Below are 57,548 nucleotides of genomic sequence, written 5' to 3'. Positions count from 1 at the left end.
TCGTCGGGCACGGCGAGGGCGGGACCGCGCTGCTGAACCTCGCCCACGACGCGGAGTTCTGCCGCAGCTACCGGGTCACGCACGTCGTCACCGTCGGCTCCCCGGCCGGCACCAGGAAGCCCGCCGACCCGCGCACCTGGATCGCGCACATCACCAACCAGCACGACCCCGTGCCCGTCCCGGACGACCCGGACACGAACCCCCGCCTCGACCCGCATCCGCACCGGTACGAGGTCGCCTACCCCGGTCCCACCCGGGAGTTCCCGCTGTGCCACATGCTCCGCGAGTACATCGAGCACCTGCGCACGGTGGTCCCGGGGGCCCGCGAGCGAGTCGACGAGGCCCTCGCGGCGTACCGGGGTCCCATCGTGCGTACCCGGGCCTACCAGCCCCGGGACCGAGCCCACCCGCCCGAGGGTCATCCCTTCCTCACCCTGCCCACCAGCACGTCCCCCACGACGGTCGGCCCCGTCGAAGTGCCGGTGCGCTCCTACGACTCCGCCGTCGCCCACCTCTGCTTCCCCGTCCGTGCCGACGCGGCGCGCGGTCTGCTGCCCGGCGGCACCTGGCTCACCCCGAGCCGGCTGGGCCGGCGGGCCCTCGCCGTGCTGTCGCTGTACGAGCACCGCTGCACCACGATCGGCCCCTACACCGAGATCGCCCTGTCCGTCCTGGTCGACGACCTGTGGCGGCCCCGCCCGTACGACCTCGCCGTGGACCCGCTGCGCCGCTCCGACCTGCGGCGCACCGGCCGCTACGTCCTCTGCCTCGCCGTCACCAGCGAGGAGGCCCGCGTGGTCGCCCGGGAGATCTGGGGCCAGCCCGCGATGCGGACGACCGCCGAGGCCGACCTGACGGGCCGCCGGATCGACGTACGGTCCCGGGACCTCGGACTCGCCGTGACCGGCCGGCTCGGACCGGGCGTCCGCTGCCCGGAGGCCGACTGGGTGCTCTACGGCCGCCGGGGCGAGAGCACCGTACGCACCCTGGTACGGACCCACGGCAGGCCGCGGCTGCACCCCGGCACCGGAGTGCGGCTGCGGCTGGGCACCGCGGCGGCCGAACCCCTCGCCGGACAGCTGCGCCGGCTCGGCATCCACACGGCCAGGCCCCTGTTCGTCCTCGCCTGTCCCCAGTTCCTGGCCCACCGCAGCGCCGGCGCCCTGCTGCCGCGCTGACGACCCGTATCCTGCCCCGTCGAGTGGGAGCCGCCATGGTGACCGAGTCCCCCCGAGCGATCACGGCCGCGGCCGGTGAGCTCCTCGCCCGCGCCGCCATGTTGCGTGCCGATGCCGGCCTCATGGACGGCTGTGCCCGGAAGCTGCTCGCCACCGCCGCCGCCCTCAGCGGCTGCGCCGCGGCCCCCGGGGGCAGCCGCCCCGCCCTGGAGCGCCAGGCCGCCGCGTGCACCACCGCGGCGGACCAACTGCGCCGTGCCGCCCGTGCGTTGGAGGTCCACGCACGGGCCGGGGCGGGGAAGCCTGGGACCGAGCCCTCGGCTGCCCGGGGGTGACCCGGGCGAGTGTGCCGCTCTCCCTCCGGCTGGGGCGTCGTGATGACGCCGCCGCTCACCCCGTTCGTCTCAGCGGACCCGTTCGGCCGCCGCGCGGGTGAGGTGGCGGCGCGGCGCGGAGGCGTCACGCCCCCGGCCCGCCCCGCTGCCGGGGCTCTCGGCGAGCGGTCGCACGAAGAGGCTGACGGTGGCCTCCTCCGCGAAGCCGTTGCGGCGCATCAGCTCGGCCGAGGCGGTGTTGCGCCGTTCCACATCCGTGACCACGCACACGGCCCCGGCCGATGCGAGCCGCGCACAGCACTCCTTCACCAGCCGGGACGCCACCCCGCGCCCCTGGTAGGCGGGATCGACGGCGATCCACTCCAGATAGCCCCAGTCGGCGCGCTGCTCGAAGGACAGCGAACCGAGCACGAACCCGGCCACCCGGTCGCCGTCCAGCACCACCAGGCAGGCGGGGTCCGGTGCGTCCAGATGCCCGGCGACGGCCGACAGCGACCAGCCCGTGTAGGGCATGGCATCGGTGTCGTACACCTTGTGGCCGAGGTCGAGGACGGCGGCCAGGTGTTCGAACCCGAGGGGCTGGAGCGTCAGCTCCTCGGAGCTGGGCGGGACGGCGGCCATGGACACTCCCTTCAGGGCGGTATTTCGCAGCATATGTCCGCTGCGCCGGTCCGGCACGGCCGGCCGAGCCGGACCTCGTACCCGCCGCGTCAGGGCTTGCGGGCCACCCCCACGTACACCGGCTGTTCCGCCACGACCCGCATCCCCGGCTCCGGGAGCCAGCGCGTGGCCGGCACGACACCCGGTTCGTACACGTCGAGGCCGTCGAAGAACCGGGTCACCTCGGCGAGCGAGCGGGCCTGGACCGGGGTGCCGCCGGCGCGGTAGACCGCCACGATCCGCTCCCGTAGCTCCGGGTCGAACTCGCCGCTGCCGTGGGACAACAGCAGATGGCTGCCGGAGGGCAGCGGCTCCAGCAACGCGCGCACGACACCGTGCGGATCCTGCTCGTCGGTGACGAACGGCAGCAGCGCGATCAGGGACAGGGCTACGGGCCGGGTGAGGTCCAGGTGCTCGCGGGCGCACTCCAGGATCCGCTCCGGTTCCCGGACGTCGGCGTGCACATAGGCGGTACGGCCCTCGGGCGTGCCGCGGAGCAGGGCTTCGGCGTGCCGGAGAACGATCGGGTCGTTGTCCGCGTACACCACGCGGGCGCTCGGGGTGACGGCCTGGGCGATCTGGTGCAGATTCGGCTCGGTGGGGATCCCGGTGCCCACATCGAGGAACTGGTCGACGCCCTGACGGGCGACGAAGCGGACGGCCCGGTGCATGAACTCGCGGTTGGCCCAGGCCGTGTTTTTGACACCCGGGAAGAGCTCCAGCACTCGCTGCGCGGCCTCGGCGTCGACCGGGTAGTGGTCCTTGCCGTCCAGGAACCAGTCGTACATACGGGCCGAGTGCGGCTTGCCGGTGTCGATGCGCTCCGGGCTGAATCCGGTGTCTGTCACGTGGGCTCTCCGTGAAAGGTGGGGGGTGGATGGCGCACGCCGCTGGCCGGGCGTCGCGTGCGCGGTGGTCAGCGGCAGCGGGAAGCCGCCGCGCTGTCGTGGCGGTGCCAGACGGCGTCGACCTCACGGCCGTCGGGCAGGGTGTGGCGGGGCGGTCCCTCGTCCGCCACGAAGCCGGCCCGGGCCAGCGCCCGGCGGCTCGCGGTGTTCCCGGGCTCCGCACCCGCCCGGACGGTGGCCAGTCCGGCATGGGTGTGCGCGAGCGCCGCACCCGCGCGGAACAGCTCCGCGCCCAGGCCCTGGCCCCGGCAGGACGGCGCCAGCCAGCCGCCCATCTCGCCCGTGCGGTGCTCCAGTTCCAGGGCGCCGGCGTAGGCGAGGTCGGATCGGCGCACACAGACCAGGAGCAGCGGGTCGTCCGGGCCGGGTGCGTACGGCTGCGCCAGCCTCCGGGGCACCCGGCGGCCGTCGTCACCGGCCGGCCGCCAGGCCAGCAGGGCCCGGCGGGCGCCGGGGTCGGGCACGATCCGGTCGGCCTGGGTGCCGAGCCAGCGCTGTGCCTCGGCGTCGGCGCAGGCGGCGAGCGCCGCCGCCACGTCGAGCCGGGTCCGCGGTGTGAACAGCAACAGCCGTTCGGTGGCCAGGGCGTGCCGGCCGCACGCGGGCTCGCACCGCCCGGGCGCGGGCAGCCCGGCCGCGGCCCGCCTCCGGCGGATCACCGACCAGATCATGCACACCCCCGGGCGGAACGCTTGCGCGTTGCGGACGCGGAGCCCGCACGAACCCCGGGCCCCGCCAGATGCGGACGCCCCGCACCGGCGGCGAATGTACCGGCCTTCAGCGGTGGGTGGGGTGTGCGTGGGGGTGGTTTCGGTCGCCGGGCGTGGCGGAGCGGGGCGGCGTGGAGCGGCATGGAGTGAGGGCGGTGTGGAGGCGGGGTGTGCGATAGGTGTCGGGCGGGTGGGGTGCGGTCGTGGGGCGGTGGGCCGGTTCCGGGAAGCACCCGGATCCGTATCGCCCCCGGGGATGTTGAGGCAGGTGGCAGGTGGGGTGCGGCACGGGGGCCCGCGCCCGCGCGTAGGGGTGTCGGGGGCGGCTGGAACCGGGTGGAGCGCGGCACACGGGCCCGTGCCCCCTTTGTGCCGGGGTGTTGAGGTGACCGGGCCCGGGCGGGGTGTTCCGACAGCGCGCCGCGGGCGTCCGCGTGGCGGAAGTGACGCGATGGCTGGGGGCGGGCTCCGCGGAGCCGGTGGGGCGTTCGGGCTCAGCCGGCCTGTTCCTGGGAGCCGGGCTTGGGGCGGGTGCGGGTCCAGGAGGGGTCGGCGGACGGGGCGGGGACGGGGGCCGTGTGGTGCATGGGGAATCCTTCGGACGAGTGGGGGACGGTCCGGGGCGGGGGAGGGGATCGACGGCGGGGGGTCAGTCGAGGCCGGACGGCAGCTCCGCCCAGACGACGCGGGCGGGCCGGCCGGGCACGGGCGCCACGCCCCAGTCGAGGCTCAGCGCGTCCACGAGGAACAGCCCGCGCCCGTGCTGGTCGTCGGGCTCCGGGCGGCGCGCCGCCGGCGGCGCGTGGCCGCCTCCCTGGTCCTCGACCTCGATCCGTATCCGGTCCGCCGTGCCGTGCACGCGGCAGGCGATCCGCTCACCGGCCGTGTGCACGAGGGCGTTCGTGACCAGTTCCGAGGTCACCAGGACCGCGTCGTCCCGGCGGTCTGCCGGCACGTCCCAGGCGGTCAGCAGGTCCCGTACGGCGCGGCGGGCCGTGCCGACGGCCGCCGGCCGGGCCGGCAGCTCGAAGGCGGTGGCGGTCGCGGAGCGGTACGGCGGGGCCCCGGAGGCGAGCCGGTCGGGACCGAGGGGTCCAGGGAGTCGACCGGGGCGCTCGCCTCCGGGTGGTAGGAGGACACCGGCCGGCAGCGGCGGCCGGTGCGGATGCTCCGCGGTGTCCGCCGCGGGGAGGGAGCGGTCCCCGGTGTCCGAGGCCCGGTACGGGGCGGCCTCCGCCGCGTCAGCCCACGCGTCCCGCTTCCCCGCACGGTCCGTGGCCCGGCGCGGCCGCCGGCCGGGGACGTCCGGAACGCGGGGTGTCCGCTCGGCACGGTCCGGTGCTCGGTCCGCCGCGGCGGCGTTCGCCGGAGCCGGACGCGGCCGGTCCGCGGTGCCGGCGTTCTCCGGAGCCCGGCGCGGCCCTGCCGCGGTGTCGGGAACGTTGTGTGTGCGGTCGGTGCGGTCCGGTGCTCGATGTGCCGCCCCGGCGTCGTCCGGAGTCTGTTGCGGCCGGTCGGCGGTGTCCGGTACGGGGTGTTGCGGGTCGGCGGTCTCCGGGGTCCGGTGGGGCTGGTCGGTGTCGTCCGGGGTCTGATGCGCTCGCTCGGCGTTGCCCGGCGCGTGGTGTGGCCGGGTGAAGGAGTTCGGGGCCCGGTGTGCCGGTTCGGCGGTGTCCCGGGGCCGGCCTGTGCGCTCCGCGTCGCCCGCAGCCCGGCTCGGGGACCTCACCGGGTCCGCGGGCCGGGCCGGGCCCTGTGCGGACCGGTGCTGGTGGGGTACGGCGGGCAGGCGCGACGGGCTTGACGGCACGGGTGCTCGGTGGAGCGGTCGGGGGAGGGAGGGCGGAGCCATCGCCGTGCGCCTTTCGTCCGGCCTCGCGTGGGGGTGTCGGGCTCTGGCCGGCCGCTCGCGCAGCAGACGACACACCGCCTCCCACGAGGCCGTAGAGCGGCCAGGTCTCCCCCAACCCGGCCGCGCCGCCCGCTCCTTGGTCAGCCGGAGCAGTGAGTCCACTGTGGCACCTGCCAACAACGCTCCGCAACCAGCAAGTTGAAATTTGCAAGTAGCCAAGTGCATGCTGCTTCCGCCAGAACGTGATCGAATGGGTCGGGGAAGCGATCGTGTGCAACGGTGTCCCCGTGACCTGCTGAGGGGGTGTGGCGCGTGACCGCGGAGACCGACTGGGGCGGCGCCCCCTCCGTCCTGCGCATGATCCTGGGCCGTCAACTCGAGGAGCTGCGCACCCGGGCCGGCCTCGGCTACCCGGAAGCGGGCGCCGCCATCGGGGTCAGCCACTCCACGATCCGCCGCATGGAGGCCGCCAAGGTGGCCCGGCTGCGGCTCGCGGACGTCGAGAAACTGCTCCAGGTCTACGGCGTCACCGACCAGGCGGAGATCGACACCTTCCTGCAGTCCGTGCGCGAGGCGAACAAGCGCGGCTGGTGGCACACGTACCGCGATGTGATGCCCGACTGGTTCGCCGCCTACCTCAGCCTGGAACAGGCCGCGTTGCAGATCCGCGCGTACGAGAACCAGTTCGTGCACGGCCTGCTGCAGACCGAGGACTACGCCCGCGCCCTGCTCGCCGCGGACAATCCGCACGCCTCCGCCGAGGCCACCGAACGCCGGGTCGCCCTGCGCATGCGCCGCCAGGAGCTGCTGGCACGCGAGGCGCCGCCGCGGGTGTGGGTGGTGATGGACGAGACGGTACTGCGCTGGCCGGTCGGCGGAGCGCGGGTGATGCGGGCGCAGATCGACCACCTCATCGAGGTCAACCGGCTGCCCCATGTCACCCTGCAGCTCATGCCGTTCGCCAACGGCCCGCACCCGGCGCTGCGGGCGGGCGCCTATCACCTCTTCCGGTTCCGGGCCCGCGAACTCCCCGACATCGTCTACCTCAACGGTCTGGTCGGGGCCGTCTACCTCGACAAGACCGACGACGTCGTGGTGTACCGGGAGGCACTGGACCGGCTCGGTGCCCAGGCCGCACCCGCCAGGAAGACCGAGGCCCGGCTCGGCGCGATCCGCAAGGAGCTGTGACGCACCCACCCGCGCGTACGCGAAGCCCCCACCCCTCGACCTGAATGGGAGACACGGCGTTGCCCGACAACGGATGGCCGGCCGACCGGATCGACACCGAGAACGCCCACTCCGCCCGCATCTACGACTACATCCTCGGCGGCAAGGACTACTACCCCGCCGACCAGGAGGCGGGCGACGCCATGGCCCGGGAGTGGCCCGCGCTCCCGGTCCACATGCGCGCCAACCGCGACTGGATGAACCGCGCCGTGCGCTGGCTCGCCGAGGAGGCGGGCATGCGCCAGTTCCTGGACATCGGCACCGGCATCCCGACCTCGCCGAACCTGCACGAGATCGCCCAGTCCGTGGCCCCCGAGGCCCGGGTCGTGTACGTCGACAACGACCCGATCGTGCTCACCCTCTCCCAGGGCCTGCTCGCCAGCGCGCCCGAGGGCCGTACCTCGTACCTGGAGGCGGACTTCCGCGACCCGGCGGCCATCCTGGACGCCCCCGAGCTGCGCGAGACGCTGGACCTGGGCAAGCCGGTCGCGCTCACCGTCATCGCCATCGTCCACTTCATGCTCGACGCGGACGACGCGGTCGGTGTCGTACGCCGGCTGCTGGAGCCGCTGCCGTCCGGCAGCCACCTCGCGATGTCCATCGGCACCGCCGAGTTCGCCCCCGAGGAGGTGGGCCGGGTCGCCCGCGAGTACGCGGCCCGCAACATGCCGATGCGGCTGCGCACCCTCGCCGAGGCCCACGAGTTCTTCGAGGGCCTGGAGCTGGTCGAGCCGGGCATCGTCCAGGTGCACAAGTGGCACCCCGACGGGACCGGCGAGAAGGGCATCCGCGACGAGGACATCGCCATGTACGGCGCGGTCGCCCGCAAGCCCTGACGAGCCGTCGGCACGCCCCGACAGACGACCGGCACGCCCTGACAGACCAGGGGCCGGGGTCCGCACCCACCTCCCGGACCCCGGCCCCTCCTCCCCGCGCACGGCGGGATGACCGAAACGGCGCGGAAAAGGGGCCGGAATTCGGCACAACCCTCCGGCCGCCTCATGTTCTGTGAGGGGAGTGGGAAAAATGCCGGGAGAAGCGGAACCGGCGCGAGGGAAATGAGGTCTTAAGGTCCGTCGACGGACGGGATCGGCCCGGACGTCACGAAACCGGGGGAATGAGACGCATGTCCGTTCACAGTCGCAAGACCCTCCTCGCCGCCGCGGTCCTCACCGGCGGCCTCACCCTGGCCGCCGTGGCGCCCGCCCTCGCGGGCACCGGCGCGAGCCACACCACCCGCGCCGCCGCCGTGTCCTCCGCCCAGGGCGACCCGCGCAACGTCACCCAGCACGTGGCCGACTTCTACGGCGCCTACATCGACGCCGTCTGGTCCACCGACGACAGGTCCGCGGGCGAGGCGGCCAAGGCGCTGCGGGGCTTCTACCTCTCCGCCGCCGCCCAGAGGAAGGTGACGGCCTTCGAGAAGAGGGAGCACGCCGACGGCATCCTCTTCGCGCAGAACGTTCCGGTGAAGTGGAAGGTGACCTACACCGGCTCCGGCGCCGGCCACGCCACCAGCCGGGTCACGCTCACCTGGAGCGACGGTCCGCACGCCGAGGTCAGCAAGATCGACGTGCAGTCCGACCTGAAGACCCTGAAGATCACCGACCTCAAGTCGGTCCGCTGACCGGGGGCGTGCGTCCCGCCCCGCCCCACTCGGGGCGGGACGCACGCCTGCCGTGGCGGCCGGCGGTGCCCGCGCGGGACGTACCCGGCGTGCCGCCGCTCCGGGCGGGGCCCGGGCGTCGGACGGGATCACGGGCCGAGCGTGCCCGCAGTGTCCGCCCGCCGGACGTGGTCACCCGTGCCGGAGGGCCTCCGTGCCGGGGGCCCGGCCGATGTGTCGGTGCCGCTCCACGGCCGTGCGGTGCAGTGCGATGAGCGCGGCGTCGTCGCCGAGCCGGCCTCCGGCATGGGCGAGCAGGTCGCGCCGCACATGGTGCATCAACGCCTCGGGACTGTCGTCGGTCCAGCGCACCACCCGCTCGGTGAGCGGGTAGAACCGGCCGCGGGCGTCCCGTGCCTCCACCACGCCGTCGGTGTAGAGGAGCAGGGTGTCGCCCGGCTCGAAGGAGAACACGTCCAGCGTGTGCTCGGTGCCGCCGTGCACCCCGAGCGGCGGTGACGGGTGCAGGCTCGGGACGGTGACGGCGTGGCCGGGGCTCAGCAGCAGCGGCGGCGGATGGCCGCAACTGGTCATCCGGGTGACCGGGTCCCGGTCCGGGATCTCCACCAGCAGCGCCGTGGCGAACCGTTCGCCCGCCTCCTCGGGCGGCTCCATGTCCGCGGCGTGCCGCGCGATGCTCTGCTCCAGGACGGCCGCCAGCTCGGCCAGCGGGATGCGCCGGTGCGCGCTCTCCCGGAAGGCCCCGAGCAGCAGGGCGGCCTCGCCGACGGCGGCCAGTCCCTTGCCGCGGACATCGCCGATCAGCACGCGGACCGCGCCGTCGCACCGGGTCGCCGCGTAGAGGTCGCCACCGATCTGCGCCTCGTCCTCGGCGGCCAGATACAGCGAGGCGATCCGCAGCGGGCCGATCTGCTCGGGCAGCGGCCACATCAGCACGTGCTGGGCTGCCTCCGCCACCGTGCGGACCTGGGCCAGCTGGGCCTGCCGGCGTTCCCGCAGGGCGCTGTAGAGCACCACCAGCACCGAGAGCACCGCGAGCGTGATGATCTGCACGATGTGGTTCGTGGTGCCGAGACCGCCGTGGGTGACCCCGATGAGGATCTGGGCGGCGAGGGCGAGCGCCCCTATGGCCGCCGTGGTGCGGGGCCCGGCGATGGAGGGCGTCAGCGCGGGCGCGATCACCAGGGCCGGGCCGAGGTGGACGCTGTAGGGGGCCTGCACGTCCACCACTGTGATCACGACGATGAGCGCGACCGGGAGCAACAACAGCGGATGCATCGACTGCCAAGGCCGCCGCCAGGCCACCCTGAGCCGGGGTTCCATTCCTACAGCGTGCTCCCCGGCCGCACGCGGCGCACGTCACACGAGGGCAGCCCGAGCCCGGCTGCGCCCGCCGGGGCCTCGCCCGCTCCTCCCGGCGCCGCCCGCGACGGCCTCTTCCCTCGCCCCCGGCGACCTGCTGCCGCGCCCGTCCCGACGGACTGAGCCGCCGCCGACCGCCGGAGGGTGCGCCGTGTCGGTGCGGTCGCGGCGGGTACCCGTAGGACCCCCGGGACCGGACCGGCCGCCCCGGGGGCGCCGGGTGCCGTGAAGGAGAGGTCATGACACGAAACGGGGAGGACACCGCGCCCCTCCGGCCGCCGGAGGTCACCGAACTCCGCCTCGCCACGGAAGGACCGGACCGGCCTGCCACCTCCGTGCCGGGGCCGCCGGATCTGTCGCACGAGCCCGCGCCGGTACCGCCGGACTTGCCGCATGAGCCCGCGCCGGTACCGCCGGACTTGCCGCATGAGCCCGCGCCGGTACCGCCGGACTTGCCGCACGAGTCTGCGCCTGGGCCGCCGGACCTGCGGCACGAGTCCGCGCCGGGGCCGCCGCATCAGCCTCATGAGCCCGTGCCGCAGTCGCCGGACCTGCCGCGTGGGTCCGCGCCGGGATCGCCCGCTCTGCCGAACGAGTCCGCCCCGGGACAGCCGGACCTTCCGCACGACCGCAGCCAGGCGATCCTGGAGGCCGCCAAGGAGATCGGCGCCCTCCTCAAACGCGCCGGCCATCCGTTCGCGCTCGCCGGGAGCGTGGCCGTCTACGCCCACGGCGGCAGCCGCTACCTCCAGCACGACGCGGACTTCTGCGTCCTGCCCGACGACGCCGACACAGTCGCCGCCACGCTGGGCGAGGCCGGCCTCGCCGTCCGTACCCCGCCCGAGGACTGGCTGCTGAAGACCACGTGCCGCGGGCAGAACGTCGACATCATCTTCGCCCTCGCGCACCAGCCCGTCACCAAGGACCTGCTGGAGCGCGCCCACGTCCTGCCGGTCGACTCGGTGCTGATGCCCGTCCTGTCCCCGACCGACCTGATCCACAGCCTGCTCAGCGCCTTCTCCGAGCACTACTGCGACTTCGGGGCCGTCCTGCCGGTCGCCCGTGCCGTCCGCGAGAAGGTCGACTGGGACGAGGTCCGGGCCGCCTGCGGGGACCAGCCCATGCCGGCCGCCTTCCTCTTCCTCCTCGAACGGCTGAACGTGATCGACCCCCAGGAGGGGCAGCCATGACCGACACGAGCCCGCCGCCCCCGCCGGCGGCCGGCAACCTGGACTACCGCGTCGCCCACCTCGCCGAGCACCTCGCCGCCGGACCCCTCGGGGAACTCGGCGTACGAGTGGAGATGCGCGGCGACGCCGTCCTGCTGACCGGCACCGTGCCGTCCGCCCAGTGCCGGGACGACATCTGCCACATGGCCCGCGAGGAACTGGCGGAGCATCCCGTCCACTGCGACATCCTCGTCGCCGGGACCTCCTCGCCCGACCACGGAGAGGACCTGACATGATCCGCGTCGCGGCCGTCGGGGACATCCACATGGGCCCCGAGAGCCAGGGCACGCTGCGCCCCTCCTTCGAGACGCTGCCCGGGTGCGCCGACGTCCTGCTGCTCGCCGGCGACCTCACCCGGCACGGCACCCCGGAGGAGGCGGCGGTCGTCGCACGGGAGATCAAGGACATCGGGGTGCCGGTCGTCGCCGTCCTCGGCAACCACGACCATCACGACGAACGGCCCGAGGAGGTCGCCGCGATCCTCCGCGACGCCGGGGCCCACGTCCTGGAGGGACAGTCCGCCGTCGTCACCGCGGGCGAGCGCCGGATCGGGGTCGCCGGGACCAAGGGCTTCGGCGGCGGATTCGTCGGACGCTGCGCCGGGGAGTTCGGCGAACCGCTCATGAAGGAGTTCGTCCGCTACAGCCGCCGGTGCGCCGACACCCTGCACATCGCCCTGAAGGAGCTGGCCGACTGCGACGTGCGGATCGCCCTCACCCACTTCTCACCCGTGCCGGACACCCTCGCCGGGGAGCCGCCGGAGATCTATCCGTTCCTCGGCAGCTATCTGCTGGCGGAGGCGATCGACACCGGCGGCGCCGACCTGGCCGTGCACGGCCACGCCCACGCCGGCACCGAGCACGGCATGACCAGCGGCGGCGTCCGCGTGCGGAACGTGGCCCAGCCGGTCATCCAACAGGCCTTCCACGTGTACCACCTGCCGGGCCGGGAACAGCACCCGCAGCAGTGAGCCCAGGCCCGGGCAGCGTCGGACACCGGCCCACTCCGTGGGCGGGCCAGGTGGCGACCCGCCGAGGCCCTGTCTCGGATGCTGCGGGGACCGCCGTGCCCCGCCCCTAGCGGTTGACCGTCCGCATGCCCGCCTCGTCGTACCGCTCGCCCGCCGCCTCGGGCAGCTCCGCGTCGATACGGGCCAGATCCTCCTTGGTCAGCTCGATACCGACGGCACCGGCGTTCTGCTCCAGGTAGCCGCGGCGCTTGGTGCCCGGGATCGGCACCAGGTCCTCGCCCTGGGCCAGCACCCAGGCGATGGCCAGCTGGGCCGGGGTCACGTCCTTCTCGGCGGCGATCTCCTTCACCTTCGCCGCCAGCCGCAGGTTCGCCTCCAGGTTGGCGTCCGTGAAGCGCGGGTTGGCGCGGCGGAAGTCGTTCTCGTCCAGCTCGTCCGGCGAGGTGAAGCGGCCCGCGAGGAAGCCGCGGCCGAGCGGGGAGTACGGCACGAAGCCGATGCCCAGCTCCCGGCACGCGGGCAGCACCTCGGCCTCCACGTCCCGCGTCCACAGCGAGTACTCGCTCTGCACCGCGGTGATCGGGTGCACGGCGTGCGCCCGCCGGATGGTCTCCGCGCTCGCCTCGCTCAGCCCGATGTGGCGCACCTTGCCCTCGGCGACCAGCTCGCCCAGCGCGCCGACCGTCTCCTCGATGGGCACGTTCGGGTCGACCCGGTGCTGGTAGTACAGGTCGACGTGGTCCGTGCCGAGCCGCTCCAGCGAGCCGTGCACCGAGGAGCGCACGTGCTCGGCCGAGCCGTCCTGCCGGCCGATCGTGCTCATGTCGCCGGGTACGGCGTCGTCCATGCGGTAGTTGAACTTGGTCGCGATCACGTACTCGTCGCGATGTCCCCGTATCGCCTCGCCGACCAGCGACTCGTTGGTCAGCGGCCCGTACACCTGGGCCGTGTCGAGGAAGTCGATGCCCAGTTCCAGGGCCCGACGGATGGTCGCGATGCCCTCCTCCTGGTCGGCGGATCCGTAGAAGGCGGACATCCCCATGCATCCGAGGCCGATGGCCGATACCTGGAGGTCCCGCAGACTGCGCTTCTGCATGCGATGTCCCAGCCTTTCCTGCGCACTCGATCGTCGTTCCGTACGGCACGGGCCGTGGTCCGCCCTGCTTCCATCTAGCGACGGATCGCGGCACCCGGCATCCCGTGGGGGAGGCCGGGCGCAGGCACCCTCGTGCCGGACGTCTGCGACGCTACGAGTTGGAGCGCTCTCCAAGTCAAGCCGCGCTCCGGGCCGGGCGACGTGCCCAGCCGGACCGGCAGCTCGACGTCGGCGATCACCTAGGCCGCCCGGTCCGCGGGTATGTCGCCGCGCTGCGCCGGCGGGTGCGGGCCTCGGCGGACACCGCCAGATCGATGTCCGGCAGCCGGGCCAGGGCGACCTCGACACCGGCTCGCGCGATCACCTCGGCGGGCAGCGGCCGTGTTCGTGGCGGCACATGACACTCGGTGGTGAACTGACGGTCGCCATGCGGGAGTTCGTGATCGAATCAGAACGGTCCCGTGCTCATTGAATGAACTGAGCGGCGGTTCCGGCGCGTTGGACGTGAAGAGGGCGGCTGCGACGCCCTGCCCCCCGCATGCGAACGGAGCCGTACGGCAGTTGCGGGAGCCTTGTTCCGGAGGACGGGTCCGAGAGGATGGAGGTTGCCCCGCGCTCCTCGATTCCCGGCCCCGCGCGCCTGTGGGTCTTCCCACACCCGCGCGTCCCCGCGATGGATCTTGACGCCCGTCCTCCGGCTCGCTGGACTGTCACCGATCGGGCCTTACCGCCGCAGCTCTACGTCGACGCCCGGAACGGGCGGACGCCGGCATAAAGCCCGCACGGTCCGACCACCGTGAGCGGGGTGAAGGGGGACGAGGGACATGACGGGGGAGCCGAAGGCGATGGGCTGCCGTGCCTCATGAGGACGGAAGAGCACGCCCGAGGGCACACCGACCGGTACCGCTCACTGCCCGCACGGCTCGCCCGGTTCACCGCGCGGACGCTGCGGAGCGAGTGGTGTGCGATCGTCGTCGACCCGGTGCGGTGCCTCACCCGGCGGGGAGTGTCCGCGCTCCTCCTGGGGTTCGTCGCCGCGTTCGGCGTGGTCTTCTGCCACGACGTCGCCCAGCACCCGCTCGGCCGGCTGTGGGTCCAGCGCCTCGGGGGCGTCGACGCCGACCTCCCGCTGTGGCTGTCGCTGCTGCGTACGCCCGTGTCGCTGTACGTCCCCGCACTCGACCTGCCCGTGTGGGCGGGCATCACCCAGCTGTTCCTCGCCTTCGCCCTCGCCGAACTGCTCCTGGGCCGGGCCCGGACCCTGGTGATCGCCTACGTCACCACCCTGGCCGGCACGCTCGCCGCCCGCGTGATGATCGCGCTGGGCCCCGGCTGGTGGGGCTTGGGGCTGCCGCCGGCGTACGGCCAGATGCTCGACACGGGACCCTCCGCGGCCGTCGTCGGCCTGTTCACCTATCTCGCGGTGATCAGACGCGCGCCGGTGGTGTTCACCCTGACCGGCGGCTCGATGGTGGGGGAGTCCCTCGCCGTGCCCAACCTGGCCGGCCGCGAGCACCTGGTCGCCGTGGCCACGGCGATCCTCCTCGGCCTCCTGCACGGCCGCCGCGCTCGCCGGCGGGACCGCGTACGGTCCCTGCGGCCCACGCGGTCCGGCGGTCCCGCCCCTGCCGGGACCCGGCACCGCCGCCTCGCCCCCAGCCGGGCCGGCACCGCCGCCCCGCCCCCGCCGAGCGGGCGCGGGTCCCTGCCCCCGGCCGAGCCGGTGCGGGTTCCCGCGCCGGCCCCGCCCGGCGCCCTTTCCGCTCCGGTGAACGCCGACCGTACGCGCGACACGGCGATGACCTCCCTGGAATGCTGAGTCCATCGGATGAGAGTGTGGCGCCGCCCACCCCGTCGATGTGATGGTTTTCGCACGTCGACACGCGCGGGCACCCCCTAGGGTTTGCCGCGGGATACGGCAGGGCGTGACTGACACCATGGTGTTCGTCGCCGGCAGGCAGCTGAAGGGAATCCAGAATGTTCCGCAAGGTGCTGGTCGCCAACCGTGGAGAGATCGCGATCCGCGCGTTCCGGGCGGGCTACGAACTCGGCGCGCGCACCGTCGCCGTGTTCCCGCACGAGGACCGCAACTCGCTGCACCGGCTCAAGGCAGACGAGGCGTACGAGATCGGGGAACCGGGGCACCCGGTGCGGGCCTATCTCTCCGTCGAGGAGATCGTGGCCGCCGCCCGCCGGGCCGGCGCCGACGCCGTCTATCCGGGTTACGGCTTCCTGTCCGAGAACCCGGAACTGGCCCGCGCCTGCGAGGAGGCGGGCATCACCTTCGTCGGCCCGAGCACGGCCACCCTGGAGCTGACCGGCAACAAGGCCCGGGCGGTCGCCGCCGCCCGCGCGGCCGGGGTGCCCGTGCTCGGTTCCTCCCAGCCCTCCACCGACGTGGACGAACTGGTCCGCGCCGCGGACGAGATCGGCTTCCCTGTCTTCGTCAAGGCCGTGGCGGGCGGCGGCGGGCGCGGCATGCGCCGCGTGGAGGACCCTGCCCAGCTGCGCGAGTCCATCGAGGCCGCCTCCCGCGAGGCCGCCTCCGCGTTCGGTGACCCGACCGTCTTCCTGGAGAAGGCCGTCGTCGACCCGCGCCACATCGAGGTGCAGATCCTCGCCGACGGCGAGGGCAACGTCATCCACCTCTACGAGCGCGACTGCTCGCTCCAGCGCCGCCACCAGAAGGTCATCGAGCTGGCCCCCGCGCCCAACCTCGACCCCGAGGTGCGCGCGCGGATCTGCGACGACGCCGTGCGCTTCGCCCGCGAGATCGGTTACCGCAACGCGGGTACCGTCGAGTTCCTGCTCGACCCCGACGGCAACCACGTCTTCATCGAGATGAACCCGCGCATCCAGGTCGAGCACACGGTGACCGAGGAGGTCACGGACGTCGACCTGGTCCAGGCCCAGCTGCGCATCGCCTCCGGCGAGACCCTCGCCGACCTCGGCCTCGCCCAGGACACCATCACGCTGCGCGGCGCCGCCCTGCAGTGCCGTATCACCACCGAGGACCCCGCCAACGGCTTCCGCCCGGACACCGGCCGGATCAGCGCCTACCGCTCGCCGGGCGGCTCCGGCATCCGCCTGGACGGCGGCACCACCCACGCCGGTACGGAGATCAGCGCGCACTTCGACTCGATGCTGGTCAAGCTCACCTGCCGGGGCCGGGACTTCGGGGCCGCCGTCGGCCGGGCCCGGCGTGCCGTGGCCGAGTTCCGGATCCGCGGCGTGGCCACCAACATCCCCTTCCTCCAGGCCGTCCTGGACGACCCGGACTTCCAGGCCGGGCGGGTCACGACCTCCTTCATCGAGCAGCGGCCGCACCTGCTGACCGCCCGCTCCTCCGCGGACCGCGGCACCAAGCTGCTCACCTACCTCGCCGACGTGACCGTCAACAAGCCGCACGGCGGGCGCCCCGACCTGCTCGACCCGGTCACCAAGCTCCCGCCGCTCCCGGCCGGTGAGCCCCCGGCCGGCTCCCGCCAGCTGCTGGTCGACCTCGGCCCCGAGGGCTTCGCCCGCAGGCTGCGCGAGTCGCCGACCATCGGCGTCACCGACACCACCTTCCGCGACGCACACCAGTCCCTGCTCGCCACCCGGGTGCGCACCAAGGACCTGCTCGCCGTCGCCCCGGTCGTCGCCCGTACCCTGCCGCAGCTGCTGTCCCTGGAGTGCTGGGGCGGCGCCACCTACGACGTGGCGCTGCGCTTCCTCGCCGAGGACCCCTGGGAGCGGCTGGCCGCCCTGCGCGAGGCCGTCCCCAACATCTGTCTGCAGATGCTGCTGCGCGGCCGCAACACCGTCGGCTACACCCCGTACCCGACCGAGGTCACCGACGCCTTCGTGCACGAGGCCGCCGCCACCGGCATCGACATCTTCCGCATCTTCGACGCCCTCAACGACGTCGGCCAGATGCGCCCCGCCATCGACGCCGTACGCGAGACCGGCACCGCGATCGCCGAGGTCGCCCTCTGCTACACCGCCGACCTCAACGACCCGTCCGAGCGGCTCTACACCCTCGACTACTACCTGCGCCTGGCCGAGCAGATCGTCGACGCCGGCGCCCACATCCTCGCCATCAAGGACATGGCGGGCCTGCTGCGCGCCCCGGCCGCCGCCAAGCTGGTCTCCGCGCTGCGCCGCGAGTTCGACCTGCCCGTGCATCTGCACACGCACGACACGGCCGGCGGTCAGCTCGCCACCTACCTCGCCGCGATCCAGGCCGGCGCCGACGCGGTGGACGGCGCGGTGGCCTCCATGGCCGGTACGACCTCGCAGCCGTCGCTGTCCGCGCTCGTCGCCGCCACCGACCACTCCGAGCGGCCCACCGGCCTCGACCTGGGGGCCGTCGGCGACCTGGAGCCGTACTGGGAGGGCGTCCGCAGGATCTACGCCCCCTTCGAGGCGGGCCTCGCCTCCCCGACCGGCCGCGTCTACCACCACGAGATCCCCGGCGGCCAGCTGTCCAACCTGCGTACCCAGGCCGTCGCCCTCGGCCTCGGTGACCGCTTCGAGGCCATCGAGGCCATGTACGCCGCCGCCGACCGCATCCTCGGCCGCCTGGTCAAGGTCACCCCGTCCTCCAAGGTGGTCGGCGACCTCGCCCTGCACCTGGTCGGCGCCGGCGTCTCCCCGAAGGCCTTCGAGGAGACGCCGGACAGGTTCGACATCCCGGACTCGGTCATCGGCTTCCTGCGCGGGGAGCTGGGCACTCCGCCCGGCGGCTGGCCCGAGCCGTTCCGCACCAAGGCCCTGCAGGGCCGGTCCGCGCCCAAGCCCGCGCCGGAGCTGTCCGCCGAGGACCGCGAGGGCCTGGCCAAGGACCGCCGCGCCACCCTCAACCGGCTGCTGTTCCCGGGCCCGACGCGGGAGTTCGAGACGCACCGGCAGGCCTTCGGCGACACCAGCGTCCTGGACAGCAAGGCCTTCTTCTACGGGCTGCGCCCGGCCAAGGAGTACGCCGTCGACCTGGAGCCCGGCGTCCGGCTGCTGATCGAGCTGCAGGCGGTCGGCGAGGCCGACGAGCGCGGTATGCGCACCGTGATGTCCTCGCTCAACGGCCAGCTGCGCCCGATCCAGGTCCGCGACCGCGCCGCCGCCTCGGACGTGCCGGTGACGGAGAAGGCCGACCGCGCCAACCCCGGCCATGTCGCCGCGCCGTTCGCCGGTGTGGTGACGCTGGCGGTGGCCGAGGGCGACGAGGTGGCGGCCGGTGCCACCGTCGCCACCATCGAGGCGATGAAGATGGAGGCCACCATCACCGCGCCGAAGGCGGGCCGGGTGTCGCGCCTCGCCATCAACCGGATCCAGCAGGTGGAGGGCGGCGACCTGCTGGTCGAGCTCGCCTGAGCCACGCCGGCACGGCACGCACGACAAGGCCCCGTGGTACCGGAAGGTGCCACGGGGCCGACGCCGACGGCGAGGAGAGCGAAGGGACTGGATTTAATCCCTATGCCAGGAGAGGTGAGAAGGAAGCCCCTTCATGGCCTCGCCGTCCCTCACGTTAGCAGTCACTCCGGGATCAGGTCGCGCAGATTTTCCGGCGTGACGATCCGGGAGTCCGGGTGCAGTCCCTCGGGCCGCTGCAGGCCGACGTAGGTGACCGGGCCGTCCGGGGCCGCCGCCGTGCCGTCCCACTCGGTCACGGTCGTGCCGCGTCCGGCCAGCAGCCCGGCGAGATACCCCACCGTGAGGTACTCGCGCTCGACGATGCCGCGCAGCAGCGTCGCCACCGACACCCGGTTGCCCTCCACCCGGTTGGCCGCGGGATGCCCCTTGAGGTACAGGTGCAGCCACTTCGCGTGCCACCGGCCGTCGGCGCCCCGCAGGAACGCCAGCGGCAGCGCGACCCGGCCGGGCCCGCGCAGCTCCGACTTCATCCGTACCGTGCGCGGCTCGAAGGGGCGGCCGGCCTGCTCGGACTCGCGCAGCATGAACCCGAAGAAGGACTCCTCGACCTCTTCGAAGCCCTCCCCGGAGTAGATGTCGACCTGCGGGACGACGAACGTGCCGCGCACGGCACCCAGACGCAGGTTGATGAACTCCGAGGCACCGTCGGGGGCTTCGGTGATGTCGCCGGAGTGCTCGCCCTCGACGTCGGCCAGGGCCGTCCAGGACAGCCAGGTGACCGTCTCGTAGTCGGCGTCGAGCAGCAGCGCCGACAGGTCGTAGTCGGTGCGCTCGCCGGACTCCTTCCAGTACACGAAGAAGCGCAGCAGCTCGCCGTCGACGGGGGAGAGGGAACCGCGCGGCAGCACGCCCAGGCCGGACGCGGTCGCCTTGCCGCTGAGCGGCAGCGCCACGTCGAGTACGTCGGGGTCGACCAGCAGCCGGTCCACGGCCGGGAGCCGGCGGCCGATCTCCTCGTCCAGTGCGCCGCTCAGCCGCTCGCGCTCCGGCGGCAGCAGGGGCGGGCGGGTGTCGTCGGTGACCCAGGCACGGCCCCGCCGGCCCACGAACACCCGGCGGCCCTCCGCCGCCCCGGCACGGTTGTGCAGATGCTCGCGCACCGAGAGCAGGACCCGCCCGGACGCCTCGCCGGCGACCTCCTCGGCCGCGGCGACGACGGTGTCGCGCTCCTCCTGGGTGCGGGCCGTGCGCAGCAGCCGGTCCAGGGCGCGGAACAGCTTCCCGGGCGCGGACCGCAGCAGCCGTACCGCCCCGGTGACGTCGCCGGCCGCGAGCAGTTCCTCGACGCGGCCCTCGAAGGACGGCGCCCGGCGCTCACCGCGGGCGACGGCGAACACGTCGACGGCGTGCGGCCACTGCGGGTACTCGTGCGGGTGCAGCCGTTCCCCGAGGCGCTTGAACGCCTCCCGGTGGGCGGAGACGTCCGCCAGCTTGGCGGGGGAGGCGGCGACGACGGCGTCCAGTCCCGCGAGCAGCGCGCGGCGTACCGGCCGGGACAGCCCCCGGAACCGGGTGGGCTCCTGAAGGGTCACGTCGCCGTCGGACAGCGCGCAGGCCAGACGGAGCACGTCGGTGACGGTGTCCAGCAGCAGGTCGGCGCCCGCCCGCAGCCGTGCCCGGTTGACCACGGCCCGGTTCTCCCGCACGGGGATCACCTCGGGCTGCGGCCCGGTCACGCAGTGTCCGGCGAGCACCTCCAGATCGCGCAGGCCGTCCTCGCCGAGCGGGGTGCTGCTGCCGGCCAGGGCCAGGTACAGCGCGGTGACCTCGTCCTCCAGCGGAGCGCCGAGGTCCAGCACGGTCAGCCGGTCGCCCGCCGCCGGGATCAGCTCGTCGTGCCGGGCGAGCATCTCGGCGTAGGTGTGCCGGTAGCGGCCGTACGACGGCAGGGTCAGCAGGTCGACCACCCCGCTGATCAGCTGCTTCAGCGTGCCCGTGCGGGTGGAGTCGTCGGCGAGCGCCTCGTCGACGCAGCGCATCCAGAACTCGACGGTGTCGGGGACGTTCGCCGGGAAGTCGACGAAGTAGACGTTGTGCTCGACGTGGTCGCCGACCAGCTCGCGGACCGCCGCCAGGGTGCGTACGGCGGTGTCGGCGACCACGTCCCCGGACTGCGCCGACAGGTGCCCGAGAGCGGCCGCGGAGAGCTTGAAGCCAACCGACATCAGCGCGGCGTCGAACTGCCGCGCCGTCACCTCGCCGCTTCCGGCGGCTCCGGTGGGGGCGGGGATGCGGTGGGTGTGCCGTACGACCAGCTGTTCGAGGGTGTCGCGCATTGCGGCATGATCGCAGAGGTGTGCGAGCCGCTGCACCGCAATTTGGCGCGTATCGAGGGGACAGACCCGTCCCCGGAGCGGTCAGTCCCAGAGCGGGTAGGTCATGACCTGCTTGAAGGTGTCCGGCCGGGCGTCGGTGTAGGTCAGGGTCATCTGTGTGTAGCGCGCGAAGGACGGGTGCCGCGTCCACTGCTTCCCGCCGGTGAGCCGGACGACGACCGGGTAGCTGTGGAAGGTGCCGGCCGCGCAGTACGGCGTGCAGTCGTTGACCCAGTTCACGCCCACGGCCTTCGCCCCGTCCGGACCCCACTCGGTCCAGTGGAGTCCGGAGAGCCGGCTGTTGCCGTCGCCGCAGGCGAGGATGAAGTCCGCAGGGCGGACATTCCGGTGGAAGAAGCAGTCGACCAGCACGGGCCGTGCCGGCGCGGACTTCGCGTGCGTCGCGGCCGGAGCCGGCGGGCTGGCCGAGGCCGTCGTCATCGCCCCTGTCAGCAGGGCTCCTGCCGCGAGGGTGGCTGCCGTTCCCACCAGTGATCCGCGCATGGCCGCTCCCACTGCCGTTCTGTGTCCGACCGCGTTCACTTGACGCTACGACCGTGCGGCCATTTGCACCAATCGCGCAGGTCGCGCGGCGTGTCACCCGTGTTTGAGGGTGAGGCCGTAGAACGCGACGCGGGCGCCGGCGGTGGTGCTGTCCGAGGAGGACTGGTTGTAGGAGCCGGCCTTGAAGTACTGCTTGTACTGCTGGAACGACGACGGGATGCCGTAGTGGGTGGTGGTGCCGTCGACGGTCAGGTCGATGGTGTTCCCGCCGGAGACGGCGATGGTGTAGTTCCAGGTCTTGCCCACCGCCACGTGTCCCACGGGGTGCGTGGTCTGTCCGCCGGACGGTGAGTTCTCCGTGCCGAGGACGATGTCGCCGTTCGCACGGTAGTACAGCTCCAGCAGCGGCTTGGTGGAGGAGCCGCCGCTGCCGAGGTGGATCTGCCCGACGCACACGTTCTTCGTCACGGACACCACGCGCAGGGTCGCGCTCATCCGGTGCGAGCCGGACAGCGCCCAGTCGGCGGCGCTGCCGTCGCGGTTCATCTCGCGCAGTTCGGAGCGGGCGTAGTGGGAGTTCGGCGTCGTCACGCCCTTCTCGGGCGCCCAGAAGGTCATGGCCCCGTCACGGGTGTCGGTGTAGAAGTACGCGTCCTGGTAACCGTCTGCGCCCTGGAGCCGGGACGACGGGACGGTGGTCGGGTGGCCGGGGGAGCCGACGGGCTCCTGCAGCTCCCAGACCGACAGGTCGAAGTTGCCGCCGGGTGCCGCATGCGCGTCGGCGGCGCTCGCGCGGGGGCCGGCGAGCAGGGTGAGCGCGAGGGTGAGACAGGCGGTGGTCGGCGTCGCGAGGAGCCGGGTCCGGATCATGTGGGGGGTCCCTTCGTCGGACCAAGGGTGCGTTCAGAAACGTGAACTCTGAACGCATCCTTGGTCGCCGGTGACCCGAGAAGCTAGAGGTCTGAACCAGACACGTCAAGAGCTTCAGCAGGCGCCCTCGTCCTGCCACGGGCCCCATTCCGAGGCGCCGGGCACCTCGTTCTGGGTCCACCACTTGGCCTTCCAGTTGTGCTTGCTGTAGGAGACCTCGTTCCCCTGGGTGTACACCGCCGTTGAGCTCCACCCGGCCTTGCAGGACGTCGGCGTCGGCGTGGGGGTCGGCGTCGGTGTGGTGGTGGGCGGGGTGACGCCGGCGAACTTCACCGAGTACGTCGCGAAGCCCCAGGGGTTCTGGGTGACGCTGGAGCATGTCCCGGACGTACGGCCGCCGTTGTCGGGTGGGCTGCACTGCCGGTCCCGGTTCAGGGACCAGAACGTGAACCGGTCCATGTGGTGGCTCGTCGCGTAGTCCAGCACGGTCTGGAAGTCGGCCTGGGTGAAGTACTCACCGGTGTCGCTGCGACCGTTCATGCCGGAGAAGCCCTCGTGGGCGTACGCGGTCGCCTGGTCCCAGCCGAAGGTCGACTGCAGGATCGCGTTGAAGTTGGTCAGCGCGCTGGTCTGGCTCGCCGCGCCGTTGAAGCCGCCGTCGAAGGGCATGATGGAGAAGTTGTTCGGGGTGAACCCCTGGGACTTGGCCTCCAGCAGCATCTGCTTGCCGAACCAGCCGGTGCCGTCCGCGGTGCCGGCCGTGGTCACGGAGACGTACAGGCCGGGGTTGTTCTGCTGGAGGATCTTGGCCGCGCCGATCTCGTTCCTGACGGCCGCCGTGTTCTCGTACTCCGGCTCCTCCAGGTCGAAGTCGATGGCGTGCAGCCCGTACTTGGTGATGACCTGCTGGTACGCCGCCGCCGCGGACGCCGCGTCGGCGCAGGCCTGGCCGAGCTTGGTGCCGCCGTAGCCGCCGATGGAGACCGACACGTCACCGCCCTTGGCGCGGATCGTGCTGATCGTCGACTGCACCGCGGTGTCCGAGGAGACGGGCGCGGTGCCGCCCCAGGTGGGCGAGCAGCCACCGCCGTCGGGGGCGAGGACGAACGCCAGCTGGAACGCCTTGAGGCCGGTGGCGTCCATGATGGCCGCCGGGTCCGGCGGGTCGTTGTCCAGCGGCATCAGATACGGGGCGGCGGCGTACCAGCGGTTGCCGAGCGCGGTGGTCGCGCCCGAGGCGTTGCCCGCGACGAACGCGGCGGTGCCCGCGGCGGCGAGCGTGACGGCCGTCGCCGCGCCCAGACATGCCCGAAGAGGTCTCACTGCGTGCCTCCGGAGGGTGGGGGTGGGGAGGTCCCCTGAGCGGGGAGCCCCACCCTCCGGGAGCTGTTGCGGTCACGTCAATAAGTTGGACTAGACCAACAGATGCTTTGGACTAGACCATACGATCTCTTTACCTCCCGTCGACCAGTCGCACCGTGAGCCCCCGGTCCAGTGGCAGGCTCGGCGTGGTGACGGTCGTGACGTGGGTGACCGGATCGAACGACCAGGCGGAGGCGGGGAGTCGGCGTCCGTCGAGGAGTACCCTGGCGGGCGCCTGGCCGCCGTGCACGGTGAACCGGTAGCCGCGGGCGTCCACCTTGCCCGCGTACTCGCCCCTGCTCGCGCCCACGGAGACGGTCGTCCCACGGCCGTCGTCCCGCATCGACACCCGCTGGGTGGCGGCCGCGCCCTTGGCGAAGTCACGGGTCACCCCGTCGTCCTCGTACAGCGTGTAGCGGCTCGTGCCGTGGGCCGCCGGATACAGGTCCCAGTCCAGCTCGTGCCGGTCCCGGGTCTGCCAGCTCGTCGTCCCCTTCGGCCACATCGGTACGATCGCGCCCTCGCGCACGAACAGCGGGAGCGTGTCGAGCGGGGCGTGGTAGCCGTTGATCGTGGTCGGGCCCTGGTAGGTGCGGCCGGTCCGGTAGTCGGTCCAGGTGCCCTTCGGCAGGTAGATGCCGTCGCGGGTGTCGGAGTCCTGGTAGACCGGGGCGACGAGGAAGTCGGGGCCCGACAGGAACTCGTACTTCGCGCCGTCCCCGAGGGTGCCGGGGTCGTCCGGATACTCCAGCCACAGCGGCCGGACCGCGCCCACACCCGTCTTCGCCGCCTCGGCCGACAACGTGTACATGTACGGCAGCAGCCGCTCCTTGAGCTGCAGGTACGTGCGGTTGATCGAGGTGTACGGCTCGCCGTCGAGCCAGGGCTGCTGGTCGGCGGGCTTGCCGGTGGTGACGTCGCTCGCCCAGCCGTCCATGGTCATGACGGCCGGCAGGAACGCCTTCCACTGCAGGTCGCGGGCGTACATCTTGGCGTCGTGGCGGTAGATGCTGCCCACGTCACCGGTGTTGTAGGAGATGCCGGACAGGGTGGCGCCGGCGTAGGTCGGGATCTGCCAGCGGATGTAGTCCCAGGACAGCTTCTGGTCGCCGCTCCACAGCACGCCGCAGCGCTGGGCGCCCGCCCAGGACACCGGCAGCCACACGAAGCCGCGCGCGTCGCTGTTGTCCTCGATGCCCTTCTTGGCGGCGTCGCACGCGTCGAGTGCGAACTTGTAGCCGTTGCCGACCCAGGCCACGTCCAGCTTGGCCACCCGCTGGCCCGCCTTGACCTGGTCGGCCAGCTTGTCGATGCCGTCCTGGGTCCACAGGCCGAGCTGGGCGTGGTGGTCCTGCAGGCCCTTGCCGGTCTGCTCCAGGTTCTCGTACCCGCAGCCGTAGCCGTCGTTGACCAGCATCCAGCCGAGCGGCATCTGGTGCTGCGTGTACCCGTCGGCGATCTTCAGCGCGTCCAGGGTGTGCCGCTCGCCCCGGTTGGCGTTGTGCAGGTAGCAGTCGGAGTCGCCGGGTTCGAGGCCGTACACCGGTGGCATGAAGGGCTTGCCCACCAGCGCCGTGTACTTGCCGATCACCTGTTTGGCGTCACCGAGGAAGTAGTAGGCGTCCAGGCGCCGTTCCTGCTGGCCGGTGGTCACGGGCTCGGCGAAGGTGTACACACCCGGGGCGAAGGTGTTGCGGAAGACGCCGTAGCCCGCGCTGGAGAGGTAGAAGGGCTGGGAGTTGTTGTAGCCGCCCTCGTTCCAGTCGAAGCTGTTGGACACGTACATCGTCTGCCCGCGGTGCGAGAAGCTGCCGTTCTGCTCTCCGCCGCCGAAGAACTGCTCGTCCGCGCCGCGCACGAGGCTCTGCCGCATGCCGCCGGTCGACCAGCGCAGCGGCTTGTCCTCCTGCCAGATCCGGGTGCGGTTGTCGGGTCTGTACAGCCCGAAGCGCAGTGGGCTCTTGTACACGCGCAGGACGGCCTGCGGGGAGCGGATGCCGTAGTAGTCGCCCGCGTCGAAGGACGAGGTGTGCCGCTCGGGGGCGGGCTGCCCGCGCACGATGGCGGTGCCCGCGGGATCGCTCAGCGAGCCGGACGGGTCGGCCTGCAGCCGCAGTTGACCGCCGGTCAGGAAGTCCGCCCGCGCGGTGAGCCGCCCGGCCTCGACGGTGTAACTTCCGTCGCCGCCCGAGAAGGACGTGAGGTCGCCGGCGTCCGTGGTGGCGGGCAGGTACGCGGTGCCGGTGAAGGAGTCGTCGTGCACGTCGTACGGCACGACCACCACGTGGTACGTCCCCGACGCCCGCGGGATCACCGTGGCCTCGGGGTCGGCGGTGCCCGCGCTGGACGCCACCTGCTTGCCGTGGTCGTCGTACACGTACAGGTCGAAGTCGTCGGAGGGCTTCTCCCACTTCACCGACAGCGGGACGCCACCCTCGGGGTTGTCGTCCCAGTAGCCGTCCGGCACCGAGACGGTCAGGTCGAAACGGTCGCAGACCTTGTTGTCCGGGTCGGTCGCGGCATCCGGACAGCTCTCGGTGCCGCCGCCGGTGCCCTTGGGGTAGGCCGGGCTCTGCCAGCTGACGCTGCCGTGAGCGGGGTCGAGTACGGCCCCGGTCGCGGTGGCGGCCCGGGCGGGCGCCGGGGCGGCGAGCGCGGTTCCCGCCAGGGCGGCGGCCAGCCCCAGCGGTACCCAGGCCGGCCACGGCACACGGTGGCGCAGTCTTCGCGGTCTTTGCACGGCGGAACAGCTCCCCTCGCAGCACTGCGGACTGACTGTTCTTGCTCTTGGTGCTCATAAGCGCTCGAAACGAGCATCAATCGAGCAACTTCAAGCAGGAAGACTCGGGGCTGATGCAGGTTCATGTCAAGAGCGCGGCCCGTCACGGCCGAAGGGCCGGGGTGCCGGGGGTATGGGAGGAAGCTCGCTGCCCAGGGGCGAAGCTCTTTACAAAGGGTTGTCCCGGATATCCGCGTACCCGTGGCGGACCGTCCGTCGCCTGAGGCACCCTTGACAGTGTGCGTACTGTTTCGCCACGTTTGAGCAGTCGCGCACGGAGGGGATTCGGCGCACATCGGTACCTAGGGCAGGACGCGCCCGGCGCGTCATGGGGGGAGCGGTCGCCCATGCGATCCATGAGCCATGATTCACACGCCTCACCGACCCGTGCCGCCTCGGGCACACCGCTCGCGGAGCCTGCGGAAGGGCGGTCGAACTGAGGTGGAGATCACCATCCACAGACCCGGCGAGCTGACGCCCGAGCTGTGCGGGGCCTGGCACCGCGCCATGGACGAGTCGCCCGAGTACGCCAACCCCTTTCTCGCGCCGGAGTTCGCGATCGGCGTCGGCCACTACCGCAGCGGTGCCCGGGTGGCGGTGCTGCGCGAGGGTGCGGAACCCGCCGGCTTCTTCCCGTACGAGCGGGGGCCGCTCGGCACCGGACGGGCCATCGGGCTCGGCCTGTCCGACTGCCAGGCGCTCGTGCACCGTCCCGGGGTGACCTGGGACGCCGGGGAACTGCTGCGGGCCTGCCGGCTCAGCATCTTCGAGTTCGACCATCTCGTCCAGGAACAGCGGCCGTTCGCGCCGCACGTCACCGGCACCTTCGCCTCCCCGGTCATCGATGTGAAGCCCGGCGACGGCGGCTATGCGGAGTGGCTGCGCGGCACCTATCCGGGGCTGGCCAAGACGACGCTGAAGAAGGAACGGCGGCTCGGCCGGGACATCGGCGAGGTGCGGTTCGAGTTCGACGAGCGCGACCCGAAGGTGCTGCGCACGCTCATGCGGTGGAAGTCCGCGCAGTACCGCAGGACCGGCCGCATGGACCGCTTCTCCCGGCCGTGGATCGTCGGCCTGGTCGACCATCTCTTCCGGGTGCGCGAGGAGCACTTCACCGGGGTGCTGTCCGTGCTGTACGCGGGCGACCGGCCGGTCGCGGCCCACTTCGGCCCCCGGTCGGGCACGGTGCTGGCCGCCTGGTTCACCGCCTACGACCCCGAACTGCCCGCCTACTCACCAGGGTTGATGATGCATCTGAGGACCGCCGAGGCGGCTGCCCGGCACGGTGTGACCCTCGTGGACCTCGGGCGCGGCGACAAGGAGTACAAGGACTGGCTGAAGACCCGTGAACTGCGGGTCGCCGAGGGCTTCGCGGCCCGTCCGCACCCGGTGGCGCTGGCCCAGCGGCTGTGGCGCCGGCCGGTGCGCGGACTGCGGAACACGGTACTGGCCCATCCGGGGCTGCGTGATCCGGCCGACCGTCTGCTGAGGACCGCGGGCAGGCTCCGCACCCAGGGCGGGGCGCCTTCCCAGGCCACCCGGGGGGACGGGCTTCCGGAGCGGTAACCGCGGGCAGGTTCTCGGTAACTACTGACAGGTTCTCGTCAAGACTTTCCCAAGTGTCTGATGTCGTCGCCCCCCCGTGGTCGGGTCTCCTGCGTCAGCAGTCTCGCTGCACCTCGGGAGGTCCTTGGTGTCCCTGCCAACCCACAGAAGACGGTGGCTGGCCGTCTGCGCGCTCACCGCTTCCGCGGCCCTCGTCGCGATACCCCCGTCCGCCGCCTCGGGACGGGGTGCCGGCCCCTTCGGAGCCCGCACACTCGGCCAACTCGCCAAGGAACGCGAGCAGTCGGTGGGCGCCGCATCACCGCACCTGACGGCGGACGACGACGACGGCAACGAGGCGGACGAGATAGCCGAAGGCGCGGACCAGTACGCCGAGGCCCGCACCTCACCGGGTGTCGTCGCACCGGGCGCGTACGGTGCCGCCTGGCGCGACCTCTCCCGCCTCAAGAGCACCGGCGGCGGCTGGCGCAACATCACCGACCTGCCGTACGACTCCGACGACCCGCGCTACCGCGACATCGACTCCAACTCCAGCGGCGGAAGCGGAAAGGTCACCGGCCGGATGGCGGCGATCGCCGCCGACGACGACGGTTACGTCTACGCGGGCAGCGCCGGCGGCGGGGTGTGGCGCTCGCGCACCGGCGGCGGCCACTGGCAGCCCGTCAGCGACCGGCTGCCCGCCCAGTCCACCGGCGCCCTCGCCCTCGACGGGTCCGGCCGCCTCTGGCTCGGCACCGGCGAGGCCACCACCAACTCCGACGCCTACCTCGGCAGCGGCGTCTACGTCCTCGCGCACCCGCACCACGGCACCTTCTCCGCACGCAGCCGGGTCGGCGGCGACGAGCTGGAGAGCACCACCATCCACGAACTGCGCTTCGGCGGCGGCAAGGTGTGGGCCGCCACCAGCGAGGGCGTGTGGAGCCACTCCACCCAGAAGCTGAGCGGCGCCTGGAAGCTGGAGTTCGCGCCCCACCCCGACTTCCTGCCGGGCGGTTCCCAGGCCGACGACCCGGGCGCCCCGTACAAGAACATCGCCAACGACATCGCCATCGATCCGAAGGACCCGTCCAAGGTGGTCCTGGCCGTCGGCTGGCGCGGCGGCGACGACTACAACGGCTTCTACACCCGGGTGAACGGCGCCTGGACCCGGATCACCAGCGGCCTCGGTGACCTCCCGGCCGACGCGGACGACGTCGGCAACGTCACCTTCGCCCGCTCGGCCGACGGCTCCCGCTACTACGCCATCGACCAGTCCCCGAAGCAGCTCAGCACCAACCCGGACAGCGGCCTGGAGGGCATCTACGCCTCCGGTTCGCCGGCCGGCCCCTGGACGAAGATCGCCGACTACAAGGGCCTGGCCGCGGACAACTCGGCACTGACCTCGCCCGGTTACATGCCGGGCGTCCAGGCCTGGTACAACCAGTTCCTCACCGTCGACCCCGCCGACCCGCAGCACGTCTACGCGGGCCTGGAAGAGGTCTACGAGACCAAGGACGGCGGCGCGAACTGGTCCACGGTGGGCCCGTACTGGAACTTCGGCTTCTCCTGCTGGAGCATCGACCCCTCCCGGCAGACCGGCGCCTGCAACCCGACCACCCACTCCGACCAGCACGGCGTCGCGATCGGCCGGTACCACGGCAGGAGCTTCGTCTACGTCGGCAACGACGGCGGCGTCTACAAGCGCCCGGTCAACGGCGCCCAGGACGCCTCCGGCCACGCCACCGACTGGACCTCCCTCAACGACGGCACCATCGACACCCTGCAGTACTACTCCGTCGGCATCGGCAGGGACCTCGACCACGGCGGCCTGTCCGTCACCGGCGGCCTGCAGGACAACGGCCAGTCCGTCCTGCGCGGCGACGACAAGGTGATGGGCTCCGACTTCGGCGGTGACGGCGGCGACACCCTCACCGATCCGGCCAACGGCTGCAACATCGCCCAGGAGTACGTCTACCTCGCCGTCCAGGTCACCCAGAACTGCGCCGTGAACGACGGCAGCTGGACCACCGACCCGGGCAAGGCCACCTCGTACGCCGTGGCCCCGCCCGACAACGCCACCAGCGAGGCCCGCTTCATCGCCCCGCTCGCGGCGGACATGAAGAACGGGGACGTCTGGATCGCCGGCGGCCGGCACATCTGGGTCCAGACCCACGGGTACGCCATCCGCAGCGGCACGGAGTGGACCAGCGTCCACGACCTCGGCGCGGGCCGCACCGCGACCGCCGTCGCCGCGTCCGGCGGCAAGATCTACGCCGCCTGGTGCGGCCCCTGCAACAACCAGGGCTTCGCCCGCGGCATCGCCGTCGGCAACGCGGACGGCCGCGGCTGGCACGACATCAGCCTGCCGGCCGACGGCACCGTACCCAACCGCTACCTCAGTGGCTTCGCCGTCGACCCGAAGAACGCCGACCATGTCTTCCTCGCCGTCAACGGCTTCTCGCGGCACTGGACCGAGGGCCCGGGCGCGGGCGTCGGCCATGTCTTCGAGTCCACCGACGGCGGCACCACCTGGAAGGACATCTCGGCCAACCTGCCCGACGTGCCCACCGACTCCGCGCTGGTGACGGCGGACGGCGGCCTCGCCGTCGCCACCGACCTAGGGGTCGTCTACCGCGCGCCGGGCCACACCTCATGGGAGCGGATCGGCAGGCTGCCGGCCGTGGCCGTCCTCCAGCTCAAGGCGGGCCCCGACGGCCGTACGCTGTACGCCGCCACGCACGGCCGGGGGATCTACACCGTGAGGGTGCGAGACCTCCACTGACGGCCGAGGGCAGGGTGGCACCGGGCACCTCCGGGGCCACCCTGCCCGCCGCCAGGGCGCTCAGCCGCCGCGGACCGCCCGCCCGACCTCCGTGCGCAGCTCCACGAAACCCGGCAGGCTCCGGGTGGTGAGCTGGTCACGCTCGCCGGGCAGGCCGACCGGCAGGTCCCGCACCACGCGGGAGCCGGGGCCGGGGGACAGGACGACGACGCGGTCGCCGACGTACACGCTCTCGTCGATGTCGTGGGTGACGAACACGATGATCGAGTCACGGTCCCGATGGAGCTCCAGCAGCAGGTCCTCCAGATCCTCGCGGGTGCCCGCGTCCAGCGAACCGAACGGCTCGTCCATCAGCAGCAGGGACGGCCGGCAGACCAGGGCACGCGCGAGGGCGACGCGCTGCTGCATGCCGCCGGACAGCTCATGGGGATGGCGCCGGGCGGCCCCGCGCAGGCCGACGCGTTCCAGGATCGTCTCGGCCTCGGCCCGGCGGGCCGCGCGCCCGAGGCCCCGGCGGCGCAGCGGCAGGGCCACGTTGTCGCGGACGGTGAGCCACGGCAGCAGCGAACGGCCGTACTCCTGGAAGACGACGGCGAGCCGCTCCGGTACGCCGCTCACCGGTGTCCCGTCGATCGTGATCGTGCCCTCCTGGGCGGGCAGCAGCCCGGCGATGGTGCGCAGCAGCGTGGACTTGCCGCAGCCGGAGGGCCCGACCACGCTGAGGAGCTGGCCGTCGGGCACGGTGAGGCTGATGCCGTCGAGGACGTGCTGGTCGCCGAAGTGCCGGCTGACGGAGTCGAGGCACAGCATCCCGTCACCCGGCCCAGGGCTCGTACAGCGTGCCCGCGCTGCCGGTGACCGGCACGTGCAGCAGGAACGGTCCCGTGTCGTCGTCCAGGCCCAGGGCGTGGTCCAGGGCGGTCGGCAGCTCCCCGGGCTGTCCGGCGCGGGCCGCCGGGCAGCCGAAGGACCGCGCGAGGGTCACGAAGTCGATGCCCGCGATGTCCGTGCCGGGCACGGGCGCGATGCCGATCCGGCGGCCCAGCGCGCGCACGGCCGCGTAACCGCCGTTGTCCAGCAGGACGTAGGTGACCGGTGCCGTGTGCCGGGCCGCGGTCCACAGGGCCTGCACCGAGTACAGTGCCGAGCCGTCACCGACCACGCACACCACGCGCCGCCGGTCGGCGAGCGCCCGGCCGACCGCGAGGGGCAGGCCCCAGCCGAGCGCCCCGCTGCCCGTGGTGAGGAAGCCGCCGCTCGACTCGACGGGCACGCGTGCGTGGAGCGTGTCGCGGTGGCTCGGCGCCTCCTCGACCAGGACCCGGTCGCGCGGCAGGCGGGCGCGCAGCAGGTCGAAGAACAGCTCCGGGGTGATGTGTCCCTCGGCGCGGGCCGGCGCGGGGGCCGGCCGGGGTGGGGGCGGGTCGCGGTCGGAGTCCCTCAGCAACGCCGTGAGCCGGGCGAGGGCGGGCCGCAGGGTGGTGAGGATGCTGGTGCCGGTGGGCAGCCAGGCGGCCTGGCCGGGATCGCAGTCCAGATGGAACAGTTCGGTGCCGGCCGCGAGCGGCGGCCCGTCGTCCGCCACGTGATAGGTGAAGACCGGTGCGCCCAGGGCGACCACCACGTCGTACGGGGCGAGCCGCGCGGCCAGTTGCCGGGCCGTCGGCGGCAGGAACCCCTGGAACAGCGGATGCGACTCCGGGAAGCCGGAGCGGCCGGAGAGCGGGCTGATCCACACCCCGGCCCGGATCCGCTCGGCCAGCGTCCGTACCAGGTCCAGCGCGTCCTCGTCGTCCACGCCGGGGCCCACCACCAGTGCCGGGCGCGCACAGGAGCCCAGCCGGGCGGCGAGCGCGTCGAGCGCGTCCGGGGCGGCCGTGAACGCCGTGTGCACGGTGCGGGGCGCGACGGGTCCGGCGGGCCGGTCCCAGTCGTCCTCGGGCACGGACACGAACACCGGGCCGCGCGGAGGCGTCATCGCGAGCCGGTGCGCCTCGGCCAGCACGGCCGGCACGTCCTCGGCCCGCTCCGGCTGGCGGGCGGACTTCACGTACGGGCGCGGGAACAGGGCCGGTTCGTCCGCGCCGAGGAACGGCCGCAGCTGGATGAGGGAGCGCGCCTGCTGACCCGCCACGATCACCAGCGGCACCCGGTCGCGGAACGCGTTGAACACCGCGCCGAGCGCGTGCCCCACCCCGCCGGCCGAATGCAGACTGACGAAGGCGGCGCGCCGGGTGCCCAGGGCGTGTCCGGCCGCCAGGCCGACGGCGACGGACTCCTGCAGACCCAGCACATAGGTGAAGTCGTCCGGCCAGTCGCGGAACATCCGCAGTTCCGTGGAGCCCGGATTGCCGAAGACCGTGGTCATGCCGGTGGCGCGCAGCAACCCCACGACCGCCTCACGCACCGTACCCGTCGTCATGCCGTCCTCCCCGCGGACGCCGTCGGGCCGACGAGCCGCTTCTCGATCGCCAGCAGTCCGGTGTTGAGCAGATGTCCGAGCGCTCCCAGCAGCACCAGCACCGCCCACACCGTGAGCAGGTCGGAGCGGGTCTGGGCGTCGGTGAGCGTGAAGCCGATGCCGTTGTCGCTGCCCGGCAGCAGCTCCGAGAACACCATCAGGATCAGGCACAGCGACAGGCTGAGCCGCAGCCCCGCGAAGATCCTGGGCAGTGCCGAGGGCAGGATCAGGAACCACAGCCGCTCGGGTGCCGTCAGCCGCAGCACGGCCGCCACCTGAAGCCGCAGCGGGTCGGTGGCCCGGGCGCCCTCGGCCGAGTTGACCAGCACCGGCCACACGGCACTGAACACGATCGACGCCACCTGCATGGGCGTACCGAAATCGAAGACCACGACGAACACCGGCACCAGCGCGGGCGGCGGTACGGCCCGGGCGAACTGGAGCACCGGGTTGCACAGCGCGTACACCCGCGGCGAGCGGCCCACCGCGATCCCCAGGACCGTCCCCGCGACGGCGGCGAGCACGAACCCGGACGCCATCCGGCCCAGGCTCGGCAGGATGGTGTCGACGGCGGCCGGGGTGAGGAACAGATGGCCGGCGCTCCCGGAGAACCACAGCTCGCGGGCGTGCCGGGCGATCCGCAGCGGCGGCGGGAAGTACACGCTGTCCCGCGCCCGGGCGGCCGCCTCCCAGCAGGCGACGGCGACGAGCAGCACGGCCCAGCGCAGCACCAGGGGAAGCGCGGTACGCCTCACCGCCGCACCCCCTTCCGCAACCGCCCCGTGCTTTCCCGTGGTTCGAGCGCCCAGGCGAACAACCGCCGCTCCGCCCCGACCAGTACGCCGTTGATCACCAGCCCCAGGGCCCCCGCCCACACCACCCCCGCCAGGACGTCCACGGTGCCGTCCGTCGCCGTCTCCGCCTGGGCGATGAAGATCCCGAGACCCTCGCCGAAGCCGGAGAGGATCTCCGTCGCGACGGCGAGGATCAGGGCGACCGCGGCCGAGATCCGCACACCGGCGGCGATGAACGGAGCGGTGGCCGGCAACTCCACCCGCAGCAGCACCGCGAGCCGACCGAACCCGAAGGCGCGCAGGGTGTCCTTGGCCAGCGGATCGGTCTCGCCGAGTCCGTAGACGGTGTTGAACAGCACCGGCCACAGCGAGGCGTACGCGATCAGCGTCACCTCCGTCTGCGTGCCCGACCCGAGCAGCAGCGACACCAGCGGGATCAGCGCGACGGACGGCAGGGGCCGCAGGAACTCGATCAGCGCGCGGGCGGCGGCCTCCACGACCGGTACCGCACCCAGCAGCAGCCCCAGCGGTACGGCGATCGCGCAGGCGAGACCGAGGCCCAGCGCCCACGCCCGCAGGGTCACGCCGATCCCGTCGAGAAAGGCCGGGTCACCCGCCAGCCGGACGGCACGGACGAGGACTTCGGAGGCGGGCGGCAGATAGCTGCGCCGTACGAACCCGGCCCGGGCGACCGCCTCGCAGACTCCGAAGGCCGCCGCCGAGCCGAGCAGACCGAGCAGCACGTCCTGACGCCGGGTCATTTCACCAGCAGCGGTGCCGGATCGACGTCCTTCTTCAGCAGCCCTTGGGCGCGCATGAGCCGGATCAGCCGGCGCAGCGCGGCCGGGTCGGCGGTCGCCGGATAGGCGGGCAGATGGATCGACTCGGCCTGGGCCGCGCTGACCTTGGCGTACTTCGGCAGTTCCGTGCGGACCGCACCCGGATCCCCGGCGGCGAGCCGGGAGGCCGCTTCGACGGCGCGCCGGAAGCCCGCGGCGGCCTTCGGATGCTTGTCGACGAAGTCACGCGTGGTGATGTACCCGCTGGCGGGCAGGCCCCGCGCCGGGCCCGATCCGGCGTCCAGCAGCACCCGGGCGCCCGACGCGCCCTGGATGGCGGTGTCGAAGGGCTCGACGGCGTGTACGGCGTCCACCTGGCCCCGGTCCAGGGCGGGCCCCATCTGCGGGAACAGGATCTGCCGGTAGACGGGCCGCCCGGCGCCCCGTGCGTCGAGGATCGCGTTCAGGGTCAGGGACTGGATGTTGTTCAGGACGGCGACGGCGACCTTCTTGCCGGCGAGGTCCGCGGGCGACTTCAGGGCGGAGTCCCCGGACACGAGGACGTCCATCATGTGCGGGGCGATCCGGACGCCCTCGGCGAGGATGCGCAGGTCCAGGGTGTGCTTCTCGTACGCCTGGAAGTAGGTGACGTAGTTCGCGCTCGCGATCACGTCCACCTGGCCCTTGAGCAGGGCGGGCAGCGCCTGGATGCTCTGCTGGACGGGCTGGACGCGCACGTCCAGGCCCTCCTTGGCGAACAGCCCGCGGTCCCGGGCGAGATAGAGGGCGGCCGAGTCGGTGAGCGGCAGCGCCGCCACGGTCAGCTGCTGCCGCCCGTCGCCGGAGGGCGACTTCCCGCCGCCGTCGCAGCCCACGAGGACCAGTGCCGCGGCGGCGGCGAGCGCGGCGAGGCGTTTCATTCCCGGTCGTGATCGGCGTAAAGGCATACGGGCATGACTACCCCGCATGTGTCTTGATCGCCCCAGGGCGTCGGGGGGTTTCGGGACTTTCGGAGGGTGACGAACCGGGCGCCGTGCCAGAGCCGTTGGGCAGCGGGGGCCGGGGCGGGCAGGCCCGCCGCACGGCGCTGCCAGGCCCGTCCCGGCACAGGGGGCGTCCGGGTGGCGGGCACAGCCGGTGGCCCGCGCCCGGCTCCTCGTCGCTCACCGAGAGGACTCCACCCGGGGGCCGGGCGGGGTACCTCCCGGGCGGGGCGATGGCGGTCAGGCCGGTGGGCCGGCGATGCGCAGGGCCGTCGTGGCAGGGGGCGCAGCGGTGTCGGTGGTGCCGGCGACGTCCGTCCACCAGTCGGCGCCGTCCTCGATGTACCGCAGCAGGACGCCCTCGCGGATCGCCCACGGGCAGACGACGGCCCCGCGCAGCCCCATCAGCTTCAGCGCCGTGTGCCCGACGACCGCCCCGGCCAGACTCTGCTCGGCGCGCGGCGCGGAGATCCCGGGCAGCTGGGCACGCTCGGCGGCGGGCAGCGCGGCGAGAGTACGGGCCGCCTCGCGCAGGTCCCGACAGCGCATGTCCCGCCGTACGAACGGGCCGTACCGCCCCGGCGCCGCACCGCACAGCCGGGCCAGCTGCTGGAACGTACGGGAGCTGACCGCGGCGGTACGCGGCCGTTCCCAGCGGATCCGCGAGGCCACGTCCCGCAGCTCGTGGCGTATCCGGCGGCGCAGTTCCTTCAGTTCCGCCGGCCCCGGCGGGTCCTGGTCGGACAGGTACTCCCGCGTGAGCCGGTTCGCGCCGAGCGGCAGGGAGGCGGCGAAGTCGGGCAGCCGGCCCCGGCCGAAGGCCACCTCCAGGGAGCCGCCGCCGATGTCGAGCACCGCGAGCGGGCCGGCGTGCCAGCCCAGCCAGCGCCGGGCCGCCAGGAACGTCAGGTCGGCCTCGGTCTCACCGGGCAGCGTGCACATGCGGATCCCGGTGCCCGCCGCGACCCGTCGCAGCACCTCCTGCCGGTTCGGAGCGTTCCGCACCACCGCGGTCGCGAAGGCCAGCGGTCCTGCCGCGCTCCACGTCCGTGCCGTGGCACCGGCCGCGGCCACCGCCTTGACCAGCAGCTCCACCGCCTCGTCGGTGATGGTGCCGTCCGGACCGACGTGTTCGGACAGGCGCAGCTTCCACTTGACGGTGTGCACCGGCAGCGGAACACCGCCCTCCACGTCGGCGATCACCAACCGGACCGTGTTCGACCCCGCATCCACCACGCTCACCCGCATGGCCGGGAAGTACCCACTCCTCCGGCGGCAACCCCTCGCACAGGGGGCGCGCCTGTGCACAGCAGCAGGCCCGCATGCTCCCCGGGAACGGCTCGCGGGACAGTCGGAGGCGGGCCAGGAGCGGGCCGCGCACGGGCCGGTGTCCACCGGACGCCGGCCCTACGGCAGCGTCCGGGCACATGCCCCGCACACAGCGTCCGCCGCAGCCCCGCACACCACCTCCGCCGCAGCCCCCGGCCGCCCGCAGCCGGGCCTTGGCTCCGTCGGCCGCCGCGAACCAGGTCTGCGCGAGAACGGTCACCGGCACCCCCGCGCGCCCCCAGCCGGGCGCTGTGCCAGGCGCTCGGACCCGTGACGGTCGCGCAGGACCCGGACGAGCTGCGTCCCCTGGCCCCCGGCACCCGTGAGCACCACACCGGGCGGCGCTTCCGCCGTCCGACACCCCTCGCCGCGCCCTGCCCGCGCGGACCCTGTCCGGATCTCGGCACCCGGCCCCCCGACCGGCCCGCCCCTGCCTTTAGATGGCCACCACCACACCACCGACGGCGCGAGGAGCGGCACTTGAGCGGGACGGATGCGACGAGGGTACTGGTGATCGGCGGCGGCATCGCGGGCACCGCGGCCGCGCTCGGACTGCACAAGGCCGGACACGACGTCACCGTGTACGAGGCACACCCCGACACGGCGGAGGACATCGGGGCGTTCCTCACCCTGGCGAGCAACGGCATGCGCGCCCTGGCCCAGCTCGACGCCACGGACGCCGTCACCGCCGTCGGTTTTCCGCTGACTTCGCTGCGGCTCCTCGACAGCCAGGGAGCCGAACTGACACACGCGCCGCTCGGCGAGATGGCCGACCCGGGCCTGCGGTACCGCTGTCTGCGGCGCGGCGAGCTGAACGCGGCCCTGCAGGGCGAGGCGGTCCGGCGCGGCATCCGGCTGAGCCACGGCGCCCGTCTGGTCGACGTCACGGACGGCCCGTACGGCGTCACCGCCCGGTTCGCCGACGGCGGCACCGCCGACGCGGACCTCGTCGTCGGCGCCGACGGGCTGAACTCCACCGTGCGCCGGATCCTCACCCCCGGCGTCGGGCCCGCCTACGCGGGGCAGCGGGTCTTCTACGGCTACAGCGGCGCCGCACCCGGCGCGGAGGGCACCGGCGTCATCACCATGGTGCGGGGCAGCGAGACCGCCTTCGGATACGCGGCCTCACCGACCGGGCAGACGTACTGGTTCGCCCGCGTGAGCACCGGACCCCTGCCCGCCGGAGCAGCCGCCCACCATGCCCCGTGGCGCGAGGAACTGCTGCCGCTGCTGCGCAAGGACCCCACGCCCGCCGCGGACATCGTCGCCGCGTCCCAGGGCCCCGTGATGGTCACCAACGCCACCGAGATGCCGCTCGGCGCGGTGTGGCAGAAGGGCCGCACCCTGCTCATCGGCGACGCGGCCCACGCGGCCTCCCCGGCGACCGGCCAGGGGGCCTCCATGGCCCTGGAGGACGCCGTCGTCCTCGCCAAGGCGCTGCGCGACCTGCCGGACCCGCAGGCCGCGTTCACCGCCTACGAGCGGCACCGCCGCCCCCGCGTGGAGCACAACATCACCGTCAGCGGCGGCCTCTCCCGCGGCACCCGCACGCCGTCCGGCCCGGCGCCCGTCGCGGCCCGTCCCGTCGAGCCGGAGGAGGCGCTGCTCCGCCAGCTGGCCTGGGACAGCCCGCTGCCCGCCGACCCGCCCGCGCGACCCTGACCGGCGGTCCGCGAGCGGACGTACGCGCGCGAAAGTGCAAGAGGCGGAGCACCGGAGTCCATTGCCGGGGAAACCGCCGGGCCGGATCGTTCCGTGCAACCGGCCCTTCGGCAACAAGGAGCACAGTTGCGACTCTCGAGCAGCGCAGGCGGCGCCCTGGCGGTGTTTTCGGCGACTGCCGCCCTGGTCCTGGGCGGCGGCACCGCCTCCCCGGCATCGGCCGTGACCCCCGCCGACGCCACCTACACCGTCACCGTGGGGGCCCCGGTGCCCTTCACCCACCCCACGGACACCCCCGCCAGTCCCTACCTCGACCGGGACGGCACCTTCCACTACCAGCAGTCCGCCGCGCTGTACGGCGCCAAGGACCCGCGCACCTGGGACTTCTACACCGGCAAGGACTTCGACACCGCCGCGTTCGACAAGACCCTCAGCAAGGCGGTGAACCCCGCCAACCCCGCGGACCGCAACGACGACACCACCTGGCGCTGCAACAACAGCCCCACCGGCCGCCAGGCGACGTACGCGCCGAGCGGCTCCGGCTACGCGCAGAAGAACTACTGCGACCTGTCCGGGGTGTGGGTCGACCCCGACACCGGTGCCTGGTACGGCCTGGTGCACAACGAGTTCACCCCGCAGCCCTTCGGCGACGGACTCCACTACGACGCCATCGACTACGCCGTCTCCACCGACCGGGGCCGCACCTGGACCGTCAAGGACCACGTGCTCACCTCCCCGTACAGCACCACACGCGGGGACACCGAGGCCTTCCCGAACCAGACGTACTCCTACGGCGACGGCGACCAGCGCCTCTTCGTCGACACCGCCTCCGGCTACTTCTACGTCTATTACGGCTCCCGGATCATCGACAAGAGCGGCGGCTGGAAGGCGTTCTACGAGCACGTGGCCCGCGCCCCGATCGCCGCCAAGATGGCCCCCGGCTCCTGGCGCAAGTGGTACGACGGCGCCTGGTCCCAGCCCGGCACCGGCGGCAGGGAGAGCGACATCGTCCCCGTCGACGCCGGCCACCCCACCGGCTACACCCCCGCCTCGGCCGAGTACGACCCGGCCAACACCGGCACCGCCGCCCAGCAGATCGCGGCCGGCAAGATGCCCCCGACCTCACCGCTGTTCGTCATGAACATCGCCTACGACGCCTATCTCGGGCTGTACATCGGCACACCCCAGGCCGTCGACCAGAGCGGGAACTCCCCGCAGTACCTCTACGCCACCGACGACCTGACCACCCAGAAGTGGCACCTCGTCGGCGACACCGGCGGCTACACCAACGCCTCCTGGTACCGCTGGTTCCTCGACAGCGCCAACCGCACCGGCTCCACGACCGTCGGCCGGTCCTTCCGCTCGTACTGCTCCTTCGGCTGCTCGCACGACTCCTCCGGCGAGTACGTCGACATCACCGTCGACACCGGGAAGCCCGCCGCCGCGCCCGTGGACACCGGCCGCCGCTACCGCATCGCCAGCGGCGCGGGGCGGATCCTCGCCCAGAAGGCCGGTGGCACCGCCACCACCTCGCTGGCCCGGCCCACCCGGTCCGGCCGCGACTCCTGGATCTTCACCCCGACCGGCGACGGAGCCTTCACCCTCGCCAACGCCGCGAGCGGCCGGCTGCTCGGCGTCGACTCCACCTCCGCCTCCGGCCGCGCCTGGGGCGCCCGGCCCACCGTCACCGCGGCCCCCGCCGGCGGGCCATCCGCCGGGCAGCAGTGGTTCGTGCTCCCGAACGCGTCCGGCGGCAGCTACCGCCTGGTCAACCGCTACAGCGGACTCGCGCTCGGCCTCTCGGGCCGTTCCGGCCGGCTCGCCGAGACCACACCGGTGCGCGACTGGACGGACCGTAGCGGGAGTTCCGTGGGAGCCGGACGCAGCGCCGCCGAACAGACCCTGTCCCTCACCGCGGCCTGAGCGCCGCGTACCGTGGACACAGGGGCGCCCAATCCCTGCGGCGGTCAGGGAACTTGCGGTTATCCTGCGCCCATGTCGATCATCAACGGGGAATCCGACGCCCGCCTGGCCGTGACCGCGGCCCAGGCGGGCGCCGCCGTGGTCCGAGAGCTCTACGGCAGCCGGCTCGCACGCTACGACAAGTCCGCCGGAGACTTCGCGACCGAGGCGGACCTCGCCGCCGAGCGGGCCATCCTGGACGTGCTGCGCGCCGCCCGCCCCGACGACGCCGTGACCGGCGAGGAGAGCGGTCGCTCCGGCGCCGCCGACGCACCTCGCCGCTGGCTCGTCGACCCGCTGTGCGGCACCCTCAACTACGCGGTGCGGAACATGCTCGTCGGCGTGAACGTCGCCCTGCGGGAGGGGGACAGGGTCACGGCCGCCGCGACCGCCGACCCGTTCAGCGGCGAGGTGTTCTGGACCGACGGCGACACCGCCCGGGTCCACGGCGACGGCGCCGACGAGCGGCTGACGCCCTGGCCCGGGTCCGCGCTGGTCGACGTCAACCTCGACCCGCCCTTCCCCAACGCCCCCGGATTCCACGCGACCCGGCTGCTCGCCGACCCGGGCTTCGCCGAACGCTTCCGGCCCCGGGTGGTCTCCAGCACCCTCGCCGTCGCCTGGGTCGCGGCCGGACGCAGGGCCGCCTACGTCACCGACGGCGACCTGCGCGACAGCGTGCACTTCGCGGCGGGCATCGCCCTGTGCGAGGCGGCCGGCTGCGTCGTGACCGGGCTGTACGGCGAACCCGTGCTCACCGGCGCGGGCGGACTGGTCGCGGCGGCCGACGCGGAGACCCACGCCGCACTGCTGCAGGTCATCAACCGCCTGGACGGGTAAGAGAGTTGACGGCGTTCTCGACGGATGCCGCGCCGTCTGATTGCCTATCCCGTCAACGCCCTGCCCCTGTCGGACGCCGACTGGCGGGACCACCACGGCGTCCGCTGGCCGGCCTTCGCCGAGGCCAAACGGCGCCACGACCCGCACCTCGTCCTGGCCCGGGGACACGGGATGCGGTTCTGAAGGGTGCCGCTCCCGAAGCGTCGACGGCGACGGCGTGCCCGTCACCGGCCTGGTCTTGTCCCCCCGAGCCGTACCGCAACCCGTCAGCCGTCCGACAGGGTCGCGTGCGGGGTACGCCGGTAGGTGTTCCGGTACAGGGCGGCGAAGCGGCCCGGGTGGTGGAAGCCCCAGCGGGCGGCGATCGACGTGACGGTCTCCCCGCCGCCGGGGTGGGCCGCCACCAGGTCGTGATGGGCGTGCGCGAGCCGTACCCGGCGCAGATGCGCCAGCGGGGTGGTGTCCAGGTGCCGCCGGAACGCGTACTGCAGGGCCCGGGCCGTCACATGGGCCGCCGCGGCGATGTCGGCCACCGTGACCGGCTGACCGGCGTGGTCGTCGATGTAGGCGAGGGCACGGCGCAGCATCTGAGGATGCGCGTCCCTGCGGTCGGTCGCGGTGGGCTCGGTCAGGACGGTGTTAGGGAAGGCGTTCAGGACGCTCGCCGCCAGGTACTGTCCGGCCGTCGCGGCGATCAGCGGCTGGTCGGCGGTCCCGGGATCGCACAGCACATGATCGCGCAGGTGGCCGATCGCGTGACCCAGCTGGCGGGCCGCGACCGCCGAGCGCGGCCGGTGGCCGGTCAGCCGTACCGGTCCTGAGCCGTCCGGACCGGCGGCCACCTGGGCGAGCAGCGCCGGATCCAGCATCGTGATGGTGTAGCGGGCGTGGTGGATCCGCCCCGAGTACGGCAGGTCGGGCGGCGCGAGCAGCACCACGTCACCCGGCCCGAAGGTGTCGTTCTCGACGCCCGGGAAGCCGTGGTCCCGCACCGTTCCCTCGTGCACCACGCACAGACAGACCCGGCCCAGTGGCGTCACCGAGTAGCTCATCTCGAAGTCGAGCGCGAGTTCGTCCACGCTCACCGGGGCGATGGCGCTGCGGCGGATCCGGGTGCGGGTGGCCTCGGGCGTGCTGCTGCCGATACGCATCCTGGCGTAGGCGCGGCTGAGGAAGTCTTCCGTCTCCGCCAGATCCGCGCTGTCGAAGGTGAGCGTGTCCATGCGTCGCGGATGCCCCCGAATCACCCGACTATGTAACACCTGACCAGGCACTTTTCGTTTTCCGTACGGCTGCCTGCCGGGGCGTTCGCCTGGTGGCTGGTGTCGGCCGGGCGGGCCGCGCAGGGTGGCGGCATGATCGGACACGACGAGCAGGCGGACCAGCTGGCGGCACTCCGGGAGGAGGTGGCCCAGCTGCGCCAAGCCGTGGCCTCGCACGCCCTGGTGGACCAGGCGATCGGCGTGGTCATCACCGCCGGCGGACTCCGCCCGGAACAGGGCTGGGAGGTGCTCAAGCAGGTCTCGCAGCACACGAACGTCAAACTCCGCGAGGTCGCCCGCTGGGTGGTCCTGTGGCCCTCCGGCGGCCGGTTCCCCGACGACATCCGCCGGGCCCTGTCCGCGGCGGTGGCCCGCGCCCGGGACGCCGAGCACGCCGCCGCGTCCGCGCCCGAGAGCGCCGGACAGGCCATGCGCTGCGGCCCGGTCGGCTGACGGGGGCGGCCGGGGTTTCGCATGGGCGCCGCGTGCAATGCGAAGGGGGCGCCCCGCGCGCGGGCCGTACCCTGCGCACGCCTGCGGAGGAGGTCCCCCAGGGCCCCGTGCGCCCTCGTGCACGGGGCCCCGGGGGAGTACCCGGGCAGCGCGGTGGAGCACGGCTTCCTCGTCTCCGACGCGGTGGACCCGCCGGGGGAGACCCCGCGGGTCACGGCCCGCCCATGACCGGGGCCGGGCCCTGACCGCAGGGCCGAGAGGCGGCCGTCGCGTGCTCCGCTCCCCGGCGGCCCGTCCGGCGCTGACCGGCGCTTTCGAACTGCGGCGGCCGGGGCCAGCGCCTAAGGTGGCGGTGCGGGCAGCCGGGTGCTTGCCTGCTCGGGTCAAGAAACCGGCCCTGCTGACGAAATCACCCTCGGCAGGGGGTCATTGGCCCTGCTCGACGGTCCCCGGGTCCGGACGGAGGCGTCCGGCGGGCCAGCCGTCCCGGCTACGCGATGGGAGACGGCCCGACTTCACCCCGACCGGAGATCCTGTGCGATTCCCGGTTTCGGACGCACCGGCTCGGGGACCTCGGTACGAAGGCCGCGTCGACCCCTTTCTCCCGATGTGTTCGCGTGGTCGGTCGTATGCCCGGGTGTGGCCACCGCGCGTCGGACACCCCTCTTCGCCGGTGCCGGGCCCGCCCCCGTGACCAGCGAAGGAATGGTGGAGATGAGCGAGACGAACCCGCTGAAGCGAGCGGCGGACAAGGTGACGGACGCCCTGCGCGGTGACGGCACGGGCCCGGAGGAGGGGATCCCCGGCAAGCCCGGTCCCCGGACGCCGCCCGTCGCCGAGCCGACCGAACCCCATGAGCCGTACCCGCCCAAGCCCGACCAGACCGGCCCCGACACCGTCTCGCCCACCGGCCAGCCCACCGGCGCCGACCAGGCCCGGACGGCGCAGAGCGGCCGCTACCTGACCAACGCCCAGGGCACCCGGCTGTCCGACACGGACCACTCGCTCAAGGCGGGACCCCGTGGCCCGGTGCTCCTGCAGGACCACCACCTGCGGGAAAAGGTCATGCACTTCGACCACGAACGCATCCCCGAGCGTGTGGTCCACGCCCGCGGCGCCGGCGCGCACGGGGTCTTCCGCAGCTACGGCACGGCGGCGAACGTGACGAAGGCGGCCTTCCTCGCCGAGGACGTCGAGACGCCGGTGTTCGTCCGCTTCTCCACCGTGCTCGGCTCCCGGGGCTCCTCCGACACCGTCCGGGACACCCGCGGTTTCGCGACGAAGTTCTACACCAGCGAGGGCGTCTTCGACCTGGTCGGCAACAACATCCCGGTCTTCTTCATCCAGGACGCCATCAAGTTCCCGGACGTCGTGCACGCCGCCAAACCGCACCCCGACCGCGAGATCCCACAGGCGCAGAGCGCCCACGACACCTTCTGGGACTTCGTCACCCTGCACACCGAGGCCACCCACCACACCCTGTGGAACATGTCCGACCGCGGCATCCCCCGCTCGTACCGCACGATGGAGGGCTTCGGCGTCCACACCTTCCGCCTGGTCGACGCGGCCGGCGGGACGACGCTGGTGAAGTTCCACTGGAAGCCGAGGCTGGGCGTGCACTCGCTGGTGTGGGAGGAGGCCCAGATCGTCAACGGAGTCGACCCCGACTTCCACCGCCGCGACCTCGCCGACGCCATCGAGGCAGGCGCATACCCCGAGTGGGAGTTCGGCATCCAGACCTTCCCCGACACCCCCGACCAGACCTTCGAGGGCATCGACCTGCTGGACCCCACCAACATCGTCCCCGAGGAACTCGCCCCCGTTCAGCCCATCGGGCTGCTCACCCTGAACCGCAACCCGTCGAACTTCTTCGCCGAGACCGAGCAGGTCGCCTTCCACCCCGGCCACCTCGTCCCCGGCATCGACATCACCGACGACCCGCTGCTGTCCGGGCGGCTGTTCTCCTACCTGGACACCCAGATCACGCGCCTCGGCGGCCCCAACTTCGCGCAGATCCCGGTCAACCGGCCGCACGCACCCGTCAACGACATGCTGCGCGACGGCATGCACCAGACGGCCGTGCACCGGGGAGCGGCCCCCTATCGCCCCAACTCCCTCGACGGCGGTTGCCCGTTCACGGCCGGCGCCGACCTCGCGGCCTACGTCGAGGCTCCCGTACGGGTCCCGGAGGCGACGAAGGTCCGCGAGGCGCCGGCGTCGTTCGACGACCACTTCAGCCAGCCGCGCCGGTTCTGGCTCAGCATGAGCTCCGTGGAGCGTGAGCACATCATCGGCGCCTACACCTTCGAACTCGCCAAGTGCTACGAACAGTCCATCAGGGAACGGGCGTTGCAGGTGCTGGCGAACATCGACCCGGAGCTGTGCGCGGGCGTCGCCACCGGCCTCGGCCTGCCCGCGCCGGGGCCCACCGTGCCGCTGGCCGACGTCGCGCCCAGCCCCGCCCTGTCCCAGGTCGGGCACACCTGGCCCACCGACGGCCGGATCATCGGCATCGTCACCGGCCCCGACGGCGACCTGGACGGGGTACGGGCCGTACGCCAGGAGGTGCTGGACAGCGGCATGGTCCCGCTGGTCGTCGCGCCGACGGGCGGCACCCTCGGGACCGACGGGGACGCGCTGAACGTGCAGCGGACCTACGCCACGGCGCGGTCCGTGGAGTTCGACGCCCTGCTGGTGGCCGGCACCCCGGGCATCGGCACCGACGCCTACGGTGCCCGGGACGCCAAGGCGGGCCTGCCCACCGACCGAAGCGGCACGCCCGACCCGCGCGTGGGACTGCTGCTGGCGGAGGCGTACCGGCACGGCAAGGCCATCGGAGCCACCAAGGGCGCGCAGAGCGCGCTGGAGGCAGCCGGCATCCCCCTCGACGCGCCCGGTGTGATCGCCGGCGACGGCGCCGCCCCGGTGCTGCAGCAGCTCACCCAGCTGCTCGGCTCCCACCGGGTCTGGGACCGCTTCCCGTCCACCGCCTGACCGGCCGCGCGCCGGCGGCCGGGGCCGGGCCTGCGGACCCGCCCCGGACCTGGCCGCCGGCGCACGGCTGTCAGGTCCGGGTGGTGCGGCACAGCAACAGGCAGATGTCGTCGTCGTGTTCGGAGTCGTGCAGCATCGGCTTCAGCAGCGAGTCGGCCGCCGTCTCCAGGTCCTCCAGCTCGGCCGTGCCGAGCGCGCCCATGGCCTGGGCCAGCCGCTCGATGCCCGCGTCGATCCCGGCGGACCGCCGCTCCACCAGTCCGTCCGTGTACAGCGCGAGCGTCGAGCCCGCGGGCAGCTCGACGGTGTGCTCCTCGTACTCGTAGGGCACCGGGACGCCCAGCATGATGCCCGGCTTGGCCTCCAGCACCCGCACCTCGCCCGCCGGGCCGCGCACGACGCCCGGCGGATGCCCGGCGGCCGCCAAGACCACCCGTGCGTCCCCGGGCGTGAACCGGGCGAGGGCGCACGTCGCGTACAGCTCCGGCTGCTGGTGGCGCAGCATCCGGTGCAGCAGGGTGAGGATACGGGCCGGTCCGTTGCCCTCGACGGCGTACGCGCGCAGGGCGGTGCGCAGTTGGCCCATGATGACCGCCGCCCGCAGTCCGTGCCCCGTGACGTCTCCTATCACGGCCAGCACACTGCCGTCGGGCTGCGGGAAGGCGTCGTACCAGTCGCCGCCGATGTTCATCCCGTGCGTGGCCGGCAGATAGCGCGCGGCGAGCGCGAGGCCTCGGGTGGCGGGCAGCTCGGTGAGCTGGGCGCGCTGCAGTTCCTCGGCGACGTTGCGGTGCTGCTGGTACTGCCGGGCGTTGTCCAGCGCGATGCCCGCCCGACGGGCCAGCTCGACCAGCATCACCGTGGTGTCCGGGTCGAATCGGTCGCCGTGCGCGGCCAGCGTCAGCACCCCCTGCACCGCGCGCACACCGAGCGGCAGACACAGCAGCGGCCGGTCCGGCGACAGGGCCGAGGCCGGCAGGTCGTCCACGCCCGGCAGCCCGCCCGGTCGTGGACCCGCGTGCTGGGGCCGGCCGGTGCGGGCCGCCGTCACCGAGGCCGCCGCCCGCTCGGCCGGGGGCGTCCGCTCGTCGTCCACGAGCCACACGTCGACGTGCCGGGCGTACTCCGGGACCAGCAGCTCCGGCAGCCCGCGCAGGATGTCCTCGTGGTCCAGCGATTCGTTCAGGGCGGCGCTGGCGTCGGCGAGGAAGGTCAGCTGCCGCCGGGCGTTCTCCGCCTCCGCGCGGGCCGCCCGCTCGGCATCGAGCAGCTCGCGCTGTGCCAGCGCCGCCGCCTCCAGCTCGGCGTGCAGCGCGAGCACGCCCTGGTTGGTCTGGTGCAGCTCCTCCCGGTGGAACCGGATCAGCTCCTCCGTCTCCGCCAGCTGCGCGAGGACGGCGGCGGCGTCCTCGTCCGCGTCCAGGAGGGCCTCGGCGAGCCGGGCGTCGTCCACGTCGGCGGGCCCGGGCAGCGGACCGGTGACGGGGACGGCACAGGAGAGGGTGCGCTGCCACGGCTCGGGCCCGCACACCTCCACGTGCAGCGCGCCGTCGGCACGAGCCGTCACGGTCAGCTCCACCCGGCCCCCGTCCCGGCAGGGCCGCAGCCGCGCGCCGAGCGCGGCCAGGAAGCGGGTGCGGTCGAGGGCGGGCACCGCGGCGTCCGCGGTGAGCCGCGCCAGCAGGGCACGGGCGCGGGCCGCGTCGGCGGGGGAGGTGAGGGTCCAGGTCTCGGAGGCGGCTGTCATGGGTGCTGGTCCGGCGGTCGGGGGGCCAGTACGGCCACAGTGGTGTCGTCGCGTACGGGGCGGGCGAGACTGCCCGCGTCGCGCAGAACGGCCGCGGCCAGCACCGCGGGATCCCGCGCGAGCAGCTGGGGGTCGTTCGGTGGTGTCCAACGGCTGGGCAGTCCGTCGCTGTGCACGACCAGCAGACTGCCCTGGCGCCACGGCATCCTGCGCACGGGGACGTGCGCCGGGAAGTACGCCCCGACGATCCCCGGATGGGAGACGAGGGACGTCCAGCCCTCCGCGGTACGCAGCCGGGCGCCGGCGTTGCCGATGCCGGCGAAGGCGAGTTCCGCGCGCTCGGTGTCCAGCTGGGCCACGACGACCGCCGCGCCGCGGGTGGGCCGCAGCGCGGTGTGCAGCCGGCGCATCATCTCGGCCGGCGGCAGGTGCGCGGCGTGGCGCAGCTCGGCCACGGCGGCGGCGGAGGCGTGCGCGGCCTTCGGGCCGTGCCCGAGACCGTCCGCGAGGAGCAGGGTCAGCAGGGTGCCGGAGCGCGCCCAGGCCCAGGCGTCACCGCACTGCTCGGCCTCGGCCAGCGAGACGCAGATCCCGCCCGCCGGTGCCTGCGCGGCCGGCGTCCGCGGCCGTGTCCGGGGCCCGGCGCGCTCCGGGTCGATCCGGGCTGTCGCCACCGTCCCGCGGCCCGGCGCGCTGTACAGATGGAAGACGTCGGCGCTGCGCAGACAGCTGCCCAGACCGGCGCCGAGGGAGACGCCTGCGGTGGTGTAGCCGTCCCGCAGCGCCGTGGGGACGTCGGCGATGCCCGGCCCGTGGTCGAGCGAGAAGAGCTGCACCGACAGACCCGGGCCACCGGACGGCGGCCCGACGAGGTTGACCACCATGCGGCCGGCGCCCGCGTGTTTGAGCAGATTGGTGGCCAGCTCGGTGGCGACGAGTTCGGCGGCCGCGGTCCGCCGCGGGCCGAGGCCCGCGTGCGCGCATGCCTCCCGGGCGGCCGTACGGGCATCGCGTACCCGCGTGGAGTCGCCCACCGGTACCTCCCACACCCGGCTCATCCCGCCCCCGCACGTGACGAGGGCACCTGGGCCACCCAGGCGACGGCCGTGACGGTCGTTCCCCGCCCGGGTTCGGTGTCCACGGCGAACTCGTGCACCAGCCGCTTGGCGCCGCTCAGTCCGAGGCCGAGACCGCCTCCGCTGGTGTAACCGTCGGTCATGGCCAGCTCCAGATCGCGGATGCCGGGGCCGCTGTCGACGAAGCACATCTTCAGGCCCCGGCCGCGGCCCTCGTCCAGCGGAGTGATCTCCGCCCGGCCGCCGCCGCCGTGCACGAGCGTGTTGCGGGCCAGCTCGCTCGCCGCCGTGACCAGCTTGGTCTGCTGGACGAGCCCGAAGCCGAGCTGGGCCGCGCACTGCCGCACCTGCTGCCGCACCCAGGCCAGATCCGCGTCCGAGCCGATGGGCAGGCTGGTCGCGGACGCTCGGCCGGACGCACGCATCAGGCCCCCCTCCGGGACAGGAGTTCCAGGGCACGGTCGACGTCGAGGGCGGTGACCAGGCCGGGCAGGGTGAGCCCCAGCTCGACGAGGGTGATCGCCACGGCGGGCCGCATCCCGGCCAGCACCGTACGGGCCGCCAGCAGCCGGGCCGTGGAGGCGATCTCGGCGAGCACCCGGCCGAGGAACGAGTCGACGACGTCCACTCCGGAGATGTCGATCACCACGCCGGTCACCCGGCTGGCGGCGACACGGCTGGTGATGTCGTGCTGCAGCTGTTCGGCCATGCCGTCGTGCAGCTCGCCCTGGAGCGAGACGAGCAGGACGTCGCCCAGGGCGAGCACCGGGACCTGGGCCGGCTGACCGGGAGGGGGCAGGCTCACCGCGCACTCGCACCCGCGTCCGCACGGGAGACCTCGATGCCCTGCCGGCTCAGTGCGTAGGCGAGGGCGTCGGACAGCGAGGCACGGGTGAGCACCGAGCCGAGGTCGATACCCAGCTGCACTATCGTCTGCGCGATGGCCGGACGGATGCCGGAGACGATGCACTCGGCGCCCATCAGCCGTGCGGCGGCCACCGTCTTCATCAGATGCTGCGCGACGAGCGAGTCGACCGTGGGCACACCGGTGATGTCCAGGATGGCGTACCGGGCGCGCTGGTCGACGATGGCCTCCAGCAGCGACTCCATGACGACCTGGCTGCGCGCGCTGTCCAGGGTCCCGATCAGCGGGACGGCCACCGTGCCCTCCCACAGCTTGATCACCGGGGTGGCGACTTCGAGCAGCTGCTGCCGCTGCCGCTCGATCAGCTCCGCGTTCGCGTCCAGCGCCGTCTCCATGACCACCAGGCGCAGTGTGCCCAGCAGCAGGGTCAGAGCCAGCACGCTCTCCTGGGCCTGCGCGGCGGTGGCATCGGGGAACTCCTCGCGCAGCAACTCCACGGCGGGAATGCGCAGCCCGGCCACCTCGTCGGCGATCTGGGACGGCGTCGAGCCGCTGAGGGTCCTCGTCTGCGTCATGCGGCCCAACTGGTCGCGCACCGGGAGGAAACCGGGTGCCGTGATGTCCTCCAGACGTCCGCTCACCGCCACGTCGGACAGGGAGTCCACCACGGCCTTGCACGCCTCGACCGCCTCGTCGCGGGAGACGGTGAAGACCGAGCGGAACAACGGGGCGTCGGCCCAGCGCTGGGCGATCTGCTCCCGGCGCCGCTCCAGGAAGGAACTCACCACCCGTGGCGCCGATCCGGTCGCGTCCTGCTCCGGCACTCTCATCCTCTCCTTCCGCACACCCGGGGCCCGCCGCCTGTCGGCCGGCTCCGAGCCGATCATTGCCGTCCGGCAACGATAGTCCCGCGCCCGCGGCCGGACCAAACCCGTCGCCGGACCTCGTTGCTTCGCTCAACCGGCTTGATGTCCAAGGGACTTCGGGCCGAGAAGCTGCTCGCGGGCACCCGGCCCGGACAGTCGGCCCGGACCGTCCTAGTACGCTGGCGGACGTCGTCCCAGTGCTTGTGAGAGGGGGACCGTGGCCGCATTCCGCTCCCGTCCGTCCACCGACGAGGCCGCCCGGATGACCGCCGCGGCCGCGGAGTTGCTGGAAATGTTGTCCGGGCGGGCCTCCATGGCGCCCGCCTCGGCGCCGCAGGTGCGCGTGCTCCTCGTCCTCGAACACCACGACGGGATCAATCTGCGTACGCTCGCCGGGATCCTGGGCGCCGCGCCCCCGTCCGCGAGCCGGCTGTGCGACCGGCTGCAGACCAGCGGGCTCCTCGAACGCGAGTCCGTCGAGTCCGACCGGCGCGAGGTACGGCTGCGCCTCAGCGGCACCGGCCGTTCCTTTCTCGCCGACCTGCGTGCCCGCAGGGAGGGCGAGATGGCGGCCGTGCTGTCCGCCATGCCACCGGCGAAGGCCCAGGCCCTGCTGGAGGGCCTTGAGGCGTTCTGCGCCGCCGCGTCTTCGCGGGTCCTGGGCCGGGACGACGCGGGGACGGCGGCCGAGGGCGTCGCGGGGAGCCGTGGGACGGCGGGGCGGAGCGCTGTGGCGGGCCGGGTCGCGGGTGCGGATGACGGCGCCGGGGCCGGCCTCGGCCAGACGTCCGCCGGTGCCGAGTGGCCCGGCGTGGCGGGGCGCCGGCCCGCCTGAGCCCTCACCCGCGGCGGCGTGGGCCGCGGCGGCCGACGCCGGGCGAGCGCCGGCGAAGTGCCGTGGTGCCCACCCGGGCCGGACTGAGCGGGACGACCGCCCAGCCGTCCGTACGACGGCGAGCTCGACGCGTCGGCGGCCCTCCGTCGGTACACCTCGTTCTCGTTCCCGCGCACGTCGACATGCTCCTTCGTCGGGCCAAGCGGTCTCGGCCCGGCGGCGGATGCCACCGGGCCGGTGTCGGTGGGCCGACTACCCCGAATCCCGCCGGACTCTCCTGGCTGTTGCCGACGTCACCCGTGCGTGCGATCCGACGGGAACTCCATGAGGCCGGGAACGCCGTGCCCTCTCCTCGCGCCGAGGGGCGGACGGCGTCCACCTGGAGACCGTGCACCGCGCGGCACGGCCCGCCGCCTGTTCAGTCCCGCGCCGCGGCCGGTGCCTCACGAGATGCCTGGACCCGGTCCGGCTGGGGAGCGGAACGGCGGCGCCGGCGCAGCAGCAGGCGTCTGGCCGGGCACTCCACCGCCTCGTACAGGATCCAGGACAGGCCCAGCGACACCGAGAACACGGCCGTGGTGACGGCCAGCCCCGCGAGCAGCCCGAAGTGCGGCTTCGTGCCCAGCAGCTGGGTGCCGGCCCGCAGCACCAGCAGATGGATCATGTAGAAGGCGAACGACAGCTCACCGAGCCGCACCAGCCGCCGGCGCCGCCACAGCGACGGCAGCCCCTGGACGTCCGCGACGGCCGCGGCCGGGATGAGCAGCGTGAACCCGGCGAGGGTGCACAGGGTGGCGGAGTACCCGGGCGTGACCTGAGGGACGAGGAAGTAGCCGATGATCGCCAGGGCGAGCGACGCCTCAAGACCCGGCCCCCGCCACCGGCCGAGCAGCACCAGCCGGGCGGTGACCGCGCCGAGGATGAACTCCGGCAGCCGGGCCGCGGGGAACGAGTACAGCGGGTACGTCCACCAGTGGTGGGCGTCCGCCCGGGCCAGCACCATGACCGCCGCGACCGACAGGGCACCCAGCGCGACCGCACCGCGCGCACCGAGCCGGCGCAGCAGCAGGATCAGCAGGGGGAAGGCGGCGTAGAAGAACGCCTCGCAGGCGAGGGACCAGCTGACCGGGTCCAGCGTCTGCCACCACGGATGCCACCAGGAGTGGAGCAGCAGCAGGTTGGACAGGGCCTGTTTCGGCGTCGGCCTCGGCTGGTGCGCCAGCGAGTACGCCATGACCAGGGCGACGATCAGGGTGACGAGGTGCACCGGATAGATGCGCGCGATGCGCCGCCGCCAGAACGCGAGCGCGCGGTCGCGGGGCCGGGCCGACCAGGTCAGTACAAAGCCGGACAGCACGAAGAAGAACGACACCCCGGTGGCACCGGCACCGAATCCCCAGGTCACGAGGCGGCCACCGGTGCCTCCGAAGTAGCCGAAGTTGTTCACGTGGAGTCCGAACACCAGGAGCGCCGCCATCCACCGCAGCCCCGTGAGGGAGGGCAGCGAGGGCATGGCGACGGCCGGGGAGTCCCTGGCGGTCGTCTCGCCGGTACGGGCGGGCGGCGTCGTCCGGAGCGCCCGGGTCGTCGCCGTGGTCATCGAATCACCTGCCGGAGAGGGTTGGCGTGGGGCATGAAGGGGAACGCTGCCCGTTTATCCCAGGTCCATCACGTCACATGGCAAACATCACACTGCTGCCGAACGACGAACCCCTCCGGATGCCACGGACGGCCGGACCGGGTGCACCCGTACGAGTGAGGCCCCGTGCACCGCCTTGATCGCCCCGCCCCCGGCCCACCGGGCAAACCGGTGACCGCTGTCCCGCGCGTCACCGGGCCCCCGTGCGGCGGCCGTCACCGAGGAAACGGCGATCCCGGTCAACTCCCCGCCATCTCAGGCTGGTTGATGGAGCGGGGGTGAGAAGCACGCGTCGACTCGCTCTCGGCGGCGTGCTCGGGACGCACGCTGAACTCCGGGTTGATCAGCGGGCATTCCGGCTCCGCGGTGATCTCGATCATTCGCTTCCACTATGCGGACGGCCTGTTGACGGCGCTGCCCCGGGGCGGTGTGGAGGTGCCCCGTGACCCCGAACTGGAGCCCGGGGAGGCGGAGCTGGACCCGAAACCCCTCGTGCGCGGCACGAGCGGGCCGCCGCATGTCTGAGTCCGACAGAGCCCCGTCCACGGCGTCGACGGTCAAGCCGCCTGGCCGGCGAGGGCCTTGACGAGCTGATCCCGCGTCATCTTCGACCGGCCCGGCACACCCGCGGCGCTCGCCCGCTGCTGCAGCTCCGCCTTCGACAGGGCCCCGAGGTCCTCGCTCTCCTTCCGCCCGGCGGTCCGTTTCCGGCTCTGCTTCCGTGCGGCGGTCGCCTTCCGGGACGCCACGCTCCCGGCCTCCTTCCGCCCGGCGGTCGGCTTCTTGCCGCCGGCGGCCTCGCGGCCACGGGACCGGCTCTGCTCGACGCTCCGGCTGAGCGCCTCCATGAGGTCGATGACATTGGTCGCCTCCGGCGGCTCCGGTTCGCCGACTACCTCCTCGCCCTTCCGCTTGGCGGCGACGAGCTTCTTGACCCGTTCCTCGTAGGTGTCGTGGTACTCGCCGGGATCCCAGTCGATGGTGAGGGCGTCGATCAGCTGCTGGGCCGTCCGCAGCTCCTTGCTGTCGGCCCTCGTGCGCCGCTCCGGCAGTTCGGGCACCACGTCGGCGGGGTCGCGCACCTCGTCGGCCCAGTGCAGGGTGTGCAGGACGAGGACGTCCTGCTGCGCGCGCAACGCGGTCAGATACTCCTTGCCGCGCAGGGTGAGTGTGGCGATCCCGGCCTTGCCCGAGCGCTCCAGCGCCGCCCGCATCAGCTCGTAGACCTTCACGTACTCCTTGCCGCGCGGGCCGACGTAGTACGTGCGGGTGAAGTACACGGGTGCGACCTGGTGCAAGTCGACGAACCCGGCCAGCTCGATCGCCTTCGACCGCCCGGGCGCGATCTCCTCCAGCTCCTCCGGCTCCACGACGACGTACTCGCCCTCGTCCAGCTCGTAGCCCTTGACGATCCGGTCCGGGGCGACCTCCTTGCCGGTGCGCTCGTTGACCCGCTTGTTGCGGATCCGGTCCGAGGTGCCGCGCTGGAGCTGGTGGAAGTGCACGGTGTGGTCCTCGGTGGCGGTGTAGAGGCCCACGGGCAGGGTGACCAGCCCGAAGGTCAGGACTCCGGTCCAGATCGGTCTCGCCATCGTCTCCCGCCTCCTGTCCGAGGAGCCGTCGTGCTGCTAACGGGCGACCAGCCGGCGCGCACGGCCCGGCGACGCGCCGTCCGCCGGGGTGCCGGCCAGTCGTTCCGCCTGGGCCGCGGTCTTCTCAACGAGCCGCCGGGCCTCACGTACGGCGCGGTCGGCCTGCCGCGCCCGGGCGCGTGCCGCCTGCTCGTCGGTACGCGCCCGCCGCTGCTCCTCCTCGGCGTCGCGCAGTTCCCCGCGCAGGTCGCGCACGCGCTGCTCCGCCTCGGCCACCCGGTCGCCGGTCTGCGCCGCCTCCTGTTCGGCGGCCCGGGCCTCCGCCTCGCAGGCGCGCAGCTCCCGCTCGGCGTCGCGAGCGGCTCTGCGAGCCGCGTCGAGACGGCGCCGGCGTGCCAGCTCGTCCGCACGCTCCTCGGCCTCGGCGCGCCTTTTCCCCGCTCTGCGTCCGCCGGTCTCTTCTGCGTCGGTGCGCCTTCTTCCCGCTCTGCGTCCGTCGGTCTCTTCGGCTTCGGTGCGCTTCCTCGCCTCGCGTCCGTCGGTCCCACCGGGTTCGGTGCGCTTTTTCCCCGTCCCGCGTCCGTCGGCCTCCGCGACCTCGGCGCGTCGTCGCTCCCCGGTCGCGCTCGGGGTGGTGGGACGGCGTGCGAGGACGTCCTCGTCGGCCTCGGGAAACCCGAATGCGGAGCTCAGGGGTTTCACGAGCCGCCCCGCCGCCCATGCGCGGGCGGCCTCGGGGTCGGCGAGCGCGGCGTGCAGGGTCTCCTCGACCTCGCGCCGTACCCCCTCGCCGACCGCGTGCCCGGCCTGCGCGGCCAGCTGGCCCGCCTGCCGCCCGAGCGCGCCGATCACCTCGCTCTGCCGCCGGGCGAGCCTGCGCAGCTGAGGACCGTCCAGTTCACGATGGGCCCGGCGCAGCTCCTCGCCGAGGGCCAGCAGCGGCCCGACCTCCGCCCGCTGCCGGCGCACCAGCAGATTGCTGACCCAGGCGCCCAGACTCGGCCGCCGCAGCGCGCCGATCGCCCTGGCGAGTGCCTGGTCACCGGCCTTGCGGGCGTCCAGGGCCCGACGGTCGCGGGCGGCGACGAACTCCTCCGGCCGCAACCCGTACAACTCGTCGGCGACGGCGTCCAGGTCCACCAGTGCCCCTCTCGACGGCCACCTCGGTGCGGACGTACGAGTTTCTCGCCGTGAGGGGTTTATGTGCCGAGTGAGATGATTTGTGACCTCGGGGCCCGACTGGGAACGGGGGTGAGACATGGCTGAGCCGGCGGCGTCCATGTGTCGAGGGGATGACGCCGCCGGCGTTGGGGAGCCGTCAGTGCCGTCGGCGAGTCAGAGCACCCCCGTGGCCCTGGCACGCCGCGGGCACTGGGCCTGTTGAGCGACCGGGGTCAATGATGCGCGTGTGCGCCGGGGGGTGTCGTTCGCGCAGCGTCCACGTCGATGTGCCCAGCGTCCACGGGTGTCCGGCTCAGCGCCTGTTCCCGTAGCTCGCTGGGCGTGATGCCGTGCGCGGTGCGGAAGGCCCGGGTGAAGTCGCCGGGGCGGAGGTAGCCCCAGCGGGTGGCTATCGCGTGGACGGGGAGATTGCGCAGCCCGGGGTCGGTGAGGTCCTGGCGGGCCTTGGCCAGCCGCTGGTCGCGTACGTACGAGGCCACGGTCAGGCCCTCCTCCTGGAAGAGGCGGTAGAGGTAGCTGCGCGAGATGTGGTGGGCCGCGGCGATCTTCGCGGGGGTCAGCTCCGGATCGCCCAGATGTCGCTGGACGAACGACTTGATGTGCAGGATCAGGGCGCGGGCGTGCGTCTCGGGCGGCAGGTCCGGCTCCGCGTCCAGGGCGTGGGCGAAGACGGCGGTGACGAGATCACTGACGACCCTGCCCAACCGCTCGGCGTCGGCCGCCCGGTAGGAGGAGGTGTCCGACGCCAACTGCACAAGCAGCCCCGCGAGCAGCGCGCCCATGCCCTCACGGCCGGATATCCGCTGTCCGACCACCCCGAACGCCTGGTCGGCCGGGAGATCCACCGCGGTACGCGGGATCTCCACCCCGACGATGGTGACCGGGTCGGGCCCCGTGGATATCTCGTAGGACCGGGACGAGTGGTTCACGTGGAAGTCGCCGATCCGGTACCCCACCTGCTGCCTGCCCCAGCTCGCCGCGCCGTCGCCGCGCCGCAGCAGGGACAGGTGGAACACCTCCGGGTCGGACTGCCGCACGAGCCTCGGCGTCCGACGGAACACCAGGTGGTCGAAGGTCGCGGGCCACACCGCCACCTCGCCCAGCCCGATGACCCGCTGGTGTCCTCGGTAGTCGGCGGTGCGGTCGCTGCTCAGGTGCATCGGCGCGTGCGTACGCCCGAGTTGCTCCGTCCACGCCTCGAAACGGTCGCGCGCCGGCAGTTCCTGGGTGCTGAAGACGGTTTCAGGCAACACGGCGGTAGTCAACCACAGGGCGGAGCGGGGGTTTTCAGGGCCTGGAGGCGACCGCCCCCGGGCCAACCGGCCGTGTCCCGTGCCCCGTTACGACCGGTCGACCCGCGGCACACCGCAGACGACCGCGTCCGTCGGCGAGCTTCCCCGCTCACCCGTTGGGAGGACCGTGCGGCTTGCCGCGCGACCGTCGTCGTCCCGGGGCCACATGATGCGGGCATGCCCCGGACCCTCCCGCCCACCCCCTCCGCGGC

Annotated in this window: 46 protein-coding genes and 3 pseudogenes (1 of these 49 running past the window's edge); 20 read left to right on the top strand and 29 right to left on the bottom strand. The window is 73.2% G+C overall.

Translation table 11 applies throughout. From position 1 onward, the window contains the following. Together IO33_RS0128010 and IO33_RS0128005 are read left to right on the top strand one after the other, a co-directional pair. Positions 1–1,178, top strand: the 3' portion of a protein-coding gene (locus IO33_RS0128010) for an acetoacetate decarboxylase family protein (RefSeq protein WP_051927001.1). The gene continues 991 nt to the left of window position 1, outside the view; 1,178 of the gene's 2,169 nt are visible here — the last part of the coding sequence; the start codon falls outside the window, past its left edge; the stop codon is at positions 1,176–1,178. 35 nt (positions 1,179–1,213) lie between these two features. After that, complete coding sequence (locus IO33_RS0128005) at positions 1,214–1,513, top strand: hypothetical protein (protein WP_031169942.1); 300 nt, start codon at positions 1,214–1,216, stop codon at positions 1,511–1,513. Between the two features lie 69 nt (positions 1,514–1,582). On the opposite strand, the gene IO33_RS0128000 is transcribed toward IO33_RS0128005, so the two are convergent. The 4 genes from IO33_RS0128000 to IO33_RS50545 form a co-directional block, all read right to left on the bottom strand. Beyond that, positions 1,583–2,134: a GNAT family N-acetyltransferase gene (locus IO33_RS0128000; RefSeq protein ID WP_037686145.1), complete on the bottom strand. Its 552-nt coding sequence runs from the start codon at positions 2,132–2,134 to the stop codon at positions 1,583–1,585. A gap of 89 nt (positions 2,135–2,223) precedes the next feature. Then, the gene (locus IO33_RS0127995) at positions 2,224–3,021 is read right to left on the bottom strand and encodes an SAM-dependent methyltransferase (RefSeq protein WP_031169938.1); all 798 of its coding nucleotides are present in this window, start codon (positions 3,019–3,021) and stop codon (positions 2,224–2,226) included. A gap of 68 nt (positions 3,022–3,089) precedes the next feature. After that, entirely contained in the window at positions 3,090–3,752 is a 663-nt protein-coding gene (locus IO33_RS0127990) for a GNAT family N-acetyltransferase (protein ID WP_031169936.1), read from the bottom strand. Positions 3,753–4,440: 688 nt separating this feature from the next. Beyond that, positions 4,441–5,601, bottom strand: coding sequence for an ATP-binding protein (locus IO33_RS50545; protein WP_245235901.1), 1,161 nt, complete (start codon positions 5,599–5,601; stop codon positions 4,441–4,443). A 354-nt stretch (positions 5,602–5,955) separates the two neighbouring features. Here IO33_RS50545 and IO33_RS0127975 point away from each other — a divergent pair, with 354 nt between their 5' ends. The 3 genes from IO33_RS0127975 to IO33_RS0127965 all read left to right on the top strand — a co-directional run bounded on the left by IO33_RS0127975 (position 5,956) and on the right by IO33_RS0127965 (position 8,497). Then, entirely contained in the window at positions 5,956–6,831 is an 876-nt protein-coding gene (locus IO33_RS0127975) for a helix-turn-helix domain-containing protein (protein WP_031169932.1), read from the top strand. A gap of 59 nt (positions 6,832–6,890) precedes the next feature. Further along, positions 6,891–7,706, top strand: coding sequence for an SAM-dependent methyltransferase (locus IO33_RS0127970; RefSeq protein ID WP_031169930.1), 816 nt, complete (start codon positions 6,891–6,893; stop codon positions 7,704–7,706). A 290-nt stretch (positions 7,707–7,996) separates the two neighbouring features. Next, complete coding sequence (locus IO33_RS0127965; protein WP_031169928.1) at positions 7,997–8,497, top strand: hypothetical protein; 501 nt, start codon at positions 7,997–7,999, stop codon at positions 8,495–8,497. Between the two features lie 171 nt (positions 8,498–8,668). Here IO33_RS0127965 and IO33_RS0127960 read toward each other — a convergent pair whose 3' ends face one another. Next, positions 8,669–9,820 (bottom strand): PP2C family protein-serine/threonine phosphatase, encoded by a 1,152-nt coding sequence (locus tag IO33_RS0127960; RefSeq protein ID WP_031169925.1) that lies wholly within the window; start codon positions 9,818–9,820, stop codon positions 8,669–8,671. Between the two features lie 572 nt (positions 9,821–10,392). Here IO33_RS0127960 and IO33_RS0127950 point away from each other — a divergent pair. From IO33_RS0127950 to IO33_RS0127940, 3 genes are read left to right on the top strand one after another with little or no spacing between them, the layout of a single operon-like run. Continuing rightward, positions 10,393–11,049 carry a nucleotidyltransferase family protein gene (locus IO33_RS0127950; protein WP_037686142.1) on the top strand — a complete coding sequence of 219 codons (657 nt, stop codon included), beginning with the start codon at positions 10,393–10,395 and terminating at the stop codon, positions 11,047–11,049. Beyond that, complete coding sequence (locus IO33_RS0127945; RefSeq protein ID WP_031169920.1) at positions 11,046–11,324, top strand: BON domain-containing protein; 279 nt, start codon at positions 11,046–11,048, stop codon at positions 11,322–11,324. The genes IO33_RS0127950 and IO33_RS0127945 overlap by 4 nt, the downstream gene beginning before the upstream one ends. After that, positions 11,321–12,058: a metallophosphoesterase family protein gene (locus IO33_RS0127940; protein ID WP_031169917.1), complete on the top strand. Its 738-nt coding sequence runs from the start codon at positions 11,321–11,323 to the stop codon at positions 12,056–12,058. The genes IO33_RS0127945 and IO33_RS0127940 overlap by 4 nt, the downstream gene beginning before the upstream one ends. 106 nt (positions 12,059–12,164) lie before the next feature. Here IO33_RS0127940 and IO33_RS0127935 read toward each other — a convergent pair whose 3' ends face one another. Both IO33_RS0127935 and IO33_RS49535 read right to left on the bottom strand, forming a co-directional pair. Continuing rightward, the gene (locus IO33_RS0127935) at positions 12,165–13,154 is read right to left on the bottom strand and encodes an aldo/keto reductase (protein WP_031169915.1); all 990 of its coding nucleotides are present in this window, start codon (positions 13,152–13,154) and stop codon (positions 12,165–12,167) included. A 235-nt stretch (positions 13,155–13,389) separates the two neighbouring features. Continuing rightward, positions 13,390–13,524 (bottom strand): annotated as a pseudogene (locus IO33_RS49535) (cytochrome P450); the annotation flags it as partial. Between the two features lie 492 nt (positions 13,525–14,016). On the opposite strand from IO33_RS49535, the gene IO33_RS44555 reads away from it, so the two are divergent. Both IO33_RS44555 and IO33_RS0127925 read left to right on the top strand, forming a co-directional pair. Further along, complete coding sequence (locus IO33_RS44555) at positions 14,017–14,973, top strand: hypothetical protein (RefSeq protein ID WP_245235900.1); 957 nt, start codon at positions 14,017–14,019, stop codon at positions 14,971–14,973. A gap of 158 nt (positions 14,974–15,131) precedes the next feature. Beyond that, the gene (locus tag IO33_RS0127925) at positions 15,132–18,506 is read left to right on the top strand and encodes a pyruvate carboxylase (protein WP_031169911.1); all 3,375 of its coding nucleotides are present in this window, start codon (positions 15,132–15,134) and stop codon (positions 18,504–18,506) included. Between the two features lie 161 nt (positions 18,507–18,667). Here IO33_RS0127925 and IO33_RS0127920 read toward each other — a convergent pair whose 3' ends face one another. From IO33_RS0127920 to IO33_RS0127900, 5 genes and pseudogenes are all read right to left on the bottom strand, one after another. Then, a complete protein-coding gene (locus IO33_RS0127920; RefSeq protein ID WP_031169909.1) occupies positions 18,668–20,842 on the bottom strand; it encodes a TerD family protein in 2,175 nt (724 codons plus the stop codon). 81 nt (positions 20,843–20,923) lie between these two features. Further along, on the bottom strand, positions 20,924–21,385 hold the full coding sequence (locus IO33_RS0127915) for a hypothetical protein (RefSeq protein WP_031169906.1): 462 nt from the start codon (positions 21,383–21,385) through the stop codon (positions 20,924–20,926). Positions 21,386–21,478: 93 nt separating this feature from the next. Then, positions 21,479–22,255: a polysaccharide lyase family 7 protein gene (locus tag IO33_RS0127910; RefSeq protein WP_031169903.1), complete on the bottom strand. Its 777-nt coding sequence runs from the start codon at positions 22,253–22,255 to the stop codon at positions 21,479–21,481. Between the two features lie 114 nt (positions 22,256–22,369). Then, positions 22,370–23,578, bottom strand: a complete 1,209-nt coding sequence (locus tag IO33_RS0127905; RefSeq protein ID WP_031169901.1) for a carbohydrate-binding protein — start codon at positions 23,576–23,578, stop codon at positions 22,370–22,372. Positions 23,579–23,723: 145 nt separating this feature from the next. After that, positions 23,724–25,880: pseudogene (locus tag IO33_RS0127900) on the bottom strand (glycoside hydrolase family 31 protein); the annotation flags it as partial. A gap of 957 nt (positions 25,881–26,837) precedes the next feature. Here IO33_RS0127900 and IO33_RS0127895 point away from each other — a divergent pair. Continuing rightward, positions 26,838–27,962: a GNAT family N-acetyltransferase gene (locus tag IO33_RS0127895; protein WP_037686139.1), complete on the top strand. Its 1,125-nt coding sequence runs from the start codon at positions 26,838–26,840 to the stop codon at positions 27,960–27,962. 127 nt (positions 27,963–28,089) lie between these two features. Then, positions 28,090–30,723, top strand: a complete 2,634-nt coding sequence (locus IO33_RS0127890; RefSeq protein WP_031169895.1) for a hypothetical protein — start codon at positions 28,090–28,092, stop codon at positions 30,721–30,723. Between the two features lie 60 nt (positions 30,724–30,783). Here the strand turns inward: IO33_RS0127890 and IO33_RS0127885 are convergent, their stop codons facing one another. The 6 genes from IO33_RS0127885 to IO33_RS0127860 all read right to left on the bottom strand — a co-directional run bounded on the left by IO33_RS0127885 (position 30,784) and on the right by IO33_RS0127860 (position 36,988). Next, positions 30,784–31,533: an ABC transporter ATP-binding protein gene (locus IO33_RS0127885; RefSeq protein WP_031169893.1), complete on the bottom strand. Its 750-nt coding sequence runs from the start codon at positions 31,531–31,533 to the stop codon at positions 30,784–30,786. A 4-nt stretch (positions 31,534–31,537) separates the two neighbouring features. Next, positions 31,538–33,145, bottom strand: coding sequence for a benzoylformate decarboxylase (gene mdlC, locus IO33_RS0127880; protein WP_031169891.1), 1,608 nt, complete (start codon positions 33,143–33,145; stop codon positions 31,538–31,540). Then, entirely contained in the window at positions 33,142–33,939 is a 798-nt protein-coding gene (locus tag IO33_RS0127875) for an ABC transporter permease (RefSeq protein WP_037686137.1), read from the bottom strand. The genes mdlC and IO33_RS0127875 overlap by 4 nt, the downstream gene beginning before the upstream one ends. Continuing rightward, positions 33,936–34,739: an ABC transporter permease gene (locus IO33_RS0127870; RefSeq protein WP_031169886.1), complete on the bottom strand. Its 804-nt coding sequence runs from the start codon at positions 34,737–34,739 to the stop codon at positions 33,936–33,938. Before IO33_RS0127870 ends, IO33_RS0127875 begins: the two co-directional genes overlap by 4 nt. Next, the gene (locus IO33_RS0127865; protein ID WP_031169884.1) at positions 34,736–35,677 is read right to left on the bottom strand and encodes an ABC transporter substrate-binding protein; all 942 of its coding nucleotides are present in this window, start codon (positions 35,675–35,677) and stop codon (positions 34,736–34,738) included. Before IO33_RS0127865 ends, IO33_RS0127870 begins: the two co-directional genes overlap by 4 nt. A gap of 303 nt (positions 35,678–35,980) precedes the next feature. Then, on the bottom strand, positions 35,981–36,988 hold the full coding sequence (locus tag IO33_RS0127860; RefSeq protein WP_031169881.1) for a Ppx/GppA family phosphatase: 1,008 nt from the start codon (positions 36,986–36,988) through the stop codon (positions 35,981–35,983). Positions 36,989–37,549: 561 nt separating this feature from the next. Between IO33_RS0127860 and IO33_RS0127855 the strand changes: the two genes are divergently transcribed. The 4 genes from IO33_RS0127855 to IO33_RS49530 all read left to right on the top strand — a co-directional run bounded on the left by IO33_RS0127855 (position 37,550) and on the right by IO33_RS49530 (position 41,716). Next, positions 37,550–38,731, top strand: coding sequence for an FAD-dependent oxidoreductase (locus IO33_RS0127855; RefSeq protein WP_031169878.1), 1,182 nt, complete (start codon positions 37,550–37,552; stop codon positions 38,729–38,731). 126 nt (positions 38,732–38,857) lie between these two features. Continuing rightward, positions 38,858–40,654: an RICIN domain-containing protein gene (locus IO33_RS0127850; protein ID WP_031169876.1), complete on the top strand. Its 1,797-nt coding sequence runs from the start codon at positions 38,858–38,860 to the stop codon at positions 40,652–40,654. 72 nt (positions 40,655–40,726) lie between these two features. Next, positions 40,727–41,533 carry an inositol monophosphatase family protein gene (locus IO33_RS0127845; protein ID WP_031169873.1) on the top strand — a complete coding sequence of 269 codons (807 nt, stop codon included), beginning with the start codon at positions 40,727–40,729 and terminating at the stop codon, positions 41,531–41,533. Positions 41,534–41,557: 24 nt separating this feature from the next. Continuing rightward, the gene (locus IO33_RS49530; protein WP_107069388.1) at positions 41,558–41,716 is read left to right on the top strand and encodes a hypothetical protein; all 159 of its coding nucleotides are present in this window, start codon (positions 41,558–41,560) and stop codon (positions 41,714–41,716) included. 83 nt (positions 41,717–41,799) lie between these two features. On the opposite strand, the gene IO33_RS0127835 is transcribed toward IO33_RS49530, so the two are convergent. Then, a complete protein-coding gene (locus IO33_RS0127835; protein WP_031169871.1) occupies positions 41,800–42,756 on the bottom strand; it encodes an AraC family transcriptional regulator in 957 nt (318 codons plus the stop codon). A gap of 132 nt (positions 42,757–42,888) precedes the next feature. Here IO33_RS0127835 and IO33_RS44550 point away from each other — a divergent pair, with 132 nt between their 5' ends. Both IO33_RS44550 and IO33_RS0127820 read left to right on the top strand, forming a co-directional pair. Continuing rightward, positions 42,889–43,248, top strand: coding sequence for an ANTAR domain-containing protein (locus IO33_RS44550; protein WP_037686136.1), 360 nt, complete (start codon positions 42,889–42,891; stop codon positions 43,246–43,248). A gap of 714 nt (positions 43,249–43,962) precedes the next feature. After that, on the top strand, positions 43,963–46,242 hold the full coding sequence (locus IO33_RS0127820; protein WP_031169867.1) for a catalase: 2,280 nt from the start codon (positions 43,963–43,965) through the stop codon (positions 46,240–46,242). A 70-nt stretch (positions 46,243–46,312) separates the two neighbouring features. Here the strand turns inward: IO33_RS0127820 and IO33_RS0127815 are convergent, their stop codons facing one another. From IO33_RS0127815 to IO33_RS0127795, 5 genes are read right to left on the bottom strand one after another with little or no spacing between them, the layout of a single operon-like run. Then, a complete protein-coding gene (locus IO33_RS0127815) occupies positions 46,313–47,989 on the bottom strand; it encodes a PP2C family protein-serine/threonine phosphatase (protein WP_031169865.1) in 1,677 nt (558 codons plus the stop codon). Next, positions 47,986–49,047 (bottom strand): ATP-binding SpoIIE family protein phosphatase, encoded by a 1,062-nt coding sequence (locus IO33_RS0127810; protein WP_031169862.1) that lies wholly within the window; start codon positions 49,045–49,047, stop codon positions 47,986–47,988. The genes IO33_RS0127815 and IO33_RS0127810 overlap by 4 nt, the downstream gene beginning before the upstream one ends. Further along, on the bottom strand, positions 49,044–49,490 hold the full coding sequence (locus IO33_RS0127805) for an anti-sigma regulatory factor (RefSeq protein WP_031169860.1): 447 nt from the start codon (positions 49,488–49,490) through the stop codon (positions 49,044–49,046). The genes IO33_RS0127810 and IO33_RS0127805 overlap by 4 nt, the downstream gene beginning before the upstream one ends. Next, on the bottom strand, positions 49,490–49,870 hold the full coding sequence (locus tag IO33_RS0127800) for an STAS domain-containing protein (RefSeq protein WP_031169858.1): 381 nt from the start codon (positions 49,868–49,870) through the stop codon (positions 49,490–49,492). The genes IO33_RS0127805 and IO33_RS0127800 overlap by 1 nt, the downstream gene beginning before the upstream one ends. Further along, complete coding sequence (locus tag IO33_RS0127795) at positions 49,867–50,760, bottom strand: STAS domain-containing protein (protein WP_031169856.1); 894 nt, start codon at positions 50,758–50,760, stop codon at positions 49,867–49,869. Before IO33_RS0127795 ends, IO33_RS0127800 begins: the two co-directional genes overlap by 4 nt. Before the next feature lie 298 nt (positions 50,761–51,058). Here IO33_RS0127795 and IO33_RS0127790 point away from each other — a divergent pair. Further along, a pseudogene (locus IO33_RS0127790) lies at positions 51,059–51,472 on the top strand (MarR family winged helix-turn-helix transcriptional regulator); the annotation flags it as partial. Between the two features lie 577 nt (positions 51,473–52,049). Here the strand turns inward: IO33_RS0127790 and IO33_RS0127785 are convergent. Together IO33_RS0127785 and IO33_RS50540 are read right to left on the bottom strand one after the other, a co-directional pair. Beyond that, positions 52,050–53,231, bottom strand: coding sequence for an acyltransferase family protein (locus IO33_RS0127785; protein ID WP_031169852.1), 1,182 nt, complete (start codon positions 53,229–53,231; stop codon positions 52,050–52,052). 278 nt (positions 53,232–53,509) lie between these two features. After that, entirely contained in the window at positions 53,510–53,650 is a 141-nt protein-coding gene (locus IO33_RS50540; RefSeq protein ID WP_157857916.1) for a hypothetical protein, read from the bottom strand. On the opposite strand from IO33_RS50540, the gene IO33_RS0127780 reads away from it, so the two are divergent. After that, positions 53,637–53,795, top strand: a complete 159-nt coding sequence (locus IO33_RS0127780) for a hypothetical protein (RefSeq protein WP_157857915.1) — start codon at positions 53,637–53,639, stop codon at positions 53,793–53,795. The genes IO33_RS50540 and IO33_RS0127780 overlap by 14 nt on opposite strands. A 32-nt stretch (positions 53,796–53,827) precedes the next feature. Here the strand turns inward: IO33_RS0127780 and ku are convergent, their stop codons facing one another. The 3 genes from ku to IO33_RS0127765 form a co-directional block, all read right to left on the bottom strand. Beyond that, positions 53,828–54,862, bottom strand: a complete 1,035-nt coding sequence (gene ku / locus IO33_RS0127775) for a non-homologous end joining protein Ku (protein ID WP_031169849.1) — start codon at positions 54,860–54,862, stop codon at positions 53,828–53,830. A gap of 36 nt (positions 54,863–54,898) precedes the next feature. Next, entirely contained in the window at positions 54,899–56,002 is a 1,104-nt protein-coding gene (locus IO33_RS0127770; RefSeq protein WP_031169847.1) for a hypothetical protein, read from the bottom strand. Positions 56,003–56,256: 254 nt separating this feature from the next. Beyond that, positions 56,257–57,297, bottom strand: coding sequence for a helix-turn-helix domain-containing protein (locus IO33_RS0127765; RefSeq protein ID WP_063765790.1), 1,041 nt, complete (start codon positions 57,295–57,297; stop codon positions 56,257–56,259). Between the last annotated feature and the right edge of the window lie 251 nt (positions 57,298–57,548).

It is taken from the genome of Streptomyces durhamensis (assembly GCF_000725475.1).
GTDB classification, from domain to species: domain Bacteria; phylum Actinomycetota; class Actinomycetes; order Streptomycetales; family Streptomycetaceae; genus Streptomyces; species Streptomyces filipinensis.
The sequence above is the reverse complement of the archived record's forward strand: the minus strand, read 5'-3'. Positions and strand labels throughout refer to the sequence as shown.

Coding starts and splice junctions, on each gene's coding strand:
- IO33_RS0128005 (WP_031169942.1), top strand. CDS start 1,214: ATGGTGACCGAGTCCCCCCGAGCGATCACGGCCGCGGCCGGTGAGCTC.
- IO33_RS0128000 (WP_037686145.1), bottom strand. CDS start 2,134: ATGGCCGCCGTCCCGCCCAGCTCCGAGGAGCTGACGCTCCAGCCCCTC.
- IO33_RS0127990 (WP_031169936.1), bottom strand. CDS start 3,752: ATGATCTGGTCGGTGATCCGCCGGAGGCGGGCCGCGGCCGGGCTGCCC.
- IO33_RS0127965 (WP_031169928.1), top strand. CDS start 7,997: ATGTCCGTTCACAGTCGCAAGACCCTCCTCGCCGCCGCGGTCCTCACC.
- IO33_RS0127960 (WP_031169925.1), bottom strand. CDS start 9,820: ATGGAACCCCGGCTCAGGGTGGCCTGGCGGCGGCCTTGGCAGTCGATG.
- IO33_RS0127945 (WP_031169920.1), top strand. CDS start 11,046: ATGACCGACACGAGCCCGCCGCCCCCGCCGGCGGCCGGCAACCTGGAC.
- IO33_RS0127940 (WP_031169917.1), top strand. CDS start 11,321: ATGATCCGCGTCGCGGCCGTCGGGGACATCCACATGGGCCCCGAGAGC.
- IO33_RS0127935 (WP_031169915.1), bottom strand. CDS start 13,154: ATGCAGAAGCGCAGTCTGCGGGACCTCCAGGTATCGGCCATCGGCCTC.
- IO33_RS44555 (WP_245235900.1), top strand. CDS start 14,017: ATGAGGACGGAAGAGCACGCCCGAGGGCACACCGACCGGTACCGCTCA.
- IO33_RS0127925 (WP_031169911.1), top strand. CDS start 15,132: ATGTTCCGCAAGGTGCTGGTCGCCAACCGTGGAGAGATCGCGATCCGC.
- IO33_RS0127920 (WP_031169909.1), bottom strand. CDS start 20,842: ATGCGCGACACCCTCGAACAGCTGGTCGTACGGCACACCCACCGCATC.
- IO33_RS0127915 (WP_031169906.1), bottom strand. CDS start 21,385: ATGCGCGGATCACTGGTGGGAACGGCAGCCACCCTCGCGGCAGGAGCC.
- IO33_RS0127910 (WP_031169903.1), bottom strand. CDS start 22,255: ATGATCCGGACCCGGCTCCTCGCGACGCCGACCACCGCCTGTCTCACC.
- IO33_RS0127885 (WP_031169893.1), bottom strand. CDS start 31,533: ATGCTGTGCCTCGACTCCGTCAGCCGGCACTTCGGCGACCAGCACGTC.
- mdlC (WP_031169891.1), bottom strand. CDS start 33,145: ATGACGACGGGTACGGTGCGTGAGGCGGTCGTGGGGTTGCTGCGCGCC.
- IO33_RS0127870 (WP_031169886.1), bottom strand. CDS start 34,739: ATGACCCGGCGTCAGGACGTGCTGCTCGGTCTGCTCGGCTCGGCGGCG.
- IO33_RS0127865 (WP_031169884.1), bottom strand. CDS start 35,677: ATGAAACGCCTCGCCGCGCTCGCCGCCGCCGCGGCACTGGTCCTCGTG.
- IO33_RS0127860 (WP_031169881.1), bottom strand. CDS start 36,988: ATGCGGGTGAGCGTGGTGGATGCGGGGTCGAACACGGTCCGGTTGGTG.
- IO33_RS0127845 (WP_031169873.1), top strand. CDS start 40,727: ATGTCGATCATCAACGGGGAATCCGACGCCCGCCTGGCCGTGACCGCG.
- IO33_RS49530 (WP_107069388.1), top strand. CDS start 41,558: ATGCCGCGCCGTCTGATTGCCTATCCCGTCAACGCCCTGCCCCTGTCG.
- IO33_RS0127835 (WP_031169871.1), bottom strand. CDS start 42,756: ATGGACACGCTCACCTTCGACAGCGCGGATCTGGCGGAGACGGAAGAC.
- IO33_RS44550 (WP_037686136.1), top strand. CDS start 42,889: ATGATCGGACACGACGAGCAGGCGGACCAGCTGGCGGCACTCCGGGAG.
- IO33_RS0127820 (WP_031169867.1), top strand. CDS start 43,963: ATGAGCGAGACGAACCCGCTGAAGCGAGCGGCGGACAAGGTGACGGAC.
- IO33_RS0127815 (WP_031169865.1), bottom strand. CDS start 47,989: ATGACAGCCGCCTCCGAGACCTGGACCCTCACCTCCCCCGCCGACGCG.
- IO33_RS0127810 (WP_031169862.1), bottom strand. CDS start 49,047: ATGAGCCGGGTGTGGGAGGTACCGGTGGGCGACTCCACGCGGGTACGC.
- IO33_RS0127805 (WP_031169860.1), bottom strand. CDS start 49,490: ATGCGTGCGTCCGGCCGAGCGTCCGCGACCAGCCTGCCCATCGGCTCG.
- IO33_RS0127795 (WP_031169856.1), bottom strand. CDS start 50,760: ATGAGAGTGCCGGAGCAGGACGCGACCGGATCGGCGCCACGGGTGGTG.
- IO33_RS0127785 (WP_031169852.1), bottom strand. CDS start 53,231: ATGACCACGGCGACGACCCGGGCGCTCCGGACGACGCCGCCCGCCCGT.
- IO33_RS50540 (WP_157857916.1), bottom strand. CDS start 53,650: ATGATCGAGATCACCGCGGAGCCGGAATGCCCGCTGATCAACCCGGAG.
- ku (WP_031169849.1), bottom strand. CDS start 54,862: ATGGCGAGACCGATCTGGACCGGAGTCCTGACCTTCGGGCTGGTCACC.